The 55,867-nt window shown below is 61.2% G+C and carries 62 protein-coding genes, 1 tRNA gene and 1 pseudogene; 29 read left to right on the top strand and 35 right to left on the bottom strand.

The window, feature by feature from the left end:
* Positions 1-55: 55 nt before the first annotated feature.
* The 5 genes from C795_RS0112275 to C795_RS0112255 form a co-directional block, all read right to left on the bottom strand.
* Complete coding sequence (locus tag C795_RS0112275) at positions 56-1,027, bottom strand: helix-turn-helix domain-containing protein (RefSeq protein WP_017794051.1); 972 nt, start codon at positions 1,025-1,027, stop codon at positions 56-58.
* Between the two features lie 486 nt (positions 1,028-1,513).
* On the bottom strand, positions 1,514-1,810 hold the full coding sequence (locus tag C795_RS0112270) for a hypothetical protein (RefSeq protein WP_017794050.1): 297 nt from the start codon (positions 1,808-1,810) through the stop codon (positions 1,514-1,516).
* Positions 1,811-2,016: 206 nt separating this feature from the next.
* The gene (locus C795_RS0112265) at positions 2,017-2,595 is read right to left on the bottom strand and encodes a hypothetical protein (RefSeq protein WP_017794049.1); all 579 of its coding nucleotides are present in this window, start codon (positions 2,593-2,595) and stop codon (positions 2,017-2,019) included.
* A 55-nt stretch (positions 2,596-2,650) separates the two neighbouring features.
* Positions 2,651-3,118: a hypothetical protein gene (locus C795_RS0112260; protein WP_017794048.1), complete on the bottom strand. Its 468-nt coding sequence runs from the start codon at positions 3,116-3,118 to the stop codon at positions 2,651-2,653.
* Positions 3,115-4,281 carry a hypothetical protein gene (locus C795_RS0112255; protein WP_017794047.1) on the bottom strand — a complete coding sequence of 389 codons (1,167 nt, stop codon included), beginning with the start codon at positions 4,279-4,281 and terminating at the stop codon, positions 3,115-3,117. Before C795_RS0112255 ends, C795_RS0112260 begins: the two co-directional genes overlap by 4 nt.
* A gap of 132 nt (positions 4,282-4,413) precedes the next feature.
* Between C795_RS0112255 and C795_RS0112245 the strand changes: the two genes are divergently transcribed.
* Entirely contained in the window at positions 4,414-5,535 is a 1,122-nt protein-coding gene (locus tag C795_RS0112245; RefSeq protein ID WP_198008474.1) for an SIR2 family protein, read from the top strand.
* 201 nt (positions 5,536-5,736) lie between these two features.
* Here the strand turns inward: C795_RS0112245 and C795_RS0112240 are convergent, their stop codons facing one another.
* The 6 genes from C795_RS0112240 to C795_RS0112210 form a co-directional block, all read right to left on the bottom strand.
* The gene (locus C795_RS0112240) at positions 5,737-6,342 is read right to left on the bottom strand and encodes a hypothetical protein (RefSeq protein WP_017794044.1); all 606 of its coding nucleotides are present in this window, start codon (positions 6,340-6,342) and stop codon (positions 5,737-5,739) included.
* Between the two features lie 129 nt (positions 6,343-6,471).
* On the bottom strand, positions 6,472-7,050 hold the full coding sequence (locus tag C795_RS0112235; protein WP_026139648.1) for an HAD domain-containing protein: 579 nt from the start codon (positions 7,048-7,050) through the stop codon (positions 6,472-6,474).
* Positions 7,051-7,240: 190 nt separating this feature from the next.
* The gene (locus C795_RS0112225) at positions 7,241-7,627 is read right to left on the bottom strand and encodes a hypothetical protein (protein WP_017794041.1); all 387 of its coding nucleotides are present in this window, start codon (positions 7,625-7,627) and stop codon (positions 7,241-7,243) included.
* Between the two features lie 63 nt (positions 7,628-7,690).
* The gene (locus C795_RS0112220; protein WP_017794040.1) at positions 7,691-8,989 is read right to left on the bottom strand and encodes a hypothetical protein; all 1,299 of its coding nucleotides are present in this window, start codon (positions 8,987-8,989) and stop codon (positions 7,691-7,693) included.
* Between the two features lie 482 nt (positions 8,990-9,471).
* Positions 9,472-10,074 (bottom strand): hypothetical protein, encoded by a 603-nt coding sequence (locus tag C795_RS0112215; protein ID WP_017794039.1) that lies wholly within the window; start codon positions 10,072-10,074, stop codon positions 9,472-9,474.
* A 44-nt stretch (positions 10,075-10,118) separates the two neighbouring features.
* On the bottom strand, positions 10,119-10,922 hold the full coding sequence (locus C795_RS0112210; RefSeq protein WP_017794038.1) for a DUF2637 domain-containing protein: 804 nt from the start codon (positions 10,920-10,922) through the stop codon (positions 10,119-10,121).
* Between the two features lie 117 nt (positions 10,923-11,039).
* On the opposite strand from C795_RS0112210, the gene C795_RS0112205 reads away from it, so the two are divergent.
* Entirely contained in the window at positions 11,040-11,402 is a 363-nt protein-coding gene (locus tag C795_RS0112205) for a hypothetical protein (RefSeq protein ID WP_157487121.1), read from the top strand.
* Positions 11,403-11,404: 2 nt separating this feature from the next.
* A complete protein-coding gene (locus C795_RS0112200; protein ID WP_017794036.1) occupies positions 11,405-11,626 on the top strand; it encodes a hypothetical protein in 222 nt (73 codons plus the stop codon).
* A 112-nt stretch (positions 11,627-11,738) separates the two neighbouring features.
* On the opposite strand, the gene C795_RS0112195 is transcribed toward C795_RS0112200, so the two are convergent.
* Positions 11,739-12,116, bottom strand: a complete 378-nt coding sequence (locus C795_RS0112195; RefSeq protein ID WP_157487120.1) for a hypothetical protein — start codon at positions 12,114-12,116, stop codon at positions 11,739-11,741.
* Positions 12,117-12,242: 126 nt separating this feature from the next.
* Between C795_RS0112195 and C795_RS16680 the strand changes: the two genes are divergently transcribed.
* Genes C795_RS16680 through C795_RS0112170 form a run of 5 tightly spaced genes read left to right on the top strand, consistent with a single transcriptional unit; the run spans position 12,243 to position 16,436 of the window.
* The gene (locus tag C795_RS16680) at positions 12,243-13,415 is read left to right on the top strand and encodes a hypothetical protein (protein ID WP_020380567.1); all 1,173 of its coding nucleotides are present in this window, start codon (positions 12,243-12,245) and stop codon (positions 13,413-13,415) included.
* Positions 13,416-13,467: 52 nt separating this feature from the next.
* On the top strand, positions 13,468-14,433 hold the full coding sequence (locus C795_RS0112185) for a hypothetical protein (protein ID WP_017794034.1): 966 nt from the start codon (positions 13,468-13,470) through the stop codon (positions 14,431-14,433).
* Positions 14,434-14,453: 20 nt separating this feature from the next.
* Positions 14,454-15,377, top strand: coding sequence for a hypothetical protein (locus C795_RS0112180; protein ID WP_017794033.1), 924 nt, complete (start codon positions 14,454-14,456; stop codon positions 15,375-15,377).
* Between the two features lie 24 nt (positions 15,378-15,401).
* The gene (locus C795_RS0112175; protein ID WP_017794032.1) at positions 15,402-15,920 is read left to right on the top strand and encodes a hypothetical protein; all 519 of its coding nucleotides are present in this window, start codon (positions 15,402-15,404) and stop codon (positions 15,918-15,920) included.
* Positions 15,921-15,938: 18 nt separating this feature from the next.
* Positions 15,939-16,436: a hypothetical protein gene (locus C795_RS0112170; RefSeq protein ID WP_017794031.1), complete on the top strand. Its 498-nt coding sequence runs from the start codon at positions 15,939-15,941 to the stop codon at positions 16,434-16,436.
* An 86-nt stretch (positions 16,437-16,522) separates the two neighbouring features.
* Here C795_RS0112170 and C795_RS16675 read toward each other — a convergent pair whose 3' ends face one another.
* Together C795_RS16675 and C795_RS0112155 are read right to left on the bottom strand one after the other, a co-directional pair.
* Positions 16,523-17,815 (bottom strand): hypothetical protein, encoded by a 1,293-nt coding sequence (locus C795_RS16675; protein ID WP_017794030.1) that lies wholly within the window; start codon positions 17,813-17,815, stop codon positions 16,523-16,525.
* A gap of 176 nt (positions 17,816-17,991) precedes the next feature.
* Positions 17,992-19,095: a hypothetical protein gene (locus C795_RS0112155; RefSeq protein WP_157487119.1), complete on the bottom strand. Its 1,104-nt coding sequence runs from the start codon at positions 19,093-19,095 to the stop codon at positions 17,992-17,994.
* 169 nt (positions 19,096-19,264) lie between these two features.
* Here C795_RS0112155 and C795_RS17875 point away from each other — a divergent pair, with 169 nt between their 5' ends.
* Together C795_RS17875 and C795_RS17285 are read left to right on the top strand one after the other, a co-directional pair.
* Positions 19,265-19,489, top strand: coding sequence for a helix-turn-helix transcriptional regulator (locus tag C795_RS17875; protein ID WP_017794027.1), 225 nt, complete (start codon positions 19,265-19,267; stop codon positions 19,487-19,489).
* A 25-nt stretch (positions 19,490-19,514) separates the two neighbouring features.
* Positions 19,515-19,838 (top strand): hypothetical protein, encoded by a 324-nt coding sequence (locus C795_RS17285; RefSeq protein WP_157487118.1) that lies wholly within the window; start codon positions 19,515-19,517, stop codon positions 19,836-19,838.
* Positions 19,839-19,857: 19 nt separating this feature from the next.
* Here C795_RS17285 and C795_RS0112145 read toward each other — a convergent pair whose 3' ends face one another.
* Complete coding sequence (locus tag C795_RS0112145; protein ID WP_083879275.1) at positions 19,858-20,871, bottom strand: DinB/UmuC family translesion DNA polymerase; 1,014 nt, start codon at positions 20,869-20,871, stop codon at positions 19,858-19,860.
* A gap of 111 nt (positions 20,872-20,982) precedes the next feature.
* Here C795_RS0112145 and C795_RS16010 point away from each other — a divergent pair.
* Positions 20,983-21,213 (top strand): annotated as a pseudogene (locus tag C795_RS16010) (arsenate reductase/protein-tyrosine-phosphatase family protein); the annotation flags it as partial.
* A 176-nt stretch (positions 21,214-21,389) separates the two neighbouring features.
* On the opposite strand, the gene nhaA reads toward C795_RS16010, so the two are convergent.
* The gene (nhaA, locus tag C795_RS0112135; RefSeq protein WP_017794024.1) at positions 21,390-22,763 is read right to left on the bottom strand and encodes a Na+/H+ antiporter NhaA; all 1,374 of its coding nucleotides are present in this window, start codon (positions 22,761-22,763) and stop codon (positions 21,390-21,392) included.
* Positions 22,764-22,785: 22 nt separating this feature from the next.
* Positions 22,786-23,394, bottom strand: a complete 609-nt coding sequence (locus tag C795_RS16670; RefSeq protein WP_017794023.1) for a hypothetical protein — start codon at positions 23,392-23,394, stop codon at positions 22,786-22,788.
* A gap of 122 nt (positions 23,395-23,516) precedes the next feature.
* Here C795_RS16670 and C795_RS0112125 point away from each other — a divergent pair, with 122 nt between their 5' ends.
* Complete coding sequence (locus C795_RS0112125) at positions 23,517-24,917, top strand: TrkH family potassium uptake protein (RefSeq protein WP_017794022.1); 1,401 nt, start codon at positions 23,517-23,519, stop codon at positions 24,915-24,917.
* Between the two features lie 32 nt (positions 24,918-24,949).
* On the opposite strand, the gene C795_RS17710 is transcribed toward C795_RS0112125, so the two are convergent.
* Together C795_RS17710 and C795_RS0112110 are read right to left on the bottom strand one after the other, a co-directional pair.
* A complete protein-coding gene (locus tag C795_RS17710; RefSeq protein WP_269570020.1) occupies positions 24,950-25,081 on the bottom strand; it encodes a hypothetical protein in 132 nt (43 codons plus the stop codon).
* A gap of 112 nt (positions 25,082-25,193) precedes the next feature.
* Positions 25,194-25,595, bottom strand: a complete 402-nt coding sequence (locus C795_RS0112110) for a hypothetical protein (RefSeq protein ID WP_017794019.1) — start codon at positions 25,593-25,595, stop codon at positions 25,194-25,196.
* A gap of 70 nt (positions 25,596-25,665) precedes the next feature.
* Here C795_RS0112110 and C795_RS17280 point away from each other — a divergent pair, with 70 nt between their 5' ends.
* The 3 genes from C795_RS17280 to C795_RS0112095 all read left to right on the top strand — a co-directional run bounded on the left by C795_RS17280 (position 25,666) and on the right by C795_RS0112095 (position 27,897).
* Entirely contained in the window at positions 25,666-25,821 is a 156-nt protein-coding gene (locus C795_RS17280) for a hypothetical protein (RefSeq protein ID WP_157487117.1), read from the top strand.
* 82 nt (positions 25,822-25,903) lie between these two features.
* Positions 25,904-27,139, top strand: coding sequence for an IS21 family transposase (istA, locus tag C795_RS0112100; RefSeq protein ID WP_269570028.1), 1,236 nt, complete (start codon positions 25,904-25,906; stop codon positions 27,137-27,139).
* Entirely contained in the window at positions 27,136-27,897 is a 762-nt protein-coding gene (locus tag C795_RS0112095; RefSeq protein WP_017794016.1) for an ATP-binding protein, read from the top strand. The genes istA and C795_RS0112095 overlap by 4 nt, the downstream gene beginning before the upstream one ends.
* Positions 27,898-28,443: 546 nt before the next feature.
* Here the strand turns inward: C795_RS0112095 and C795_RS0112090 are convergent.
* From C795_RS0112090 to C795_RS0112060, 8 genes are all read right to left on the bottom strand, one after another.
* Positions 28,444-28,517: transfer RNA gene (locus tag C795_RS0112090), tRNA-Met, on the bottom strand.
* 336 nt (positions 28,518-28,853) lie between these two features.
* A complete protein-coding gene (locus tag C795_RS17015) occupies positions 28,854-29,480 on the bottom strand; it encodes an HAD family hydrolase (RefSeq protein WP_083879273.1) in 627 nt (208 codons plus the stop codon).
* The gene (locus tag C795_RS0112085) at positions 29,477-30,565 is read right to left on the bottom strand and encodes an ABC transporter ATP-binding protein (protein WP_017794015.1); all 1,089 of its coding nucleotides are present in this window, start codon (positions 30,563-30,565) and stop codon (positions 29,477-29,479) included. The genes C795_RS17015 and C795_RS0112085 overlap by 4 nt, the downstream gene beginning before the upstream one ends.
* A gap of 3 nt (positions 30,566-30,568) precedes the next feature.
* Positions 30,569-31,687, bottom strand: coding sequence for a type 2 periplasmic-binding domain-containing protein (locus C795_RS16000; protein ID WP_017794014.1), 1,119 nt, complete (start codon positions 31,685-31,687; stop codon positions 30,569-30,571).
* Between the two features lie 226 nt (positions 31,688-31,913).
* Positions 31,914-32,657, bottom strand: coding sequence for a carbohydrate ABC transporter permease (locus C795_RS15995; RefSeq protein ID WP_083879287.1), 744 nt, complete (start codon positions 32,655-32,657; stop codon positions 31,914-31,916).
* Between the two features lie 74 nt (positions 32,658-32,731).
* On the bottom strand, positions 32,732-33,646 hold the full coding sequence (locus C795_RS0112070; protein WP_017794012.1) for a carbohydrate ABC transporter permease: 915 nt from the start codon (positions 33,644-33,646) through the stop codon (positions 32,732-32,734).
* Positions 33,643-35,796, bottom strand: coding sequence for an outer membrane protein assembly factor BamB family protein (locus C795_RS17010; RefSeq protein ID WP_083879271.1), 2,154 nt, complete (start codon positions 35,794-35,796; stop codon positions 33,643-33,645). The genes C795_RS0112070 and C795_RS17010 overlap by 4 nt, the downstream gene beginning before the upstream one ends.
* A gap of 30 nt (positions 35,797-35,826) precedes the next feature.
* A complete protein-coding gene (locus tag C795_RS0112060) occupies positions 35,827-36,690 on the bottom strand; it encodes a MurR/RpiR family transcriptional regulator (protein ID WP_026139647.1) in 864 nt (287 codons plus the stop codon).
* Positions 36,691-37,082: 392 nt separating this feature from the next.
* Between C795_RS0112060 and C795_RS17755 the strand changes: the two genes are divergently transcribed.
* A complete protein-coding gene (locus tag C795_RS17755; RefSeq protein WP_017794009.1) occupies positions 37,083-37,220 on the top strand; it encodes a hypothetical protein in 138 nt (45 codons plus the stop codon).
* Positions 37,221-37,451: 231 nt separating this feature from the next.
* Here C795_RS17755 and C795_RS0112045 read toward each other — a convergent pair whose 3' ends face one another.
* Positions 37,452-37,835 carry a MerR family transcriptional regulator gene (locus C795_RS0112045; RefSeq protein ID WP_017794007.1) on the bottom strand — a complete coding sequence of 128 codons (384 nt, stop codon included), beginning with the start codon at positions 37,833-37,835 and terminating at the stop codon, positions 37,452-37,454.
* Between the two features lie 187 nt (positions 37,836-38,022).
* On the opposite strand from C795_RS0112045, the gene C795_RS0112040 reads away from it, so the two are divergent.
* Complete coding sequence (locus C795_RS0112040; protein ID WP_017794006.1) at positions 38,023-39,537, top strand: SulP family inorganic anion transporter; 1,515 nt, start codon at positions 38,023-38,025, stop codon at positions 39,535-39,537.
* A 31-nt stretch (positions 39,538-39,568) separates the two neighbouring features.
* Here the strand turns inward: C795_RS0112040 and C795_RS0112035 are convergent, their stop codons facing one another.
* Complete coding sequence (locus tag C795_RS0112035) at positions 39,569-40,591, bottom strand: hypothetical protein (RefSeq protein WP_232225489.1); 1,023 nt, start codon at positions 40,589-40,591, stop codon at positions 39,569-39,571.
* A 130-nt stretch (positions 40,592-40,721) separates the two neighbouring features.
* Between C795_RS0112035 and C795_RS17600 the strand changes: the two genes are divergently transcribed.
* On the top strand, positions 40,722-40,913 hold the full coding sequence (locus C795_RS17600) for a hypothetical protein (RefSeq protein ID WP_232225488.1): 192 nt from the start codon (positions 40,722-40,724) through the stop codon (positions 40,911-40,913).
* A 619-nt stretch (positions 40,914-41,532) separates the two neighbouring features.
* Here C795_RS17600 and C795_RS0112025 read toward each other — a convergent pair.
* From C795_RS0112025 to C795_RS0112015, 3 genes are all read right to left on the bottom strand, one after another.
* Positions 41,533-41,868 (bottom strand): helix-turn-helix domain-containing protein, encoded by a 336-nt coding sequence (locus tag C795_RS0112025; protein ID WP_017794003.1) that lies wholly within the window; start codon positions 41,866-41,868, stop codon positions 41,533-41,535.
* Positions 41,858-42,976: a tyrosine-type recombinase/integrase gene (locus tag C795_RS0112020; protein WP_017794002.1), complete on the bottom strand. Its 1,119-nt coding sequence runs from the start codon at positions 42,974-42,976 to the stop codon at positions 41,858-41,860. Before C795_RS0112020 ends, C795_RS0112025 begins: the two co-directional genes overlap by 11 nt.
* Before the next feature lie 141 nt (positions 42,977-43,117).
* Positions 43,118-43,402, bottom strand: coding sequence for a Y-family DNA polymerase (locus tag C795_RS0112015; RefSeq protein WP_017794001.1), 285 nt, complete (start codon positions 43,400-43,402; stop codon positions 43,118-43,120).
* Positions 43,403-43,445: 43 nt separating this feature from the next.
* Here C795_RS0112015 and C795_RS0112010 point away from each other — a divergent pair, with 43 nt between their 5' ends.
* Positions 43,446-44,024, top strand: coding sequence for a hypothetical protein (locus C795_RS0112010; protein WP_017794000.1), 579 nt, complete (start codon positions 43,446-43,448; stop codon positions 44,022-44,024).
* Here C795_RS0112010 and C795_RS0112005 read toward each other — a convergent pair whose 3' ends face one another.
* Positions 44,025-44,444, bottom strand: coding sequence for a LexA family protein (locus tag C795_RS0112005; protein ID WP_017793999.1), 420 nt, complete (start codon positions 44,442-44,444; stop codon positions 44,025-44,027).
* Positions 44,445-44,639: 195 nt separating this feature from the next.
* Between C795_RS0112005 and C795_RS0112000 the strand changes: the two genes are divergently transcribed.
* Complete coding sequence (locus C795_RS0112000; protein WP_017793998.1) at positions 44,640-45,158, top strand: hypothetical protein; 519 nt, start codon at positions 44,640-44,642, stop codon at positions 45,156-45,158.
* On the opposite strand, the gene C795_RS0111995 is transcribed toward C795_RS0112000, so the two are convergent.
* Positions 45,107-46,534 (bottom strand): N-6 DNA methylase, encoded by a 1,428-nt coding sequence (locus tag C795_RS0111995; protein ID WP_017793997.1) that lies wholly within the window; start codon positions 46,532-46,534, stop codon positions 45,107-45,109. The two genes, C795_RS0112000 and C795_RS0111995, sit on opposite strands and share 52 nt — an antisense overlap.
* 39 nt (positions 46,535-46,573) lie before the next feature.
* Here C795_RS0111995 and C795_RS17275 point away from each other — a divergent pair, with 39 nt between their 5' ends.
* The 9 genes from C795_RS17275 (at position 46,574) to C795_RS0111950 (ending at position 54,187) form a co-directional block, all read left to right on the top strand.
* Positions 46,574-46,873: a polysaccharide deacetylase family protein gene (locus C795_RS17275; RefSeq protein WP_157487115.1), complete on the top strand. Its 300-nt coding sequence runs from the start codon at positions 46,574-46,576 to the stop codon at positions 46,871-46,873.
* A 98-nt stretch (positions 46,874-46,971) separates the two neighbouring features.
* Positions 46,972-48,936 (top strand): site-specific DNA-methyltransferase, encoded by a 1,965-nt coding sequence (locus C795_RS0111985; RefSeq protein WP_017793995.1) that lies wholly within the window; start codon positions 46,972-46,974, stop codon positions 48,934-48,936.
* A gap of 2 nt (positions 48,937-48,938) precedes the next feature.
* A complete protein-coding gene (locus C795_RS0111980) occupies positions 48,939-51,443 on the top strand; it encodes a DEAD/DEAH box helicase family protein (protein WP_017793994.1) in 2,505 nt (834 codons plus the stop codon).
* 34 nt (positions 51,444-51,477) lie between these two features.
* Positions 51,478-52,179: a GIY-YIG nuclease family protein gene (locus C795_RS17005; RefSeq protein WP_026139645.1), complete on the top strand. Its 702-nt coding sequence runs from the start codon at positions 51,478-51,480 to the stop codon at positions 52,177-52,179.
* Between the two features lie 46 nt (positions 52,180-52,225).
* Complete coding sequence (locus C795_RS0111970) at positions 52,226-52,546, top strand: hypothetical protein (protein ID WP_017793992.1); 321 nt, start codon at positions 52,226-52,228, stop codon at positions 52,544-52,546.
* 58 nt (positions 52,547-52,604) lie between these two features.
* Positions 52,605-53,018, top strand: a complete 414-nt coding sequence (locus C795_RS15985; protein ID WP_051053810.1) for a hypothetical protein — start codon at positions 52,605-52,607, stop codon at positions 53,016-53,018.
* 145 nt (positions 53,019-53,163) lie between these two features.
* Positions 53,164-53,733 (top strand): recombinase family protein, encoded by a 570-nt coding sequence (locus tag C795_RS0111960; protein WP_017793990.1) that lies wholly within the window; start codon positions 53,164-53,166, stop codon positions 53,731-53,733.
* Complete coding sequence (locus tag C795_RS0111955; protein ID WP_017793989.1) at positions 53,730-53,957, top strand: hypothetical protein; 228 nt, start codon at positions 53,730-53,732, stop codon at positions 53,955-53,957. The genes C795_RS0111960 and C795_RS0111955 overlap by 4 nt, the downstream gene beginning before the upstream one ends.
* Complete coding sequence (locus tag C795_RS0111950) at positions 53,957-54,187, top strand: hypothetical protein (RefSeq protein WP_017793988.1); 231 nt, start codon at positions 53,957-53,959, stop codon at positions 54,185-54,187. Before C795_RS0111955 ends, C795_RS0111950 begins: the two co-directional genes overlap by 1 nt.
* Before the next feature lie 236 nt (positions 54,188-54,423).
* Here the strand turns inward: C795_RS0111950 and C795_RS0111945 are convergent, their stop codons facing one another.
* Entirely contained in the window at positions 54,424-55,623 is a 1,200-nt protein-coding gene (locus C795_RS0111945; protein ID WP_026139509.1) for an IS110 family RNA-guided transposase, read from the bottom strand.
* Between the last annotated feature and the right edge of the window lie 244 nt (positions 55,624-55,867).

The raw sequence follows: 55,867 nt of genomic DNA, 5'->3' as shown, positions 1-55,867 counted from the left end.
ACGACAAGATTAGACTAGTTCCGACAGTACGTATTTTGTCTTTATTTGCCGTGACCTACCGGGCTCTTTTGGCCCGATACTCCGCCACCTCCTGCGCGGAGAGCCTCCCGTGCTCGTCGCGAGCAAGCTGCCCTCTCTGGATCGCGGCGTAGATCGATGGGCGCGAGACGCCCACTACCTCTGCGGCCTCTGCCACCGTCATCGACCCCACGGATTCAGCGTCCGCGCGAGCCTGCTCGTAGCGCTCGATCGAATCAACGAGCACGCGGGGCGGCTCACCCTCCCCTGAGAGCTCACCATCGCGCAGCAGACGCGTGACCTTAGCGCGGGACACCCCTAGGCGCTCGGCCGCGTCTAGCACCGTTACAGACGATCCTGCGGTGCGCTCCCGCTCGGCGACATATGCCCCCAGGGAAGCGGTGTCGATACCGAAAGCCCCCGTAGGTGTGAGCCCGGCCCTGATCTTGCCCTTTTGAAGCAGAAGCGTAATCACCGGTCGGGAGACACCTGCCCGGCGCGCAGCCTCAGACACTGAGACAGCAGCCGGATCCGCACCCGAAGCGACCTGATAACGAGGATGGCGCAGGACGGACTCACGAACGATGCGGCGACGCGTCTGGCGACCGGGGCGCTCGACCTCAATCGCTTCGAGTTGCCCCTGCTCGACAAGGTCCAGGACCGACTGACGCGCCGCGTACCCCAACATTTTTGCGGCTTCAGTAACCGTGATTGTGCCCGGAGGAGGCTCCGTGGTGGCACCGGTCTGAGGCACACCGGCGCGCGAGGGGCGTGTCTGAGCTTCCAGAGAGTGGGCGGAGTCAGTCAGGCGCTGGAGGCGCCACTGTGCGGAGCGCATCGGGATGCCCGTGGCCGCGGCGACTTCCTCCCACGGGAGGCCCGCGTCACGAGCGTCGCGAATCGCAGCGTCGAGCGCGGCCTCGGAGGCAGCAAATGCAGCGGAGGCGGCTTTCTCTGCGTCGCGAGCGGCTGCGAGTGCGGCCGTCGGATCCTGCTCATCAATGCCCATGGCGTCAGCCTAACCTCTCTGTGGCCTCACCGTTTGCGACCACGCCGGGGCTATGCGCGGCGGCTCTTGGTCCCATCTTGGTCCCGCTGGCCCCGCCTGGACTTACTCTGGACCCAAACTTTGGGACCAGGCAAAATCCGCGTAATCATGCGGAAGTTAAGGGGTTAAAAGGCTCAAAAGCACCCTTGGACCCAGATTCTCAAAAGGGGTACCCATATCTATGTAGACAGCGATAGTGAGTGGATAAAAAGGGGTTGCGCGTAAAAAGGGGGTACCCCTTTCTATATTTTGGGTCCAGATAGTAAATATAGAAAGAAAAGGTCTAAATATCGTTGATTTCATGCGGTTTTTGCCTGGTCCCAAAGTTTGGGTCCAGAGCGGGACCAGAGTGGGTCCAGCGGGACCAAGATGGGGCCAAAATGGGGCCAGGACGGCAAAAGCCCGCCCGATCCAGCGATTTCGCTTAATCGGGCGGGCTATCCGGGCCTACTCACTGAGCAGCGCGAGCAACCCAGCGGGACCACCCTGCTCCCGAGACAGGACCAGGAGGTCTGTCAGACTGGCGCCTCCATCATCGACGGCGACTTCGACGCTCTCCCGTGTCACCACTGCGGCCACTACGGAGCCATGCAGGCTCGGGTGGCGCAGGATCTCGCGTAACGCGCTGTTGCCTGGCTTAATGTCTACGCCTTCGGCATCGACGACGTCGAGCGCAGCGTACTCAAGCGCGAGAAGTTGGAGAAGCTCCGGGAGATTGAATTTTTGAATCGGCTGGGCGGTCATCTACTGCCCCTCTCTGGGATCACGCAAGCGTCGGCTTGCGGTGAGCAGCAGCAGTCATTGTCCTCGCCTCCTTCTACACCTAATGGCGGAATCTCCACCCGGGTAGACAATGCGCGGTAATTATTATTTACCCGGTGCACACAAAAAGGCGCTGCGCCGAGCCATCCCAGACCCGGCGCAGCGCCCCTATTCCTCCGCCTTACTCGCTACTCCCCTACTCGCGCCGCCACCAGCTGCTCCGCCTGCTCGCGCAGAACGCGCCGCATTGTCTCTGTTGCGCCATCAATGGCACCGCCCGCGTCGATTCCGAGACTCGCAATTAGCATCGCGACACCGACCTCCCGCGCCGACGACTCAAGGACGACCTCAATCGGCAGCCCCGCGTCGAGCACAGAAGCAAGCGACTCGACGTGCGCCGCGGTCAGCGCGTTTAGGCCCTGCACGTGCGGCGTGATTTTTACCCGGCGCAGCTCGTAAACCGCTTCCTCAACCGCTTCCTCAACCACTGCACCATGCCCCGCCGTGGCCCGCGCCCAGTCATCACCAGACCGGCGATTTACCACCTGACGCAGCGCCTCGGCGAGCAGCATGCTGTGTAGATCAGCCCAAGCCTCTGCCATTTTTTGCCGGCCTTCGTCGGGGTGCATCGTCTGGCGTGCGAATACATCTGCGAATTGCGCTGCGAGCCAGGCGACAACGGGTGGCGGTTCGGCGCTGGGGGTGGCCCAGGTGGTGGCGATGGACGCTGCGGCGGTGCGGATGAGTTCTGTGTATTGGTCTGTCATGAGGTGGAGAATGCGCGGTGGATGCGCATTCATCGATCACCCCGAAACTGATCAACTACTCAAAGAGCTGACCGTCCCGCAACGTCGCAGTTGTTGGAATTTCTCCACGGTCAATAGCGCCGAAATAGAGCTTTGCGCGGTACACGCGCTCCTCCCGCTTGTTCATACCTCGGAAGTCGGCGAAGCAATGTCCCGGCGCTCGCTTCCCGTTGGGTGGGAGCCGTGTCTTTGAGTCATCGACAGCAACCAGGCCGGCACCCACGACTTCTTCAACTGAAACGGCCCAGACGCCGAGCGATGGACGCGAAGCATACTCTGTGTGCCAGTCCCGGGCCTGCTGGGCGGAGACCTCGTTCGAGCGTGAGTACGAAGGCTTCCCCTTATCGATCGAAGCCGGCCCAAAAGCCGCGGTCACAGGCTTGCCGTTATCCATCATAAGACCGGTGATCTGCCGATACATCAGCTCGTCAGCGACATCCATAATCTCTTCACCGTCGGCCAGCTCCACATTAGGAACGCTCACTCGTCACCTCCACGAAGGAAGTCGAGTGCCTGTTTAACGTCGCGCGTCTCTTCATGTTCGCCGTCGTCGTCTCCTCGACCGATGGCGAACAGCTCGAACGCGCCCTCAGCTGTGATCTCCGCGCTCAGAACGCTGTCACGATCAGCCCACTCCACTAGGACACCCCCGTCCTCCGTGGGGACCACACCTGGGTGGTCCCCATACAAGCCGTAGGCTTCACGAAGCAGCGACTGCGCAGCGTCGAGCGCGACCGAGGATATCTGCTCGCCTTCACCGTCAGACCATCCAGGAAGCAGTGAAGCAAATTCAGTGAGCCGCGCACCCCAGCTAGTTTCATCGAATTCAAGCTGCTCGATTGAGTCGACCGGATTGATTCGGTACGGCTTGCCATCTTTGAAGGCGAGCGTTCCAGTTACACGAGTAAGAGGGGCCTCTGAGGGAGAGTCGATGACATCACGAAGATCCTCGATTAACTGATGGTCATGTTTGTACCAACCTTTGACGGCATTGCCATCCGCGAGTTCGAGAGTGAACGTCTGCTTCTCAGCTTCAATAACGATCACACGGCCAACGAGCGAGGCCTCAATCGGTTCAACTTTTGCGATGGCGAGCTGTTCAGCCTCAGACACCAGAAAATCTTCATCAAAAGTCAGGTTCTTGACGGCCTCAGGCCGAGTGACAACGCTGATGCTAACTGGTGGTGCGTCAGGCGCAGCTCGGTAGATCTCGATGGTCTGATTGTCGTTGAGTGTCTTGCCAAGTTCAGCCGCAGCATGTCTGAACTCCAGGCTTTCGGTAGGACCAACATAGTCAGGCAGAGTGACCGCGTTCTCGACGTCGGAGTATGCAGCGGCGATAGAAGACTCCACTGCGTCCTCGGCAGCTGCCCGATATTCCGCGTATACAGCGATTTGCTCGAAGCCCATGGAAATATCGGCACTGCCCGCATCGATGCGCTCGATAGCAAGGCGCACTGAGTCATCAAAGTCAGCTGGAATATCTTCGCCCGGATGATCGTGACGCCATTTCGCACGGGCAGCAATGCGGTGCAGCTCCTGATACCTCTGAAGCTCCACTAGGGAGTCAATAGGGAGATGACCGTGTTCAAAACGCGCACCTGTGAGCCGGAGCCTCTTCACCTCCGGCAACATCTCTTCGCCCATGCGGCCATCCTATGCGAACCGCGGGCCTGGGGTACCTGTTTAATGCCCGGCATGTCGACTCTGCAGGATCTTGCTGGACAGTTATGGTGAGCCCGTTGAATGAAGTGCTGTAGGCGGAATATAGGAGTTAAATTGCCCAGGAATGTTGCGGTTCTTGTCGGTAACGGTCTATCGGTCGCGTTCAACCGCGAACTAAGCCTGCAGAGCATCACCGAAGAAGTACTTCATCGAATCCGCAAACTTGATGGCGACGATGTGGTGAAGGCTATGAAGGAACTCGCTGACCGCGTACTCCCGCATGGTGCGAACTCAAATGAGGATTTCGAGATCCTCGTTGGCGCGCTAGGCGCAGAATCTCGAACTCTTGATGTGCTCAACACGCTTGCAGAGCTAACTGAACCAGAGGATGAGCTCCTCCGAACATCGATTAAGCAGGTCGCAGACTTCGCAGAACAAGTTCGGGACTCTGGGGTTGCTCACGTACTCCAAGTCATTGCTGAGAGGTCACGTGCCTACCAGGATGACTCTGAAAACCTGCATGCACTCACTCAGAGCATCATCGATTCACATGGCGGTGATGTAGTCATAGCTAATCTAAATTACGACACGCTCCTTCTTTCAGCGTTGCTCCAGACCTGCAAACAAGAGATGGCCGACATGGGTCACGGCATGCAGCACGCAAAAGTCAAGCTCGGAAAACTTGGCGAACATCGAGTCCAGAAGTTACGACTAGAGGCAACTGACTTCCCCATTTCTCGGAGAGTGCAGCTCCTCCATCTTCACGGGTCCCTTACGTATTGGACAAAGCCGGACCGCTCGTTGCAAGTGAAGCTTGATCGAGATCTGGTGAGGGGCCCTCACGTATGGAATGCAATCCGGAACAAAACCTCAAGAATCCGGCCCGCCGTCGTCCTCGCTGCTCGTCGTGACAAGGCCGAGCACGTGGCACAACAGCCTTTTGCTCTGGCTTACGAGATGTTTGTGAAAGGTCTAGTTAATGCAGATCACTGGTTAATCATCGGTTACTCATTCCGCGACGAGCCTGTCAACGCAAGACTTCGTGAAGAGTTCCTAAACCGCGCCGATAAACCGAAAGTTTTAGTTGTGACCTATGGTGATGACCCTGAACGCCACAATGTCGAGCGCGCGTTTGGCTGGGGTGCTGAGGATGAAGATAATGACTGGCTTACGATCATCCGCACCGGCGCAGATGGAGCCGAAAAGACCCCAGAGTGGGCGATGTTTACCTCCTAGCAATCACTCACCCTGCACGCACCTCACCCACGACTCGCCCACCGCACAGTGGGCAGGTGGCCACAGTGCCAGTCGCTCCCGTAGCGTCTCGAACCCGGCGCGGCTCCACCATGTTGAACACAGGCTCCGCGCCTCCCACCACCCGGTGCTCCTCTAGAAATCCGCACTCCTGGCACGTCATCGAGTAGGCCTGGGCACCACTCACCGCCGGATCCCCGCCCACGCGTCCTGCGCGAAATCACCAGTGATCGTGTGGCTAACTGCGATGAGCACATCACCATCAATAATGATGCGATCGGTGTATTGGTGTTCCGCACTCTGCCCCTGCGTAAATCGCGCTTCTGCGCCATCCGCAGCAACCTCCTCGTAGACCGAGTCGCGCAGTGCCGCCACCAACTCCGTTTTCGCAGCCTCGTCGATCACCGCAGCGCCGAGATACGCGAGCGCGCCGGTACCGGTAATCCCCCAGTTGCAGTACAGCTGCTGCTCGCCGCCACGGAGCGTCGCCATCGTCATCGGGCCGATCATCCCGGCGAGTTGTGCTTCCGCGTCGACGCCTGGATGCGCTTCGAGCCGAGGATCGTAAGTCTGTGCCGTCACCAGCGGCAGAAGTTCCTCGCACGTCGCGGGGAACACCGTAGACATCGACTCTTCGGCTGGCTCCGCCGGTACCTCGGGCGTCTCAGTGACCGCTGCCGGCCGCGGGGCCCGCGGCGTTTCTGACACTGGCTCGGCAGCACAACCGGCGACGGTGGCTGCGAGAACCCCAAGCAGGATCGGAACGTAGACGCGACGACGGGCACACATACCTGCCAGCCTATCTACGTCAACCAGCCGGTCATCCTCACGCGAGCCGCTCCGGATGAAAAACCCATCACCTGCTGTGCCGTCTCGATTGCCCCTACTGAAGCTGTCCGCCCCAGCGCTACTTCCCCCTTAGACAGCTCTCCCCACCCACTCCCGCACCCGGCGTACGTCGACGCCAAGCAGCCCCGCTGTCGAGTCCGGCCTGATAAACAGCCGACCGTCACGCTCCCCCGGCCGCCATTCCCAAACTCCTGGCCCGCGCGCTCGACCAAGATCGTCGTCAATCCAACAGAGACGCTCCGCGCCGGTCTGCTCGACAAGCATTTCTGCAGCCCCGTATTTCCACCAGCGCGAGGTCGCCGGTGTATGCGAGGTCGTCGGTGCGAAACCAAGCTCCGCCTCGCACCCGGCCGTCGGATATGGTGCCCGCAGGAGGTCGAGGTCGTCGTAGCCGATGGCCTGCTCAAACTCATCGAGCAGCCCCGGTTGCGCCAGCCACGTTGTAAGCCAGGCACCGCGAACGCCGGGCGTCGTGAGTACCTCGCGCAATCCATCGACGACATCCCAGCGCCATTGGACGTAGTAACCGCCGATCTCGCAGTGAGGGAAATACTGCGCCGGCTCGACACCGCGTCTTCGAGCCCTCCCGCCGGAATCGTGATTGAGCACGCCATCGATGTCGAGGGCGACGACCACGCGGGCCCTCACGCGAGCCGCTCCGCATGGAAGCACAGCGTCTGCTGCTGCGCTGTAGCTATCCCCCGCACGTCACCTTCGTCCGCAGCGACAGGCACGGTGCACGAATGGTACGCGGCTACCCCGCACTCCGGGCAGCGGCGGCGAAGCGGGCCGGCGTACGCCTCGTCCTCAGCTACAGCGACCAGCGCCAGCGCCGCGTTCACAGCACTCCCTCGCCTAGCGCCACATACTCAATCCCCACGACCGAGCTGGTTTTTCGCACCGTCCCGCAGTAGATCGACCCGGAGCGCTCGACCATGTCACGCCGTTCATCTGACCAGTAGACAAAAACCGCGCCAGCGTCAGGGCCGATTCTTGCGCTCCATGAGACCAGCTCAAGCGCTTCCCCGTCGCCGTGGAGCTCGATCCCCGGCAGCCCGTATTCCGGATCAACCGGAGCCTCACTGCGCCCGCGCACCATTGTCGCCGAGCCGTCCTCAGCTACTGCGACGCGGTAGACCGAGCCCGAGATCGTCGTCACTACCCACAAACCCGGCGCAGCCTCCGCACCCTCGATGACCTGAATTGGCGTCCCACCTGCAACCATCGCTCCCTCTCCCGCCGCCAGACCGTCCAGCGACACGAGTAACGAATGCGCGGTCAGCGGGTGTTACGCCACCGCCCGCTCCGCCGCCTGCTTCGCCCGCTCGTCGTCGATCCCGGCCCGGCGTTGCAGCACACCAGATACGCCGGCGCGCAGCGCAGACCTCTGGGCGAGCGTGGCCTTCGAGCCAATCTGCGCCCACGCATCCGCCACCTGCCCCAGCCACGGCTTCACCTCCGCCAGCACAGTAGGCGCATCGCCGATCCGCTGCAGAACTTCGACGGCTACTTCCTCCGGCGTGCGATACGCTCGGATGCCGCCAGTGGCCTGATCTGCCGCTTTCCTACCAGCCCGCCGCGCAGCATCTGCCACCGCCCGCCGTTCATCTGCGGCAGCCTTCGCGCCACTCCGCTGAGCGACCTCGGCCAGCCAGTCAGTCATCGGCTGGTCAGCCGCGCGACCAGCCAGCCACCCACGGGCCACGGATGGGCGAGCCGGAGCGCCAATCGCCTTTGGCCAGGCCGCCAGCAACTCAAGATCGGCCGCCAGTGCGCGGCGGCGGCGGGTGGCCCGTTTAGGATCACGCAGCTCCCGGCCGATCTGCCGCGCCTCCCGGGCTCGCGGCATCATCGCATCACGCACAGCAGTCGGCCATGAGCCAGAGACCGCCGCACCAGCGTGCGTCCAAACGGGTGAGCCAGCAGCGGCCAGCGCGTCGGCAAGAGAGCCAGGGGTCGGCGCGGTGCCCGAGGTCACCCACGCCACTAGTTCATCTGCGTCACCAGCCCAAGCGAGTTCGGCAGCGTAGCGCTCGGGGCGGTAAAGGGCGCGGAGGCGGAACGCCCGGGTGCGGCCATCGCGAAGTAGTTTTTCGCCGCAGAGGATTCCCTCGCGCTTGAGAATGTTAATCACGTTCAGAGCATTCTGCTGCGACGTACCAAGCTGGGTTGCGAGCCACCTGCTACTCACGATGATGTGCGTCATCGTCTCTAGTCGCGCGGCCTCAGCGACCCAGGTCAGTCCGATTACGACGATGGCTCGACGGACGATCTCCTGGCGTCTCTGCCCTACGCCGGGGTGTGGAGCCACCGCCAGTCCGAGCATTTGCCGCGCCGCGCGCGCCGTGGCCGGGAGAGAGTGGGCGGCGGCGCGCTCCGCGGCTAGCCGGGCTGCCGCCGCGCGAACGCTAGCTAATGAAAACGACTCGTTCTTCAACACGATTTTCTGCGCGTAGTACAGATCCACCGGAGACAGGTCAGGCATCCGAGCGCCAGCCCACGCCACGGCTGCATAGAGCAGAGCGTCGCCCGAGGGATAACGGTGCGCAGCCCCAGCGAGCCAGGCGCGCAGCGGAGCAGTGTCCACGGTAAGACCTCCAGGTTTAGTGTGACGACAGTTGTCGAACCAACTTTTTCGTTAGCGGAGCGGCTCGAAAAAGGGTTCGTTCGTAATTACGGGCGGCGCCCCGCAAGCCGGTAGGCGCTGCCGGGGCAAGCGAGCACCGAGGTCGGCAGACCGAAGGCAAGCAGGACGGCGAGCTCCCGGGCTTCGCCCTCCCGCTGCGCCGCCGCAGATCGACAGCCGACAGGGGCGCAGGGCACAGCGCGACGGAGGCCGACACCGTATCGGCGGGCAGACCGTGGGACGAAGCGACAGACAGGCGTAGGTGACGGGGCGGAGCCGTGGTGCCTTTGGGCGGGGCGGGAAGGCGAAGGCGAGGGGCTGTAGGCGATGACGGTAGGTGCAGGGGTGACGGACAACTCGATATTCATACAGCTCTTCAGATAGTTCACTATCCACCTCCTCCCTCCCCTACTCACCCACGCCGACGCCACACACGGCCGCCGTCAGAACCGCCATGCGACGGCATGGAATCCTGCGGGCGGCTGCGGCACCCAGCTGTCACTACTCGTGACGAGGCCAGAGCCGCCGGGGTTATTCGACTCGACGATCTTTAGCGACCCATCAGGATTCACCCCGGTCACCAGAACGGTATGCACACCCGCGATCCACGCGTCCTCTGCCCCGACGGCGTGATATTGAATTACGTCGCCAGGCACGGCCGCCGAAACGCTGTGTCGCGTCGCCCCGACATAGTTGTCGAGCACCGTTCCGCTACCCGTCCAGCCCCCGCCACCAGCATTGACCCAGCGCCTGGCCGACTCAACGCATTCACCCGCTGCACCCCATCCTGTCAGCCGAATCGTACCGACCTCGGCGTATGCCAGCTCTATCGCGGCCCGCCAGTCATAGCTCGGCTCAGCGACGGCCGCGTCGGGCACGATCAGCGGCAGATCGGCCGGTTCAGTGTCGGCCGTAACCAGCGTCTGGGGTAGCCCAATTTCCAGGCACTCGATCTCGTACGAGGGAGCGGCCTGGGCTGCATCGGCCACGCCAGCCAGCGGGAAGGTCAGGCCAGCCACGAGGGCGATAGCGGTAGCGATCTTCATGGTGCTGCTCTCTCTGCTTGGCGTGGCTGACTTGCGTGGCTGACTTACGCCGCCACCGGCTGGTCGGCTGCGACCTCGACAGCTTTTTGCTTTAGACGTGTTTCAATTTTGCTGCGGGTAGTGCCCGAAAGCTCTGCGGCTCGGCGCTGCCCGACTAGGCCAAGGTCGAGAAGCCGGATCGCGTAATCCAGGTCAGCCTCATCCGGCTGACGCTCCGGCAGATCGACGGGCGGTACAGGCCGGGGCTTCGGAGCTGCAGCGACCTTAGCGGCTGCAGGCTTTGCGACTGCAGGCTTCACCGGTGCGCTGGCCTGTACGGCGGGCGCTGGCTTCTGGGGCACCGGCGCGACGCGGCGGGTGGAACGACCGCGCTTCGCCAGCTTTGGCGGTGCCATAACCATCACCATGATCTCGGAGGCGGCGAGCACAGTCAGCGGCATGGCCGCCGAGATCACGACACCTGTGACCGTCTCCGGAGTCCAGACGCCCCTAATCGACCATGCATGCACAGCCTGCGCGGCGACGGACACAAGCGCGATGACGAGTAGCGAAAGCCCCGGTAGCACTGCACCGAGACCACGTGCGCGTAGACGCAGACGACTGATGGCAGCCACGATTGCCATCATGTCGATCCCGAGAGGCAGGCAGAGGGCTATCGCTGGCTCCAGCCCCAACCAATCGGTGCCGATTGCATACAGCGAGCGAGCGCTCACGACGAACGCCGCACCGGCGACAACCCAGAGCCCCAGGATGATAAGCGTTTGCATCCCGCGCCCCTCAACGTTTATATAGCGCGGAAGCTTCGGCGCAACTGCTGCCTCAATCTCGGCTGGAGTTTCGGTGCTCATAGTGCCTCCTCGGGGCTGGGTACTTTTGGCCATACAGCCATTTTGTAAGCGTTCACTTGCAATTCTATGACAACCCTGTTTAAATTACAAGCAAGCGCTTACAAAAAGATGAAGCGCATGAGCGAAAGGCCCATTATGAGCACCGAGACACGGCACGAGTGCCACCCAGAGTTCGCCGCATACGACACGGAGGCGGAGGCAAAAGCCGCTATCGTCGAGGGGCTGAGCGAGCAGGCCGATAGCTTCGGCATCGACCTCGCCGATAGTGACATTTCGCCGGACGACGTAGTCGCAGCAGCCTGGGATCTCGACCCCCTCTACGCGGAGGCGATCTCCGAGCTGGACTGCGATTGCCGCAACGAGTATGACCCGGACGCGGACCCCGTGCACGGCAGTTTTTACGGGATCCTCACCTCAAATTTCCACGAGGTCGAGAGCCGTCATTTCTCACACACCCCGACGGTCGAGGAGCTGATCTAGCCATGGACACACAAACCGCGCGGGATCAGGTCGTAGACCTGCAGGTTGCACTCATCGATCTCGTCAGCTTTGAAGCCGGAGCCCCCGGAGCTGAGGTTCGCGAGACCCTCCCTGACGCTTCCACCCTCGAGACCTGGCTCCGCGACCGCGACCAGCATCCACTCGACGAAGCGAGCGCCGAGGTGTGGCTCGACAGGATCGCGGAAGCGGGCCTACTCCCCTAAGCCCCACACCCAGCCGGTGCCCTCGCCGACTAGCTCCGAGGCCTCCAAAGACCAGAAAGCCCCCGACGACCAATCGGGGGCTTTCGCAATTCTGCGCGCGGATTATTGCGCGCTATTCATCAGCCTTCGCACGCCGACCACGCTTCGGAGCGAGCGCCAAAAACTCGTCCCTGATGGCGCGAATCTCCTCACCTCGCCAAACTTGCGTCCGCAGGAGGATCCCTATTGGCGCCGGAAGCAATTGGGCGCGCTCGGAAAGTGGTAGCTTCTGCTCCCACTCACCATCGGTGCCTCTCTCTCCGTACCCCCGCCCCCCATGCGTCTGCTCGTGCGTGAGGACATTAAGTACGGATCGCTTGATTTTGAGCTCCTCGCAAACGTCCTCGGTCGAGAAGTATTTTCCTCCCGTCAGCTTATGGAGCAGTAGCGCACCGTTTGGGCCGGGCACCTCCGGATCATCGGGGTTTTGGGCAGGCGTGATTGGGGTCATGTCGAAATTTTCTCAGATTCGCCAAAGATTTACAAGCGGACGGTTGCAATTTAATAATGGACCTGCTTGAATATTTATTACAAGCGAACGCTTACATATCTCCGACACGACACCAGGAGTCACATCATGAGCATCATCACCCTCTCCGAGATTCGCCAGGCCGCGCGCTACTACGCCGGCCACCGCGTCACGAAATCGGTCGCCTACGTCGCCACCGCCTCGCTCGTCGCGAGCGCCGCCATCGGCGTCCCGCAGCTGGTCGCCTCGCACGCCGCACAGACCGACCGCGTCGCCACCGTCCACAGCCAGATCGCCGGCCAGCTTGACACTGCCAAGACCGCTCGGGCGACTCTCGCGGAGCAGATCGCTGACGCAGAGAAGGTGGCGGAGCAGGCTGGCAAGAAGGGTGCGCTCCCGGAGAACAACGGCCTCCACGGCCTCCGTCAGGCCATCGCCGATGCAGAGACACAGCTCGTGGCGCTCGACGAGCAGACCACCGTGACCAAGAAGGCCAACGCCAATAAGGACAGCACCTCATGGTTCCCCCACGTAGTTGGCGCACAGGCTGACGACCTCGCCGCGGCGTTCAATGATCTCCGCGCCGAAACCGTCACCACGGGCAAGACCGACCTCAGCGAGATCACCGACACCGTCCGCGCGGAGATCGCACAGAAGGCCACAGCAGACAAGCAGGCCGCGGAGGAAGCCGCCGCAGCAGCCACACAGGCCGCCGAGGAAGAAGCAGCCGCCGCAGCCGCACAGGCAGCCGAGGAAGAAGCGGCAGCAGCCGCCGCACAAGCAGCAGAAGAGGAAGCGGCAGCTGCCGCAGCACAGGCAGCCGAAGCCGACGCGCAGCCGCAGTACGCGCCACAGGCTCCGCAGCAGACTGCGAACGTCGGTAACGGTGGCGGCGGTAGCTGCCGGGCGCAGGCCGAGGGGCTTGTTGCGTCGCTCTCCGGGGCACGCGTCGTCTGGGCCGACCTCGGGGTCTACGGAATGGCCGGCGCCGGTCAGGTCATGCTTTTCGCGCACGACAACACGGCGACGCTGTCCTCCGGCACCGACGATGCCTTTTGGTGCACGCCTGCCGGTGGCTACGTGGCAGCTCATGAAGCCGCGCACGTTCTCAATGACCAGCGACTCGACCGCCTCTGGCCCGCCGGATACACCTACCGCTCAATCAGCGACGCGGCCGAAACCGCCGCAGACTGCATCGCCAACGGCTGGGGTTACACCGGAGGCGCAACCTACGGCTGCGACGCTGCGGGCCAAGATATGGCCCGCCTCATCCTCGGCTAACGCCTCTCCCACACAGTCCTAATAACCGCGCATTCGATAACAGGAGGTACCTATGAAAAAGAAGACGTCAGTCGCCATCGCCGTAACCGGTGCGCTCATCGCCGGGGCGGCGGCGACGGGCGTGATTTTCCACCAGCACAACCAAAGCGCCGTCGCTTTTGATGAGGCGCACACGAAGCTCGCCGAGAAGGTCGGGGCTGTCCAAAATGAGCGCGACACCGCTGCCAAAGATCTCACGGAGGCAAAGGCAATCCTCGACCGCGCTTCTCAACCGGGTGCGCTCGCGCAGACCGCATCCCGCGCCGACCTCGATGTGGCGGTTGACCGTGCGATCGATCAGTTTGCAGAGTATGACGATCTACTCGCTGAGCCAGAGAAGGCGTTGGCAGAAGCAGAGGGAGATCGGCCCTTCTGGCGAGGTGACCTCGATGCCGCGGCAGAAACCTTGCTCGAGCAGTTCTACGCGCTCAGTGCTACAAACACACCGCGGATCAGCCTCGGGCCAGTCAGACCTGTCCAGGCGGAGCTAAATCGCACCGCCGACATCGTCGCTATCGAAGAGAAGATTGCATCCACGCCCGCAGCACAGGACAGCTCCGGCTCGTACCGCCCCGCCGCGGAGAAGCTCGCGACGGATGCAGGTTTCACCGTTCACCAGATCTCACCTTCAGCAACAGTCTGCGGCGGCTACCCGGTCTCCGATCAGGCGGCAGCCCTGGTCTGCGCCGAGAGCGGCCCTGAAATTTTCATAATCGACGGCCGCACCGAGGCCACTGACCCCTACCTCGATGCGGCGATCCGGCATGAGATCGCGCATCAAATGATTTTCCAGCGCTGTGGCACCGCCAACCCACCTGAGGCCGGCGACCGTTTCGAAGCCGTGACTCACTCGTACGCCGAACTCTACCTCGGCGCCGACCGCGCACAACTCGACGCCACCACCAGCGACGAGTACACCATCACACCAGAATCCGACGCCGCCGCCCGCCAAATCCACGACGCCGGCTGCGCTGCCTAACCAAGGAGAAATGAACTGAAATGTGCCAGCCAAAATCACGCGGCGGCCGCCGCTGCACACCTCACACTGCGCAAGCCGTCACCGCCGCCACGGAGGCTATCCACGCGGCTATCGAGCGCACCGACGGTAGCCTCGCCCAGCGTGGCGCAGCCCTTGACGCAGCGCTTGTTCGGGGCCGTCTCGCTCACAGCGCGATGGCCGACCGCGAGGCAGAGGTGATCGCTGAGCTTGGGGCCGAACCAGAGACCGACACAACGCCGCGGCAGGAAATGCTGCGCCGCCACCGCGAGCTTCTCGCTGATGCGCGTGAGCCGTATGAGGAGGCCGTTCGCGAGGCGGAGGACCAGTACGCCGAGCTGGTTGAAGCAGCGCCCCACGGTAAAAAATACGACCTCCGCGACTTCTCGACCGGGATCACAGCCCGCGAGTCACTCGCCCAGAAACTGCTCACGGAGCATCCCGAGTGGTCCAGGCCAGGCGCGACACCGGCCGGCGAGATACGCGCCGCCCGGGAGGCGGAACGCATCGCTCACGAGAAAGCAATGCTCGTCGCGCCCTTGGTTAATCCGGTGAATCTTGAGGCCCTTTCAGCCGCTCTCGCCGAGGCGGGGATGGCACCCGCAGAAACTGCACCTCACGACCGTGGGGCGTGGCTCCACCGCCAGACCATCGCTGCCGAGGCTGAGGTTGCGAAGCGGGGACGCCGCTCTACGCAGGTCGGGAGCACCTTCGTTGTCCGCCCGCCGCACGGAGCGGGCACTGTGACATTGATCCGCCGCCCATCAGGCTGGGCGCTCTGCGACTACTCCGAGGGCTATGACTCCCGTGCTGCGATCCCCGGCCTCCACGCGGCACCGCGATTCGAACGCGCGGTGGCGGAGCCAGCGCCGGTTGCGCCGGTCAGCCCCACACCGGGCTTCTTCGAGCAGCTTTTCGGTGCCTAGAACCGCCCTATGAAAGGAAATAACATGTCCTCAAAACCCGCCCGCCGCTTGCTTGCCGCAGCGGCCATCGCCGGAGCTACGTTTCTGCTCGCAGGATGCTCGACCGGCGACGCTGCACCACCTACCGGCTCCCCGGACACCCCGGTCGAGCAGACCGATGACGGCGTGACGCGCCAGGCAGCGCACCCCGATTCGATCCGGCAGTATGCCGAGACGCTTTACCCGGGCGTTGAAGGAACAATCTACGTCCCGACCGAGGCCGACTACGACCGGCTCGAAGCTGCGCTGGCAGACAAGCTTGGCTGCGGTGAGGTTGTCTCGTGGGACGGCGATCTACAGTGCCCCGACGGTTCGGAGAACGAGCATGCCAAGCGCTACACCGTCTCCCCCACCGACACCGCAAATCTTGGTCATGAGTACGACAAAGGCGGCTTCGTTATTTTTGCCGGAGGCTACGAGCTGACCGGCGAGAACGGCGACCCGGTCTCCGGAGCCGGCGGGCTGTATGACCCCGAAACCGGCGCGCTCAAATCTCTCAACTGAGAACAGAAAGGACCGACCATGAAGAAGATTTACCCTACCCTCGCTGCCGTGGCGCTCGCCGGCATCGCCCTTACTGGCTGCTCGCAATCGGCGGCGCCCGACCAAACTGCCCCAACATCACCCGCCGAGACCTCCGGTAGCGACGTAGCACCCGGCGAGCCAGCGCCTGGTAAGGGCACACCGTTCTCGCCGGCCGCAGCAGACCAGAAGGCGGTGCAATCTGCGTGGGAGCAGCTCGCTGACGCCTGCGATCGCATGGATATTACCCGCATAGGTGGCGGGCTGGGCGAGCAGTTCGTTTGTGACCCACGCGGTGCATTCGAGGTGACCGGCACTGACCTCGGCGAGATCCAGTTCCGCGACGAATGGGCTGCGGACGGGTACGTCTACTGGACGGCTGGTTCGCCCACTGCCTCCGGCCCCGACCCGTACGACGACGAGACCGTCGAGCAGCGGCTCACTGGCAGCCTCCACCCGCAGAGCGGCACGGTCACTCTCGTCCGCACAGGTATGTGAATGTGGGTTAACGGCTGTAAGCCCCGCTGAGTCATGCTGAGTCAGCGGGGCTTTTATTGTTTCAGCCGCGGGCTAGTAGTTAGGGCTTATCCCCACTCATCAGTGGGAGGCGAGTAGGTCGGGCATCCACCGTTGGTTCCACCATCGGGAAACCATCCAGCAGGGGGCGGCGGGCAGGTGACCCCACCGGAGCCAGCACCGCCACCACCTGAGCCTGAGCCTCCTCCACCGGAGCCGCCACCACCTGAACCTCCACCGCCGGAGCCGGCACCGCCACCTCCACCTCCACCACTGGAGCCGCCGCCGCCTGAGCCACCTGAGCCAGTCCAGCCGCCGCCACCATTTGAGCCGCCGTTGCCGGTCCAGCCGTTGCCGCCATCACCGTAGTCTGAGTAGCCGCCGCCGTACTGCGCGGCCTGCTCAGCGGCGATCGCAGCCTCGGCCGCAGCCTGCTCTGCGGCCACCGCGTTCGCGTGTGCCTGGGTAGCTGCAGTGGCAGCGGTGACGTACGCCTGGATGCGGTTCACCGTGATCTGCGTCCGGTGAGCTTCGGACAGGGTCACAGTGTCCCCCTTGGAGTCCTTCGACTTCGGGGTGATGGCACCCTTCTCATCAGTGAACGCCTCCGCCTTGGCTACATCGCCGGCGGCCTTGGCTGCGGCCGTCACCTTGGCGCCAGCGTCGCCTGCCTTAGCCTGGGCCGCGACGACTTCCTTGGCCTGAGCCGGTAGCAACTTCGCAGCGCTGTTCAGCGCGGGGAGAGCTCCAGCCACCGCGTCGAGCACGGCGTCGTTCTGCTGCTGTTCATCGGCCAGGAGCGTGTTGGCGGCATCGAGCTTCGACTTGGCTCCCTGCGCCAGCTTCTCCGCCGCCTGAACCTCGGCCTTCGTGACCTGGTCTGCAGCGACAGTCTCAACCGCGTATATGTTTTCCGGCGCCTCGGCGACCGGCCAGGCCTGTTCGGGCAGAGCCCCGATCCACTGTGCGGGAAGTTCTGCGAGCTGCTCCTTGGTTGCGCCCTTCTTCCAGGCGTCCATTTCCTTCAGGAACTTTGCCTGGTCGTCGTCGAGCTTGGGCAGTGCCTCCGACAGCTTCGCTGCGGCCGCGCTGAGCTCCTTCGTCTGCTTCTCGCCGATTACGGAATTGTCGGCCTTGCTGAGGGCTGCAATGTCTTCCTGCAGTTCCGTCGCCTCAGCCAGCTGGAACGCTGTGAGAGCGTCAAGCTGATAAGCCTCAACCTGTGCCTCGAACGCCTTGATGTTTACGGCATTTGTGGCCTCGATAGCCGAAGTGTACGCATCAACCTGTTGCTGGTGCATCAGCTTCGGGCCACCAACCACTGCGACGACGGCTGCTAATACGACAACCCCACCAGCCACGAGGAGAGCAATCTTTTTCCTTGAACGGGGCTTGGGTTCGGAAACGTCAGCCCGAGTAGCCAGGTGCGAGGCTACAGCTCCTGCCTCATCCCTAACAGGGCCCGCCGCGCCCCGACTGGCAGCTTCGTCATCGTAAAAGTCTTCGTCCAACTCTGAATCGTCATGGTTACCCAGTGTCATTTCGAAGCCTCATTCAACGTAAGCATCGCCGCTCCCACCTGTGTTCGCGGGTTTCCGCTGGCAACGGGAAGGTAGAGAACCGGAAGCATGTCTGGTGCGGGGTAGAGGTCACGACTCGTCATCACGATATCTTCTACCTGTTCGAAATAATTGCGATCTTCCTTGGACATCCAATCAATCGACATCCCATAACCCACGCCGATCCTTGATTCCAGCTCCACTCGTCGAGCATCCCATTCTCGAAATCGGACGATGGCGCGATCTCGTTCTGCGTTATGAAGTTCTGCCTCCGCCACGGCCTTTTCGTAGTCAGCAAGTTGCACAGTGTTGTGCTTACGGTCAGCGCCACCCAACGCAAAAGCAGTGATCACGCAGACAATGGTAGTGACAACGAGGGCAAGAGTGATTGCCCAGCCAACGAGTGAGGCGACCGATCCGATAAACCCGTCACCCCACATCCCCATACTCCATCTACTTACCGCCAACGCCACAACGACAGCCGCGACGGCGCCAACTAACCACAGGACCCGGTCAGACTTAGACGTTTCACGTTTTAGCTTTGGTTTCGCTGGCACGATCTCTTTCAGAACTCGCGGCCTCTCCCCAATCGCGGCATCCTCCCAGAGGCTTCCGGGTAATTCATCGACGATTGCGTCGCGGTAGTCTCGTACCCTCAACACCTTTAGCGCTGCACGCTCCCAGCTGAGATACAGTCGCCCTTCATCGCTTTGTCTCCATTGCGCGAATTGCCCCCTGTTTATGGAGTCTAATTTTTGGCCGTTCTCAATGAGACGATGATCGATTTTCTCCAACCCTTGATGAATAGCTTCAAGAGCTCGTATTTGCACTGCTTGGTTATTGATCATCGAGTACTGATTGGCAATTTGCGCTTCCTGCTTTTCGACAATCTGACTAAAGCCCTCCTCGATCAGCTCATTCTGCTGTTGTGCGAGCTCCATTGCTTCTTTATGATTTCGTCCTTGCGCCACTGATTGCCCAACCACGGCTCCGACGGTTGCACCAGCGAGCCGCGTATGCGCCCGTGCATTCGCATTGGTAGAGAACGCGAGATCGTACATCGATGGACTTTTGCCGGCCATTAGCATCCTTTGCATCAGTTTTCGGCTCCCCTGGCAGCTTTGCGTGAGCGTCACGCTGCCGAGCATGTAATCTGAGAATACCCAAGAAGTGCAACCCTTTGCACTTCTGTGTTTGGGTGTGAATCAAATGTGCGACTATTGGAGGCGAGCGAGATGAAGTGGGGGTCGCATGAAGGAGGAAGCGCAGCTAGCGCTCAGAGATCGACTTGCGTCCCTCCGTGCCCAGAAAGGGCTAACTCTCGATCAACTCGCCCTCGAGGCTGGAGTCTCACGCCGAACCGTTGCTGGTATCGCAGCAGGCCACGTAGTCGGCAGTCTCGAGACTTGGCTCCGCATCGGTCAGGCGCTCGAAGTTTCCTACGACGAGCTTCTTGGTGGGATCCTCACGGACTGATCCTGGGACCGCGCATTCGATAGCCATGACTATCGAATCAACAAAAATCACGACCTCAATATCCGAGGCGATACATTGTCACGCCCGCCGACTCGCAACGGTCATCCTCCCGACTGAACCCCTAAGCGAAGCAGCGGAGATCCTGGCTGATGCGATGGCAGTACACGTGATCGAGGATCACGACATGTCTACCGGCACATCTCAGCGCACCACCGTTTATGACCTCATTACTCGGGAAGCGACAGAAATCGCATCTACGCGTGACCCTTCCGAGCACATGCTTGTCCGGGAATGGTGCAGCGAGCGTCTCGCCGAATTATGGGATGACTACTTACCACCATCTGCATAAATTGCTCCCGCTCCCCTATCTATGCCGCAGCGACCATCAGCTCGTCCCAACTCGTGAGACACCGCTTGCTCAACAGCTCTCGCTTCATCTCCCAGCCGGGCGGTGCCTTCATCCCACCGAGGCCGACCCCGACCGCCGTCGTGGCGAATTTTCGGTTGATTACATCGAGGGCTTGCCCCACGCCGCGACCCTCGAACTCGGGTTGAAAGAGCGGGAGCGGCTGCACCCCGTCGGCCTGCCGTAAGTCAGTGAGCACTACCCCCGCTCGGGCGTACCTAATGCCATCGTGCGGGAACAGTTTCGGCAGCAGCGCACGCGCCGCCTTCGTCAGCGTGATCGGGTCGTCGGTCGGAACACTGAGCCCGACTGATGCCTGCGCGGAGTGCGGGACGGTTCCTTCGTCCGCCCAGCCGGTCATTGCCCACGCGGAGAGGTGGCCGGCGAGCGATCCCTGTGCTCGGAGACGGGCTGAGACTCGCTGCGCATACAGCGAAATGACCTGCTCCATCTCGGGCTCGGTCGTGATCTTCTGGGCGAAGCTGCGGCTAAAGATCAGCTGATCCTTCACGCTCGGCGGCACCATTTCTAGCGGGATACAAGAGTTACCGCGCAGCTCCAAGGTGATCCGCTCCATATTCACGTTGAACTTCTTCCGCGCCCACTTCGGATCGAGGTCGCGGAGGTCACGCGCACTGCGCACATTCATTGCAGCCAGCCGCTTTCCTGTCCGCCCAGCGATGCCCCAGAGGTCAGTCACCGGGATGCTGTCAAGGATTTGAGCCATCTGCTCTTCGCCGTAGCGCCCCAGATGAAGAACGCCTTCCATATCCGGCGTGCGCTTGATTCCGAGAGCGGCTACCTTAGCGAGCGATTTGGTCGCCCCCATCGCCACCCGGACGGGTACGCCGGTGAGTTGCCGAACTTCACGCCGAATCTCTCGTCCGATCTGCTCCAGCTCAGCCGGAGTACCGCGCAGGCCGACGAAGCTCTCATCGATCGAGTACACCTCTTGCCAGGCGCTGTACCGCCCGATGATCTCTACTGGTAAGTCCGATTATTGAAGAGTGCACTTTTCGCGCATCGTTCGTCGATGATGCGGAGGTCACGCGTGAAGGGTGTTGGCGGGCCTGCCTGAGCTTGGTAGGTGAATATCACCGCCGAGCAGCCGAAAGTGCTCACCACCAAGGCGGTGCGGGATTCCGACGTCGTCATCACGATGGGCTGTGGCGACGCGTGCCCGTTCTTCCCGGACAAGCGCTACGAGGACTGGAAACTCAACGACCCCGCCGGGCAAGGCATCGATGCAGTGCGCCCGATCCGCGACGAGATCGAGGGTCGTATCGAAACACTTCTCGCGGACCTGATCGCGCAGTGAACCCCATAGAGGGCTCCTATCCTTCGTCCGAGCGCGGTCGCGTCGGCGAAGTGTCCTGGGCGTTCGCGAAGCTCGGCATGACCTCATTCGGTGGGCCGGTCGCGCACCTGGGCCATTTTCGCGAGGAGCTCGTGCCACGTGGAAGTGGGTGAGCGACGCGCAGTACGCCGCACAGATCACTCTCGACGACGCGCGCCCGGACCGGGCTTGAACCATTCGTCCCGCCTCTCCTCCTGCTGGTAGATATCGGGGACACCGTCGCCGTCGTCATCCACGCTGTCACGCTCTCCGATTCGCCAGTACTGCCGGTTGCGGATGCCGAGCACGATCGCTGCCAGTACGGCGGCGATCACCGACGCGGCGAGGATCGCCGCCTTTGCGTAGTCGTGGGCCGCCGCCCCCGGTGCGAAGCTCAGCTCGGCGACGAGAAGCGAGACCGTGAACCCGATCCCGGCGAGCAGGCCGACGCCGGCCATGTCGACCCAGCGCAGCGCCGGGTCCAGGCGGATTCGTCCGAGCGTCGTCACCAGCCAGGTTGTGAGGACGATGCCCAGGGGCTTGCCGAGCACGAGTCCGGCGACGATGGCGAGGGTGACTGGGTGCAGGGCGGCCTCCCGGATGCCGTCTGCTCCTCCGAGGGAAACTCCGGCGGCGAAGAAGGCGAACACGGGCACGGCGAAGCCTGCGGACAGAGGTCGGAAGCGGTGTTCGAACTCCTCGGCGAGCCCCGACTTCTCGCGCACCTTCTCCTGGGCGCTGGCACGATGCAGCACGGGGATGGTGAACCCGAGCAGCACTCCGGCGATGGTGGCGTGGATGCCCGAGGCGTGCATGAGCGCCCAGGCGATCCCGCCGATCGGGAGGAGGATTAGCCAGGCGGCTAGCGGTTTCAGGCCGAAGAACTCGCGGTAGCACTGTGCGAGGAAGCCATAGACGGCGATGACCGAGAACGCGGCGACGAGCGGGACGATCTCGATGTGATCGGTGTAGAACACCGCGATAATGCTGATCGCCAGGAGGTCGTCGACCACGGCGAGAGTGAGCAGGAAGATGCGCAGGGCGCTGGGCAGATGCGAGCCGATGATCGCGAGGACTGCGACGGCGAAAGCGATGTCGGTCGCCGTCGGGATCGCCCAGCCGTGCGAGAGCTCCGCGTCGCCCCGCACGATCAGTGCGTAGAAGAGCGCGGGCACGGCGACGCCTCCGCACGCAGCGGCGATCGGGACGATCGCGGTGGAGAACTTCCTCAGGTCTCCAGCGACGAACTCGCGCTTGAGCTCGAGGCCGACGAGGAAGAAGAAGATCGCCAGCAGTCCGTCGGCCGCCCATGCCCCGAGGCTCAGGCGCAGGTGCCAGGGTTCGTAGCCGATCTCGATGTCGCGAAGGGCAAAGTAGCTCTCCGCGAAGGGAGTGTTCGCCCAGACGATCGCGATGGCAGCGGCGATGACAAGCAGGATGCCGCCGACGGTCTCCTTGCGCAGGAGGGACGCGACGCGGCGGGCCTCGGCGAAGCTGCCGTAGCCGGGGAATGTACGAGGAGAGTAAGTCATAGAGTCCAAACGATGAAGGTGGTCAGAGGATCGCCGCAGCGACGAGATCGTCGAAAGGGGATGCCGGGAAGGTCTCCCAGTCGATGGTGAGGTCCGACCAGAAGCCCGAAGGGGAGGCGAAGACTTCCTCGAGGCGGACGGCGAGGAGCTCCGGGTTCCGGCAGCCGGTAAGGTCAAGCGTCAAGCACTGCACGTCGCGCGCACGGTCGCGCTCGAGATCGGCGTGCAGCCGGGTCGCCAGCCCCGACGGGACCCGGACCCGCAGCGATGCGGGTAGGCCCTCAGGACGCAGCACGGCCAGGCATACCCGGCGCACGCTCGGGTGAGCATCGAGACAGGCCTTCAGCCCTTCCACGCCCGCGTGCCGTGTCGCACGCCCTTCGGTGCGGGAGCGGCACGCAGACAGATCCAAGCCCCAGAGCAGGCCTCGCGGGCGTTCCCCATCGGCCAGTTGTTCCGCGGGGAGCAGTGACATAGGGTCGCCGCGGACGAGAGCAGAGGCGGTCACGGGTGGTCCTTCCGGGGTCTGGTCGATCTTCGCCGCCGACCAGTCTTCCCGGCACACCTCGTCGCCCAGCGTGAACCGGACGACGAGCACCAACTCTACGCCGTCACGGGTGCGCTGATCCACGCCTCGCCGACGTCGCGAGTTTCGAAGTTCTGTTCGCCGGGAGTAGAGTCGATGCCGGCGTGTCGGGAAGTCTGGTCGACCCATCTCCAATCTCGGAGGCGGAAGATGACTCGGGGGCAACCATGGACACACGCACGGGCCGCATCGCCCTCGAGCAAATTCAGGGGAAGGCCCACCGCCTCGCCGCGCGCCTGCGCTACATCGCAGGCCACGCCCCTGCCCGGATCGCCATCGTGGTCTTCGGCCTGGCCACAGCCCTGTTCACCACCCTGCTCACCCTGCCGATCTCCTCTGCGAACGGGAGGGCCACCGCGCTGCCCGACGCCCTGTTCACGGCCGTCTCCGCCGTCACAGTCACCGGCCTCACCACGGTGGATACGGGCGATCACTGGTCGATGTTCGGGCAGGCCGTCATTCTCACCGCGGTCCAGACCGGCGGGCTCGGGGTGGTGACTATCGCCCTGCTGCTGGCGATGATGGTCACCCGCAGGCTGGGCATCTCTGGGCGCGTCTTCGCCCAGTCCAGCATCGGGGCCGACGGCATCGGGACGGTTGGGCGTCTGCTGCGCGTGGTCGTGCTCACGACCCTCGTCATCGAGGGCGCGCTCATGCTCATCCTCATCCCCGCGTTCATCGTCGCCGAGGGATCCTTCGGAGAGGGCCTGTGGCACGGAGTGTTCTACTCGATCTCCGCATTCGCCAACGCCGGCTTCTCCTCCCACACCGGCGGGATCGCGCAGTTCGCAGGCAACGGTTGGATACTCACCCCGCTCGCATTAGGGGTCTTCGTCGGCAGCTTCGGATTCCCCGTCTTCCTCAACCTCATCCGCGTGAAGTGGACCAGGCGAAAGTGGACACTGCACACGAAACTCACCCTCATCACTACCGGCGTCCTCTTCGCTCTCGGCGCGCTGGCCTGGTGCGGCACGGAGTGGACCAACGACCAGACGATCGGGAACGAGCCCTGGTACGCCAAGATCGGCCACGCGCTGTTCGCCTCGGCGATGCTGCGCTCGGGCGGGTTCAACATCGTGGACACCGAGGCGATGACGCCGACGACGATGCTGCTCTCCGACGCGCTCATGTTCGTCGGCGGCGGCTCCGGCTCCACCGCCGGCGGAATCAAGGTCACCACCCTCGCCGTGCTCTTCCTCGCCATCTGGGCCGAAGCGAAAGGCACTGAGCACACCAACGCGCTCGGCAGGCGCATCCCCAACGCCACGCTGCGCCTGGCCATCAGCGTCGTCTTCCTCGGCGCGACCCTCGTCCTGGCAGCCACGGCGCTGCTGACGACGGTGAGCGAGGCGACCCTGGACCGGATCCTCTTCGAGGCCATCTCTGCCTTCGCCACCTGCGGACTATCCGTGGGGATCTCATCCGAAGTCGGCGCATTCGGGAAATACGTGCTCTCCGCGCTCATGCTCATGGGGCGAGTTGGACCCATCGCCCTGGCCTCGGCGCTCGCCGTGAGACAGAGCAGAGAGCTGTACCGCCTGCCGGATGAGCGGCCCATCATCGGCTGAGCACAGCGTGCGTCGTCCGACGAAGCGCCCGACTAGTACATTTCCACGAAGCGGATCACGTCGTGCACGTAGAAGACCTGCCCGTGGGCGGTGTAGCACGTGCGGGCGGGGCCAATGCTCGGAACCGCGTCACGGGGACCTGAGCACACAGGGTGGGCTTTCATGAGCATGTGCTCCTCGAAGGCGGGATATCTGCTGCCGAGATGCTCGCGCAGCTGCGCCTCGCTGTAGCCGAGGCTGCACTCGGGGTCGACGACCAGTTGAACTGGTGATGCGTCATGGTCGCTCCTCTTCTTCGCGGGACTCATCTAGCGCGACCCAGACTGACGCCGGGTACTGCTCCAGCCCTCGGAAGCGCGGAGGGCGCTCGATCCGCTCCAGCGCGTCGAGGTTCGGGAACTTCGACAGCGCGAGGGCGTAGCGCTGCTGGGAGACCAGCACCGCCTTGAGTAGCGACCTGCTCTCCGGGGGCATCCTGGCCAGGTCGATCGCCCTGAGCTCCTTGTCGCGGACGCCGGTCTTCTTGGCCTGGATCCTGGACGACCGGTGCTCGGGGCGCTGGGCCTGCGCAGGGGTGGGGCCGACGTACTCGGCTAGGCGGTCGAAGTACCGCCACAGGGCGTAGTAGTCCTCGGCAGACCAGTCGGCCTGGTCCTCGTAGTAGATACGGTCGGTCACGGGGCTGCTTCTCTCGGCGTGCTCGTGGTGCTTCCATTGTCGCCCAGGCCCGACGGATAGGGTCATGGGCATGGAGTATGAAGAGCAGGGCAGCGTCGACGGCGTGCCCGTGCACGTGCCCACGGACGACGGCTACACGACGAGCTCGGCGCGAGGATCGCATTCGTCTGCCCGCAGCACGGGGGTGCAGAGCCTGGTCAACCCGTTCGAGGGCACGCGGGGCTGAGCGCCGCTCAGGCGGCGGGAAGCACTGCCCCTGCACTTCGAACGGGCCGCCCTTTAGCATCGGTTCATGACCACTCAGCTGAATCCCTACCTCACCTTCGCGGGTGATGCAGGTCGACTGGGCGGGCACCCCGATGCGCCTGACTGATCCGATCACGAGGCAGCACACGAAAGTGTCAGTGTTTGTTGCGACGCTGCCGTATTCGGGGCTCGTGTTCGCGTACGGGACCCTCGACGAGAAGATGCCGGCCTGGCTTGAGTGTCACCGGCGAGTATTCGAGTTCCTCGGTGGTGTCCCTCTGATCGTAGTGCCCGATAACGCGTCGACGGCATCGAACCAGATCTCGAGTAGTTCGCGTGCGCGGGAGGTGAACCCGGCCTATGCCGAGTTCCTCGAGTATCACCAGACTGCTGCGGTCCCCGCCCGCGCCTACCGACCCCGCGATAAGGGCAACGTCGAGGCTGGGGTGAAGGTCGTCACGAACTGGGTGATCCATTTTCTGGAAGGCCGAGTGTTCGTCACCCTGGATGACCTGAACGCTGCGATAGCTGAGCAGGTCGAGGTCATCAACTCTCGAGTGCCGTTCCGGGGCGAATCACGCAGCCGCCGCGACTGGTTCGAGGAACTCGAACGCGCAGAGCTTCTCGATCTCCCGGAACACAGGTGGGAGCCGGTGGTGTGGCGTAAAGCGAAAGTACATCGGGACTGGCACATCCAGATCGACACCATCAAATACTCGGTCCCGTACGAATTCGCAGGGCTCACCGTCGACGTGCGTATCATCGGTACCCAGCTCGAGGTTCTCGCTGCGGCTGAAGTGATCGCCATGCATCAGCTCGGCGTGCGAAAGAACGGGTACGTCACGAATCCCGAGCATGCGCCCGCCCATCTGACAGACACAACCGGGCTCTGGACACGTGCCTACTTCACGAGACAGGCAGCCAAGGTCGGGCCTAGCACCGTCGTCGCGATCGAGCGGCTGCTCGATGGGCGAAAGATCGAGGCGCAAGGCTTCCGCTCCTGCATGAATATCCTTGATCTTGGAAAGAGCGGCAACCGCATGCTCCTCGAGCAGGCCTGTACCCGGCTCATCACCGACGAGTACCGACAGATCACTTACACCGCGGTGAAACATGCTCTGACTGCGGTTCGTGCTGAACAAGATGAACGGCCGCGCAGCACTCCAGCAGCTGACAGAACATCAACGCCGGCGCCGGTCAGGCCGACTGGGCGGGATACCAGCGGCGCCTACCTCGCAGGCGCGGAAGCATTCAGTCTCGACGCCCTCACCCGCAAAGAGACGGGAGACGCGTCATGATCGACCTCCACCTCACCACCGATGACATGCCCCTCTTCACCAAGCTCCGAATGACGGCGTTTGGGGAAGCGGTGATCGAGATCGCGAACGACCCCGCCTGCGACGAATGGACCTTCTCGCAAAAGATCCAGCATGCGCTCGAGAAAGAGACCGCCGCAAGGAGCGAACGCCGAATGCTGAAACTCTTGAAAGCTTCCCGCACTCCGAACCCCGCCGCGTGTGTGGAAGACATCCGCTACCTCGACGGGCGCACCCTTCACCGAGACGTTGTCGCGAGACTCGCGGCCTGCAAATGGATCGAGCAGACCACAAACCTCCTCATTCTCGGTTCATCAAGCGTGGGCAAATCGTATCTCGCGCAGGCGCTGGTGAACGCGGCATGCCGGCGCGATTACACGGCCGCCTACTATCGGCTCGATGACCTCGCGAACCAACTCGCCGTCTACCAGCATCACGACCCCGCAAGGCTCCGGTTCCTTGAAACACTCCACTCGTGTGACGTGCTCGTTCTGGATGACTTCTTGACGACCCCGATCACGAGCGAGACCGCGGCCGAACTCCTCAACATCCTCGCCGCCCGCGAGGGACGAGGCTCGACCGTCGTGACCTCGCAATTCGACCCGCAAGACTGGTACAAATCGCTCCACGACGCGGTAATCGCGGAGTCAATTCTGAACCGGATCGTCTCGAACGCGGAACTCGTGCAACTCGGCGGCCCCAACATGCGCCGCCACCTCGCCGACGACACCGCCAACTGAGCCAAAAGTGCGAGCGCGCAACCGCTTCCAGGTACGCGCGCTCGCACTTCCCGATCGTTACATCAACGCTTCCCAATGCACCGGCTAAACACAATCAAGCCTTGCTCCTCCCAATAAATCAAAAGCCTTTTAAAAACCTATCCTGCTTCTTGCGTATTCTCTAGAGCTTTCGAGGTTCTCCAATTTCCGGCTATTCCTACAACCCATTTACAAGGCTTGGCGACGTCAACAATGCGCGGAGCTGCAATTCGCGGCGAGACCAGCACACCCTTCTTTTGGCAGAGGGCAGCTTGACCTTGGCGGAAAGGGCGCGACGTCAGAACAGCCCGGCGTGTACATAAAATGTGCACACACTGCAATCTAGGCAGCTTTAGAAGCACGTACAGCACAACAGCAACGGCCGTGGAGGTCGGTCCAGACTGTAGGTAAACAAAAAACGATTGAACCGCACCTTTGAACCTGCATCAGCGCTGCGTGAAATACCACCAGGGTTCCGCATCTACAACGAAACCCCCGGCAAGACCGGGGGTTTCGTTGCGACTCCAGTAGCTGAGGCGGGACTCAATCCCGCGACCTCACGATTATGAGTGGTGCGCTCTAACCAGCTGAGCTACTCAGCCATACTCGAGCCGAAGATTAAAAGAATCAGAGCCCGAGCCAGGATTGAACTGGCGACCACTTCCTCAACATGGAAGTGCCGCGAGTTTTGCTCAGGCGTTCTCAGCAAGACCGCTTCTCACGTTTTGCGCATAGCTCTCGATGCTTTCCATGGGTCCCACGTTATTCAAAGACGAATTTGCAGATCGGGGTTTTTGGATTCTGTCCACATTTAATCCGTTCGCCGCCGATCGTGCATTTGATTTCACTTCTGCCGGGCTTGACTCAGGACGCTAATTGCAAGACAAGAAGACCCGGTCAAGACCACCTGCACGTGTAGGACGCTTGAGATAAAGGCTCTAGCTCACGGCAGCTTGCACAAGGCTCGCAACCACTCCGGGAAATTCATCAAATGAGTCGATCACAACATTCGCGCCGGAGGCAACCAATACTTCTACTGGACTGTACCCAGAACTCACTGCTACTGGAATATACCCAGCTTCTACCGCACAACACATGTCATATGCAGTGTCCCCTACATAGATTGCAACAGCTTCATCACCGCGAAGCTGCCGAAGGGACGCCACTTTGTCAGCAACCGGAGCCGCCACACTAGTCAAGACCTCCCCAATTCCAAACTCAGCAATATCGTTGCAAACAGACTTCTCACTAGCTGCTGAAACTACTCCCATACGAGCCCCTTCTCTGTGGAGCTGTTGAAGGGCTGGAAGTCCTGCTCTCGGAGAAGTCCTGTTGTGCTCCATAAAGGAGTTCCATTCCGCTTCTGCCTGTTTCCAATCAGCTACCCTAAGCCGTGTAAACATCGTTTCCATTGGCAACCGAAACTCTTCACCGAACTGTTGGGCGTCGAGAGCAGGAAGACCCCTGGACGTAAGTGCAAGATTCAATGCAGCATGCGCTCTATCTACATCTCTTGCCACAGTCCCATTCCAATCAAAGAGAATTACGACCTCGCTGAATTTCATGAGCCCACTCCATTCAGGATTTGAGTAATTCTCTGCTGCGGAATCGCCTCTCCAGTAGCAAGGTCGAACGCCAAGACAGACCCAGGCCGGGCAAAGACCGTTACCCTTTCGCCAAGACGTGGCGTTTCAGCAACCGAACACCGAAATGCAATGTCCTCGTTTCGTGCGGTGTGAATCTTCACGACTCGATCCGGGCCGGCTGGCTCCACAAGGCCCACAGTTCCTTGCACGGCCCAAGGACTGGTAATCATATCCTTGCTCAGGGTGAGCTCCTCCGCCCGAACGCCAAGCATCAATCGTGTTCCGGCAGGAAAACTGACGCCTTCGAAGGCCGAGCTTCCGTCCGAGGCCAACGGGAGCAGATTCATCGCAGGCGAACCAACAAATGACGCCACGAAGCTAGTTCTTGGAGCAGAGTAGAGCTCATCTGGAGTGCCAATCTGCTCGATCTTTCCGCGGTTAAGCACGACGATGCGATCCGCCATAGCCATCGCATCCAGCTGATCATGCGTCACGTTGACACCTGTTGCCCCTTCATCACGAAGCAGACCCGCAATCTCCATACGGAGTGTTTCATGAAGTTGCGCATCCAACCCTGAGAGCGGCTCGTCAAGAAGCACAGTGCCAGAAGAACGCGCCAGCGCGCGTGCGAGTGCCACTCTCTGCCGCTGCCCGCCCGACATTTCCCTGGGCTTTCGGCTCAAGAGAGGCTCAATCTGAAGACGAGATGCGAGAGAACTAGCTCTCGCATCAGCCTCGGCCGAACTAAGCCCGAGACCGTGTTTTAACCCAAGAGTGATGTTTTTCATGGCTGAGAGGTGCGGGTACAACGCGAAATGTTGGAAGACGATTGACGTATCTCGTTTGTGTGGGGGCACTCCGGCTTGGTCCACTCCGTCAAGAAGTACACTGCCTGAATCTGGCTGTTCGAGTCCAGCAATAATTCTCAGCAGCGTGGATTTTCCAGATCCAGAAGGGCCGAGTATCGCCAGCTGCTCCCCGTCACTTGCCTCAATCGTGACGTTGTCAAGTACTTTGATGTCGCCAAATGATTTGGTAATTCCGGTTAGGGAAAGGTGGGCCACGAGTTACTCCTTCACAAGTGACTCAACTGCTGCAGCAGCGTCATCAATTGCGTCCTGTGCAGATTTGCCTGCCTGGAGCTTCTGCGCCATGGTCCGGAACACATCATTTACCTTTGTGATGTTTGATCCTGCAAACCCTCCCCATTCGGTGAGGTCACCCGTGTAATCCCACGCATATTTCATCTGGGGTGTTGCAGCATCGCTTGCAAGAAGCTGCTCCTTCGCAGACTCGTCAACAGGAATGTAGCTCCACTCAGTACCACTCGCGGCAAGCACAGCTTCCGTTGAGAGCAATTCACCCACTAGCTCATTGGAATATGCCGCCTGACATGAGTCTTGACTCAAAACAAGCCAACCGTTTCCTCCAGCGGGTTGTGCGTGAGTTTCCCCATCAAGCGTTGGAACCGGAATCGGCACCCACTCGAACCGCCCCCCAACAGCTTCCTGCACAGCCGAAATTGCTGAAGTGGTGTACATGAAGAATGCAGATTCCTGTGCACCAAAGGCAGCCATGCCCTGCGCGTCATCCGTGATACCGGAATCAACTTCAGCGTTGGCCAGCTCGCTCCAGATTTTGAGCGCTGAACTTCCATCCGCTCCCGCAAAAGCAGGCATTCCGTTTTCGTCGACGAGCTTCGCACCTGCCCCTTGAACGAAAGACTGCGCATACCAATCGGCAAGCCCGGTCGTTGCCACAGTGACCGACGGTGATTTCGTATGATTGCTGACAGCTGTGGCAGCTGCAAGCCAGTCATCATAGGTCTTGATATCGCTCGCACTGCCTGCCTGCGCTTCGTCCAACATGGACTGATTTACAAGAAGAACTGGCGCAGAAATCTGGGCAGGCGCGAGATAGGAGGTTCCGTCCACGGTTCCCGGAGCAAGGAACTCAGTCCTATATGTCTCGGCAAGGGCCTGCGGATCAATGGGGGAAGGCTGGTACGTGTCAACCCAAAAGCGTAGTTGCCCAAGGCCCGACATGATCACATCAGGGCGCTTGCCCACAGCGATGTCCCCGACGATTGCTTGTGTGAGCTCATCATATGTGGCTACCGCCAGCGCACCATCTTGGATTTCCAAGCCAGGATACTTAGCTTCAAGGTTCGTCTTCGCAACCGCCATTGCGGCAGATGACCAATCTGCGTATGCAGTCGTGAGAGTTACGCCCTCCGGCGAGCAGTCTGCAACCGATGCCACTGCAGGACGTTCAGGAGCCGAAGTCGTAGCAGAACATCCAGTGAGGCCTACCGCTACCGCTGAGGCAGCAAAGAGGGGCAGAAATGATCGTTTCATGATTTTCCTTTGGGGGATAGAACGTTGACTAATGAATCAAACTTTGAAAAGCGGGTCAGCTTGGGCTCTCTGCACCACTCATGCCCTGGACGAAATGCTTTTGGGCAACGAGGAACAAGAGAACGATTGGGGCTGTCACGATCGCGGCACCAGCAGTGAGAGCTGTGTAGTCCATACCAGCATCCGCCTGCTGAAACACGGCCAAAGCGAGCGGTGGAGTTCGCAGTTCAGGTGAGCGAGCCACTAGGAGCGGCCAGATGTAGTCGTTCCAGTGCACGAAAATACTGAAGATCGAGAACGCGGCAATGCCTGGGGCCGCCATCGGGATCACAATCGATATGAGCGTACGGATTGTGCCGAGTCCATCCGTTTTGGCCGCTTCGAGCAATGTATCTGGGATTGACAACATTTGTTGGCGCAGCATGTAGATCCCAAACGCGCTCGTTGCGAAGGGCAAGATGAGTCCACCAAGCGAGTCAGCCAAGCCGACCGCATTTACGCCAATGAATAGTGGGACCAAGATAACTTGGGTGGGAACGAGCAGGCCAGCCAGCACAAACGTCAGAAGGACCCGGCCCCAGCGTCGGGGAACCTTAGCAAGGACGTATGCAGCAGGAATGCAGGTCACTAGCTGGAGAGCCAGAATCCCGAACACATTTGCGAGACCGACGATGATGGATTGCCCTAGGGCTCCATCTTCCCATGCTCTCTTGTAGTTCTCGAGTGTTACCGTTTCAGGGAAGAAGCCTAACCCCCCGCTCAGCACCTCAGAGGGAGCCGCAACTGAAGTACGGATCATCCAATAGAATGGGAAGATTGCGACGGCTACAGCTGCAAGTACAACAAGCGTTAGCAGTACCTTTGAGGCTCGGGTCATTTGACACCCCCCGCAAGCGTGCGGCGCTGAAGCACGCCTAAGAGGACAAGTACGGCGAGTAGCACGAAGGACAACGCAGATGCACGTCCGAGCTCGAAGTACTCAAATCCAAGCTTCCAGATCATGGTCAGAACGGTCTCGCTGGATCCAAGGGGACCACCTTGCGTCATTATGTTGATCGATTCGAAGACTTGAACAGAATTCAGCACTGCCATAACTGAAGCGAATACGACAGTCGGGGCTATCAGCGGAAGAGTGATCTTTGTGAGCCTCACTAGCCCGCGGATACCATCGGATCTTGTCGCCTCATCTATGGATGTTGGGATAGTCGCCAGGCCCGCAAAAAAGATCATCATTGTGAGTGATGCGGTACGCCAGACGCCCACCATTGCAACAGTGAGAAGTGAGGTTTGACTATCCCCGGTCCAATTGATTGGCGCAACTCCCAGTAGACCAAGGACTTGATTTACAAAGCCGCCGTTAAACGAGAAGATCCAATTGAAGACAACCGACATTGCAACTAGATTCGCAGTCATCGGCAAAAACAGGAGTGTGCGTACAAGTGCTCTGCCTTTGACAACCGCGTTCGCAAGGAGCGCAAGACCAAGACCGATTGCAAGGCTCGGAACGATCGTGAGCGCCGAGTAGACAAACGTGTTCACGATCGATTGCAATACAGCGTCGTCAGTGAATACGAACACGAAATTGTCGAAGCCAACGAATTGCCACGGAGCACCAGGGACCAGCGGAATCGAGAAGAAACTTCCTACCAACGATAAGAGCGTCGGGAGACCAACACACAGGGCAAGTCCTACTGTTGCTGGAGTGACAAGCAGGATCGGCAACACCGATTCAGCCTTCACACTGTTTACATACTGGCGCGACTGACGCCGGCTTTCTGCGACGATCATGGCTTTTCACACCCTACTGACTCCAGCAACGCTCGTACAGAAATACTTCGCATGCTTCCAGTGACGTCAAGCCCAATAAGGCTGTCGCCGCTCCTAACAAACTCACTTGCAAATGGAGCGCCAAATTGAACGTCGCCAAGCAACCGTCCTTCACCCGTGATGAGGCGTACTTTGCCATCCAAACCAGGCAGCACGAGTAGCCCATCCACGAAGAGCGGCGGGGCAAATGTGGGGTCCGAGACCTTGGTGTACGAGCGCACCGGGAACGGCGCCTCCCCACGGATCTCAAGCTCCCAGATCACGTCACCAGATACAGGGTCAAGGCATCGAAGGCCCTGACCAGCGATGGTGGCTATGTATCCGAGAGGTGTCACGAGCGGCGTCCCGGGACTGAAACCGCCTGAGTGTGGCGTCGACCAGGCAACAGTACCGTCTGCCACGCGCACGACGACGGTTTGATTGAACGCAGGGATAATTGCTTGACCGCGCGAAGAATCAGCTGCTGCAGTTCCGATCATAAGCAGTTGCTTCACCGAAGAGAAAGGATCCTCGCCAAGCTCGGGATTACTCCACACCGATTCGCCAGTCCTGCGGTCGAGACCAATTGGATGCTCCGGAGTGGGCCAGAGTCCAATGACAAGCAAATCGCCGATCACCAGTGGTGCAGCGTGATTCACCAAGTTGTGGTGAGGTGACAGATCCGTTCGACGCCATACAACTTCCCCTGTTAACACATCAATCGCACGAAGGTCAGAAGCATCGCCAAGGTAGGCAACACCATCTGCTACAACAGGAGGGTTCCATGCGAATCTCCGGAGTGGGTCCGAAGAGGGCACAGTCCAGAGCATGACCCCGGAGCTTCGGTCCAACCCATGCGTCGCTCCCGACACATCCGCAACAACAACGACATCGTTCCAGACCGCTGGTGTGGCCTTTACAGCAGCGCTAAGCGTGGTTGACCACTTCAGTTCCCCTCCATCGGAGTCAAAAGCCTCAATCATGCCACGAGCTTCGTCCTCAAGCTGCGTTGCGGCAAAGAGCATCTCGCCGTGGACAGAGATGCTCTGCCTGTGCCCTGCCCCTGCTAGATCTGCAACCCAGTTTGTCGCTGACGGCTCATTCGTGTGAGTTCGCTCTCCGAGTGGACGGAATGTCGATCCTCCGAGTCTCTCAATGAGTCCCGGAGTCTGGTCCCAGGTTGTGAGTTCGGTGTGAAGCTGAACCGCTTCCCCGTCCCATTCGATTCGCCTGAAAGCGGGTGGGGAATAGTCAAGGTTCCCGAAGAAAGCTGCCGGGGTATTGATGTGAAGAGTCTCATCGACTTGCACGACCCGTGACGTGTGCCAATGCCCAGAAAGGGTCGCTACTGGCTGCCATGGTGCGTGCTCAAGCAGTGAGCTTCCCGGCTGATCGTGAAACAGAAGCAGCCAGGGATAACCAGCCGGGACTGCCGCAAGGTCTTCCTGTAACCAGGCATTTTGAAGTTCATGATCGATACCGAGTTCATGACTGTGCCAGTCCATGGCAACCACATGCAGCCCGGGCACATTGAAGGAGTACCAGCGTGGCCCCATGTGTTTTTCGTAGAGGTCAGGTGTACCTGAATTCGTGAGGTAGTTATTGCGGGTAAGGACGGTCTCGTGCCCACTCGCCATGTGGTCATGGTTTCCAGGAACGGCAAAGGTAGGAACTGGGCTGTGAGTGAGCACTCTGCGGAACTCTTCGAATTGCTCTGGCAGACCGTTGTCAACGAGATCACCGGTAATAAACACGGCCTGAGAATCTGGTGCCCTCGTGGGGAGACTCTCGAGGAAATCGATGATCTGCTGCGGCAATGCACCTTCCTTGTACATTCCCCAGTCATCTTGTTCGACGCCCGGAAGCGTCATATGAGTGTCAGTGATGTGAACGAACTCAAAAGGCAGTGACTGGGGGCATTCTTCAAGTACAAACGTCAACTCGTGGTCTTCTGTGGCGACAACCCAGGACTTCTGAGCTCGCTTTCCAGCAGGCGTCGAGACATGGACAAACGGTGTTACTAATTCCAGGCTAAACTCGCCAGTTGTCGAGGTCAACACAACTTCTCGACCATTACTGACGGCGATTGAGCCTATGCCTTCCCCTTGTTGATCGACTACTTTGCCGTACATATCGTCTCCAGTTGTAGCGTTGAATAGTGGTTAAATTCGGTGCTCAATGAGCACACTTTCCGTGAGCGCAAGCGCACGTTCACTGGATTCACTCAGGCGAGCCAAGAACACATAGAGGGCGTCAAGACAAGCGAGGTGGACTATGCGGCTAGTCATTGCCTCGACGCGGTATGACGTTTCCGGTGCACCCGCGACGAGAGAAAAATCGACAATCTCTGTGAGCGGTGAGGAATGAAAGCTCGTAAGCGATACCGTCGTTGCGCCCGATTCTTTAGCAGCCCTTGCCGACGCAAGCGTTTCGAGCGTTGACCCCGTATGGCTTATTGCAAGCATCAAGTCATGTGGTTCCAGCATCCTTGCTGAAACGTGCTGTTGGTGAACATCAGGGCTAAAAGTCGCTCTTACTCCGAGAGAGGCCAGCCGATAGGCCGAGTCTTGAGCCAAGGGCGCAGAGGTTCCCACGCCAACAAAAAGGACATTACGCGCCGAGAGGATTCGACGGGCGACGTCTTCAAAGGTTCTTCCATCCAAGGACGACGATGCACGTTGAAGCGCGATCTCTGAGGAATGAACTACTTTGGTGAGCACCGCGTCCGCATCGTCTTGAGAATCGATCTCCATGTGCAGTCGTTTCTGGGTCGAGAAGAGTTGCGTCGCAAGCGTGATTTTCAAATCCTGGAAGCCCCTCAGCCCGATAACTGCACACATCCGCACAACTGTCGCTGGTGAAGTCCTAGCCTCCTGTGCAAGTTCGGAGACAGATGCCCGCAGCACCATGTGAGGGTCACTGACAATGGCTTCGGCAACCCGGCTCTCGGCCTTGGTGAATGTTAACCCTGCGGCGCGGATCTGTTCTAAGAGCGCAACCTGCTGTGTTTCTGGTGTTGTAGGCACGGATTCAATCTAGGTACCAACAGAGAACTGAATCTGTCCCCAGGGTGAACTGTGAATTAATGTTTCAAAGATCTTCTTTGGTTGAAAATTTCATCCGAAGCTGAATGTCGCAAACTAGCCCGTCAACTCCCCTAAGCTAAGATCACTTTCGACTGAGGGGGCTCCTGTCTGCCAGTGCAACAACTCGCTGTTCCCGTTTAGCTGCAATGACGAGTTACTGATTGCGCGTATTGAGCATCGCGATGCCCGTAGTAGTAGTTTCGTTCCTACTAGGCGTACGTACTTAGACCTCGGCAGCCCTGGCGTTCTACCAGGACGTGTTCGGCGGCGAACTCACGATCAACTAATTCGGCGACTTCGGCACCGACGACCACGGCACCGACGACCAGGTCATGCACGGCCAGCTGGAAACAGAGTCCGGCCTCACGCTGATGGCCGCCGACATGCTGCCGGGCGAGACGCTGCGGACCGGGAACAACCTCGCTGTCAGCCTCGGCGGGGACGACGCCGAGGAGCTGTGCCGCTACTGACAGGCGCTGACGGACGGAGGGACAGTGACGGTCGAGCTGGACCCACAGCCGTGGGGCGACGAGTTCGGGATGTGCGTCGACCGGTTCGGGACCTCGTGGCTCGTCAACATCGCCGGAGGCGACTGACCTACCCGATCCGCGCTGCGCCCGGTCGGCGATCCCGCAGCCGGCGGCAGTCCCCTTGAGTTACTGGCAGCCCCGATTATCGCGGGATGTACTTTTCGGGCGTGATTATGACCTGATGCGGTCGCCCAGCAGACCGATGAATTCATCTGCAGCGGCGAGCTGCTTCTCAAGCTTCGCGCGTCGTTGCTCCGCGTCGGTGAGGAACTCGGCGAGCAGTTGCATCGCCTCGGCTCCTGAGTAGCTCTCGGTCAGGGTCGCGTCCATCGCGCGCAGCAGGTCGCGCATCTGCTCCAGCGAGTACCCGAGCGGCTTCATCCGGCGGATCAACATTAGGCGCTCGTAGTCGCCCTCGGTGTAGAGGCGAAAACCACCCTCGGAGCGACCCGTGGGTTCCAGCAATCCGATCTCGTCATAGTGACGCAGCGTCCGCAAGGACAGTTCCGTGCGCTCGGCCAGTTCCCCGATCTGCATCATCCCGGCTCCGGGCATGGCTCAACTCCTTCCAGCTCGCATCTAACCCTAACGTTACGTTAGGGTTAGTTCGTGCCCGCATGTTCTGGCGGGCATCATCCCGACGTCCGGCCCCTTGCATGGTGCTGTCGGGCGCGCGCAGACGCGCACTCACGCTTTCGATGGTGTCACATCGACCCATCTCGACCCCTGGGAGGCCTGCCTCATGACGACCATGACCGACGACAAGACGCGATACCGACCCGAGCCTTCCGTGCTGACTGCGCTGAAGAGCCCCCGGATCCTCACCCGTGAAGTCCTGGCCGGCCTCGTCGTCGCGCTGGCGCTCATCCCGGAGGCGATCTCCTTCTCGATCATCGCCGGCGTGGACCCGAAGGTCGGGCTGTTCTCCTCGTTCATCATGGCGGTGACGATCGCGTTCGTCGGCGGACGCCCCGCCATGATCACGGCGGCGACCGGTGCTATCGCGCTGGTCATCGCGCCCGTGGCGCGCGAGTACGGCATGGACTACTTCATCGCGACGGTGCTGCTCGCGGGCGTGCTGCAGATCGTGCTCGCGGTGCTCGGTGTCGCGAGGCTCATGCGGTTCATCCCGCGCAGTGTCATGGTCGGCTTCGTGAACGCTCTGGCGATCTTGATCTTCATGGCTCAGGTGCCCGAGCTCGTGGGGGTGCCCTGGATGGTGTACCCGCTGGTGGCGGTCGGGCTGACGATCATGGTGTTCATGCCGAAGATCACCAAGGTGGTCCCGGCCCCGCTGGTGTCCATCGTGCTCGTCACCGCCGCAGTCGTGGTCTTCGCGATCAACGTTCCGGCCGTCGGCGACAAGGGCGAGCTACCCCGCAGCCTTCCCGAGTTGTTCATCCCGAACGTGCCCTTCACCTGGGAGACGCTGACGATCATCGCCCCGTACGCGCTGGCGATGGCGCTCGTCGGGCTCATGGAGTCCCTGATGACGGCGAAGCTCGTGGACGACGTCACCGACACGCACTCGAACAAGACCCGTGAAGGCTGGGGGCAGGGCGTTGCCAACCTCGCGTCCGGTTTCTTCGGCGGCATGGGCGGGTGCGCGATGATCGGCCAGACGATGATCAACGTGAAGGCGTCCGGTGCCCGCACCCGCATCTCGACGTTCCTGGCGGGCGTCTTCCTGCTGATTCTGATCGTCGTCCTGGGCGACGTCGTGGCGATCATCCCGATGGCGGCACTAGTCGCGGTGATGATCATGGTGTCGGTCGGCACTTTCGACTGGCACTCCATCAAGCTCTCCACGCTGAAGCGGATGCCGAAGAGCGAGACGGCCGTCATGGTGATCACCGTCGCCGTGGTAGTCGCGACCCACAATCTCGCGGTCGGCGTGATCGTCGGCGTCTTCGTCGCGGCGATCATGTTCGTGCGCCGCGTCGCGCACCTCGTCGAGGTCACCCGCGAGGTGACCGAGCATTTCGGAGAGCCCCGCGCCAACTACACCGTCGAGGGGCAGCTGTTATTCGCCTCGAGCAACGACCTGACCACGATGTTCGAATACGCTGCCGACCCCGAACGGGTGGTCATCGATCTCTCGAAGTCGCACATCTGGGACGCATCGACCGTCGCCGCGCTCGACGCGATCGAGACGAAGTACGAGCATCACGGCAAGATCGTCGAGTTCGTCGGCATGAACGAGTTCACGACCGCGTTCCACGCCCGGCTCACCGGTGGGCTCGGGAACGGCCACTGACCCGCAGGAGGCGAGGGCGGTCGGGGTTCAATCAGGGTTCTGCACGGAGCTTTGGATAGTCCGTCCAGTCGCCACCGGCAAGGCGCGACCACGCGGCTGCTGACGCTGCGGTGATGCCGAGGAGATCGGAGACGATTCGTGGGTGCATCTGACGGGTGAGCTCGATCAGCGCGGTCGTCCGTGCGCTTCCTGAACGGAGCCCCTGCTGGCGCAGACGTCGGCTGAGTGGGCCCGGAGTGAGATGCAGTCCCGGATTCCTGCCAGGAAAGAGCCATCCCTCGGACTGGTGTCTCGATGCGTCAGTGAGCTCGGCGATCGCATTCCCGAGGACCTCGGGCAGTTCGATGGGCTCGGTTCCGATGGTGAGCTTCACCGGTCGCGATGTCACGTCGACCTGATCACGGGTGAGGGCGACGATGCGAGTGAGGTGGAGGCCGTAGAGGAGCACGAGCAACCCAGCGGTGCGCGTTTTGGGGTCCATGTCGAGGTCCGAGATGAACCTGCGGGCCATCTGCCACCGATGGTCGGATTCGTAGTGCCGGCCCTCGAGGTGGCTCGTGCGGAACTCGACGTGGAGTGTGCTGAGCCGGTGCCGTCGCAGCCAGCGTGTGAACGGGGCGAGGGCGTCGCGCTGGCTCGGTGAGTCCGTGAGGAATGCGTCGAGTCCGCGCTGCGAGAAGGTGGCCAGCGTCTCGTGCTGCGATCGGATCTCGTGCAGGAGCGCGGCGCAATGCTTGAGTGCTGCTCGCTGTCTCTGGAAGCCGGCCGCGGGGCTTGAGGGGCCCTGCGACACGGCCCGGAACGCTCTGGTGGACCGGAGAAGCTCCCAGGTGCAGTATCGACGCAGGATCAGCCGATCGTCGGCAGCTTCGATGCTCGCCAGCCATTCTTCAAACCAGTGATCGAATCGTACGGTCTCGACGTCGAGTTCTGGCAGCACGTTGGAGCGGACCAGCAGCGAGAGAAGGAAGGCGACTGACTGGCCAGAGCGGGCTCTCGTGATGATCGCGTTCGCGGTGAGCGGCAGGGTTCCGTCTGCGAGTTCACGGAGCACGGCGGCGCATTTGCTCTTGTGCTGCCACCGCTCGAGAGAATTCGCTTTGCTGTGGTGTGTGAGGAGGTATTCCGCAAGCGGCTGGAGTTCGGGACGGACATTGCCTGTGTCATCGCAGAGGAGCCGCTGGATGGTGATCGGTCGTCGGCACTCGGCGCAGAGGCGATGCTTGCGCACTTCCTCGATCGATCCGCAGCTGGGGCATGCCATCGTGATCGGCGAGCCGGCGCAATCGGCGCAGACCTTTTGCCCGTTCATGAACCCGGTGAGGAACACCTTGCGTCCGCACTCAGGGCAGGGTTGCGGGGTGCGCATCGCGTAGTAGCAACGAGCGCAAACTCGCCGCCCGTCGAGATGGGTAGCGACACGTCCCGGTTCGCGGCAGAGCCCGCAGGTCTTGATCGGTGCGGTGTAGCAGTTCAGGCAGACGAGATCGGGACGCCGGACGACGATTGTCGCGTGCTGACCGCACCGGGAGCAGAGGCCGAACGATCGAGGATCAGCTCGCCAACATTCGCGGCAGTATCGTTTCCCGTCGATGGTGCGCTGCACCGGCCTGACCCGCCCGCAGGTCGCGCAGGCGACCGATCTGGTATTTCGCTCGCAGCGCGAGCAATGCCTCCCGCCGTTCGGGGTCTTATGCGGCATCCGGACTGCTCGCCCGCATGACTCGCACGTCGGCAGCACCACCCGGCTCGCTCCTTCTACGACGAGTGCGTGGGCCAGGTCCTGGACGGTTACCGGCACGTTCCGGTGTCGGCCCTCCAACACCCCGGGCTGCTTCAGCAATGCGAGTTCGAGAAGCCGTTGCGTGAGGGGAATCGGTGCGACCGAATGCACGATCTCGGCTAGTTGCTCGGGTGAGATATCAGGAACGAGGGGACGGACGAGAGCGACGATCTCCGCGACCCTCGGCTCCTGCGGAGGCTTCGCCGCCACGACTACTTCGTGCGCGGTCGTCGGATGGTGGCACGGACCGGGCGGAGATCGCCGATGGATCCGCGCGTCGCCTCCTCGCCCACGGCGATCGGGACCGCGGCCTCACGGCGGGTGATCGTCACGAGATCGTCGAGCGTGCACTCCAGCGCATCGCAGAGCGCTGCGAGGACATCGAGGCGGACGCGCTGTGGCGGCTGCGTCACCAGCCGATACACCTGCTCCCGCGACAGGTCGATGCCGCGCTCCTCGAGCAGCGGTTTCAGCTTCGACGTCTGGAAGATCCCGCGCGATGCCATCACGCTGCGCAGGTTCCAGCCGGTCTCGAGCTCAACGGCCATCAGCTTCTCCTTCGATCAGGGCCTTCAACGCCTCCGCGAGCACCCGGTTCTTATAGTCCGAACTGACAGAGGCGTAGATGGAAGTCGTCGACGCGTGCATGTGCCCCACCTGCTCCTGGACGAACCGCTCCGCGTAGCCGAACTCCAGCAGGTGCGTGACGTACGAATGCCGGAGACTGTGCAGCGTCAGATCCTTCGACAGGCCGGCGTCGTCGCGCAGTTCTGCGAACCTCCGGTCGAGATACCCGGCGGAAAGGCGCGTGTGCCGCTCGGTCACCCAGAGTGCGTCGAGGTCGGCGGCCGGGGCGAAACGCTCCCTTGCCTGCTCGAGCCACTGCCTCATGCCCGGCACCCACCAGTCGAACTCCGGCACCAGCAGCACCGTCCTACGACGAGGCGCGCCGCCTCCCGCCGCCTTCGCCCATCGCACGTGGAGCGCGCCATAGCGCCCCCATTGGCGCATCTTGGCGTTGTGATGCAGATCGACGGTGTCGAGCATGACCGCCTCGGTGCGGCGCAGCCCGAACGCATACACGGTCTTCAGCAGCTGCGCGTCCCTCAGCGCTCCGAGCGCGCCCTTCCGCCCGGAACTGACCAGCAGCTCGACACGGGCATCGGCTGTGTCGAACAGGCGCTCGACCTCGTCATACGTGAACGGACGACGCTTCCCGTCGCCCTCGAACTCAAACCGGTGGGCGACCGTGTTCCACGGCAGGCACACCTGCGACGGGAATTCTCCGAACTCCCGATCGCAGATCTCCATCCAGTCGTACAAGGGGCTCGTGAGGTAATCGCAGAACCCACGGATCGCGCCATGATTGGCGCGCATCGTCGACAGCGTCCGAGTACGCCCGCCGGACTCCGCGGTGAACTCGTCGACATCCGCGACGCTCCACTTCCACGGCGGTTTGTCCACAAAATCGCGGAACCTCACCACGGTGGCCACCCGATTCCGGATGGTCTGCTCACGCAGGCCTCGCGACAACTGCTGTTTCCGCCAGCCTTCGATCATCGCGTCGAAGACCTGTTGTTCCGGGTTCGCCAACGCGACGTTCGACGACGAAGTGATCAGTCGAAGCGCTGCAGGAGAGGCCCCAAAATCTTGCATCAGATGCAACAAAGTACGGGACAGTGCATCACAATGTCAAACCAGATCTCAGCATCGCCGAGATCACGCTGTTATGGTCGAAGCTGTTCCGCATTGACGAGACCAATAGACGACCTTTGCAAGCGTGAACAATTGCATCTGCTACAACACGCGACGGTTGGCGATGCGCGCGGACACGGCGCCGTACAGCTCGTAATTGCTGGATCGCACGGCAACACCCATCGTCTCCGCCCACGCCTTGACCTGAAAAAAGGGCTTGAACATGATCTCTCGGTCGAGCTGTTTTGCCGCCACGTTCGCCGCGACCACGCAGCCGTCATTATTCGAGAGCACGACGATTGGCCGGTCGCGTAGCTTCGGATCGAACGCGACCTCACAGGAGGCGTAGAAGGATTCGGCGTCAATCAAGGCGATGGTCTGGCTCACACAGGCAGGCTACGGGCAGCCCCGGACATCGTAGGCTGAGCCCGTGGCTATCGATACGAAACAGACCAAGAGCATCGGCGAACACTGGGTGGCTTCGGAGCTTGCTCGGCGAGATTGGGCTCCGGCGCTGACTCGGGATGGGCTGGAACGCACCGACATCCTCGCGGTACGAACGGTTGGTGAGCGCGTTCAGATTGAGGTTCAAGTAAAGTCGGCGCGCTCGGCGGGTCCTCGCACCAGCTGGCCACTCGGCACAAAATCTCAGCAGCCACCGCTGCACGGTCACGAGTGGTTTGTGATGGTCGCGGCGGATACTGACGTGTCTCAACCGCTCCGAGGATTCGTTATTCCGCGCTCGCATGTGGCGGCGGCCGCATGGATTGCACACATGGAATGGCTGACAGACCCGAGCGCAGAACCCGGCAAACGGAACGCGGGCGTGGATCGCTCGCGCGTCTTCCTTCCCGATTTCACAGGTTATGAGGGGCGCTGGGATTTGCTCGAGCAACCCACGACCGAGGCGCCGGTGCTTCTCCCCTCACGGTTCCATGACTTGGCGAAGCTTGATCGTGTCGGCCTACCGCCGGAGCACCCGTGGCACGACGAATTACCAGAGTGGTGATCAAGCGGGACTGATAATAAAAGTAACCGTTCCCCAGATCGTCATTTCACTCAGCTCCGGCAGCGCGATGTCGGGATAGGCAGAGTTCTCAGCTCCAAGCGTCACCTGGCCAGAATCATCCACATGGAGCCGCTTTACCGTGTATTCGCCGTCAACAACTGCCACCACGATCCGCCCAGGTACCGGCGTAACGCCACGGTCGACAATCAGCAATGAACCGTCGGGGATAACCGGTTCCATCGAATGGCCTGCAGCGCGCCAGAAATAAGTTGCCGGGCGGTCACGAATCAAAAGCTCTGCGAGGTTGAGTTCGTCGGTCGGGTAGTCCTGCGCTGGGCTTGGAAATCCACACTGCGCCGCCTCGGGGGCAACGGGTAGCGCGAGGCCGGCGAGATCGCCGAGCAACTGCGGCGAGCGCATCGGTGTAAGCATTGACACCTCAGTTCGAAGTTATGTTCGAATAAGAGTTTAGCCTGCTCATTTGCTGGCATGATTCAATCATGCATCGCTCAGAGGTCGAGGCCACTGATGACATGATCTGTATGTGTTCGCAAGCCGCTTGGCCACCTTTGCTCTAAACGGATCCCGCACACTGACCATGAAGGAAAACCCTAGATGAGCGATTTGCCTGACCTTACCCACTTGCCAGCGAAGCAGTTGCTGCGACTAGAGGCGAGCATCGTAACCGAACTGCGCCGGCGCGACCTCGTGCGCACCAACAACAAGCCTCTCGGCGACATCGCTGAACACATTGTTTGGCTGGCACGTGGCGGAGTATTAGAACCCAACTCCACGAAATCACACGACATTACGACCGAATCAGGTCAGCACATCCAGGTCAAGGCCATGGCCAACCGGGCGGCCGGAGTCGGGGCGCGGTTCAGCCCGTTCCGCAGCGCGGGCTATCACACGGCAGTCTTCCTGGTTTTTGACGCAGCGTTCGAGATCGTAGAGGCTCACGAAGTCGCGGCTGGCGACATAGAGCAAACCGTCAGATTCGTGTCTCACATTGCCGGCCGGCAACCGAGCCTGACCCAAGTGCGCACAATGGGTACGGATGTCACCTCAGAGATGCAGGCAGCTTACGCACGTATCGACGACGGGACGCCCCAGTCGAGCTTCTCTGCACTGTAAACAGACACCCCGCCCACCGCACTCGCAGTGATATGCGGCAGCGTACTCCCCGTACTCCGCGCCAGCAGCCATTCCTGCAGCTGCGGCGAGCGCAGCTGCCCCATCAGCGCTATCGAATCCCCGCCAGCCCGCGGCCGGATTCGAATCACCGATGTCCCGTAGACCGCGCCAGCATGCTCGTCACCAACAACAGCCACCCGGCTCAGTCTCCCCCGCCGCGCAATCAGTACGTCACCAACCAGTACCCGATACTTAGCCAGCCGCGTTGCATCGGACTCCGATACCTGCCGCCTCTCGCCAGTCACCTGACCATCGAGATTCCGCGCCTCGATCACCGGAATGCCGGCTTCGCCCTCCGCCAGCCAGTGCCTGCGCCCCAGTATCTCTCCCGACGGCGACGACTGAATGTCGGCGACATCGCCAAGCGTCGTCCCCGCCACCGGTTCCCCCGCATACGCCGGCGGGTTCAGCTGCCATCCCCGCGCTGCTACGCCCTCTACGCTCGCCCGTACGCCCGCGGGCAGCGTTCCACCTTCCCAGTCACGCGCATCGACCATCAGCACGCCATCGGCCGGAGCGCCGCGCTCGATCACCCAAATCACGCCGGGCGCCGCAGTGCCGCGGAATTGGCTGCGAGGGAGGGCGATGACTCTACGGAGCAGGCCATTGGTGACGAGGTGCTCGCGGAATAGCGCCCAGCCACCTTGATTGTCGGTACACACGGAAGCCGGGAGCAGCAGGACTGCGCGGCCGTCGTCGGCGAGTGCTTGTAGGCAGTGCTCAACCCACAGCCGGTTCGTGGCCCGCACCCACGGCGGGTTCGCGAGCACGAGGTCTGCGGCGAGCGCGGGATGCTGCGGGGCGGCAAGCGTATCGGCTGGTTCGCCTAGGTTGATCTCCATGCCTGCGAGCTCCGCGTTGATCAGCGCGGCCGTGTGGCTGATCGGGTCAAGCTCTTGGCCAATAAGGGCTACCCCGGGATTCCGCACGGCCGCCGCGAGCAGTAGACCGCCGGTGCCCGCGGCAGGGTCATACACGGTGCCCGCGAGGTCACCCGCGAGGTCGAGCATGAGCTTAGCCAGCACAGGCGGCGTGTGATGCTTCGTCCTATGTGCCTGGCGGCCTTCGAGGGATTCGATTGCCCAGGCCAGCGGGTCACCGTAGGTGGAAAGCGGGAACCGGTCGAACAAGACTTCGAGCTCTGTACGGCAGACCGGTGAGCGGTGCTCCGGGTAGAGCTTCGTAACCGCCGCAGGCACTGGCACGCCGAGATCTTGCGCCAGCCGCACAGCCACCGCGCCGACGATCTGCGCGCGTGGAGCCTGGTGCCGCTCAGCAAGCAGGAACAGCCGACGAGCGGGAGACGGAGCGGGCATTAGCTCAGGGTATCGAGAGGGACCGCGCATTGTGTACGCATGACACGAAAACGACGCCCACGTTTCACCCCTGTACCGACAGCTTCCCCACGCTCTCCACGCACAGCGCCACAGGGCCGACTCAAGCTCGTCGCCGACAGTGGCGCAGACGTTATCGAGCCGCTCGACGACTGGCCGCCGGACTACGACCGCATGTGCTTCGATCCTGATGAGGTTGTGCCGGCCGGCGAGCGGGCACAGCTCGTGCGCGAGGTTGTAGGCGATGACGACGCGGCATTCTTTGAAACCATGCGCAGTTGGCAGGCCGACGGGTGGCGGCGAGGCGATACGCCGTTCTAAGCGATGGGGCGGTGCGGCTCGCCGCCGCACCTCAATGTCCTATGCCCACTGTAGACTCGACAGACGGCCAGATTAAGACCAGGAGACCCCGAAAAGACATGACGCAGCGCAACATTCGAGGGCGCCTTGAGCTGACCTGGATGGGCAAAGACCAAGCCCTCATCCCCACCACGGAAGGTGCCTACGACTACACCTGGGTACCCAAAGATGACCCTCGCGCATGTCAGACTCACTACCTTGTTAATGACGGTCATTTTGGCGACCCAAGTGACGGCGGACTACACGACAACCTACTCGTCACTGGTGAGTCAGGCGACGTTCTCGAGGCGCTAACCCAGGTCCCGGAGCTAGCCGAGAAGTACGTGGGCCGGGTGAAGTGCATCTACATTGATCCGCCATTCAACACGGGCGGAGTGTTCACTCACTATGAGGACAATCTCGAGCATTCAGTGTGGCTCACCTTTATGCGTGACCGCCTGGTACTACTCAAGAAACTCCTCGCAGACAATGGCTCCATTTGGGTGCATCTCGATGATTCCGAGAATCACCGCATGCGAGTGCTCCTCGACGAGGTCTTCGGATCTGCGAACTTTGCTGCCGAAATTGTATGGCAAAAGACTGACTCAAGCCGCAACGATTTCCCGATCCCCTCTGCCGATCACGACATCATCCTGGTGTACCGCAAATCGGAAGAATGGGTAATGAACCGCCTGGAGCGCACTGAGGAGATGAACGCGCGGTTCACGGCACCTGACGGTGACCACGAGGTGTGGTGGGATGCAGATCCGACCGCCCCCAGCGCGAGTCGAAATCAGCTGTGGGTGTATGCGATCCAGCACCCAATCACCGGGGAGCTCGTGTACCCATCGAAGGGGCGCTGCTGGTTCGCGGAACCGAATACTGTGTTTGCTGCGATGTCTGAGTACGCAGAGTACGAGCTTCGCGACCTGGACGATGCTGAGATGCGAGCGAAGATCGCGAAGGTTCCCGTCGCAGAAGTTCGCGAGGGCGTCAAGGCAATGATGCTCAAGCGTTCCCTTGAGGAGAGCGCTACCTCTGCTCGCGAGCGATACGATGCCGGCACCTGGCCGGAGGTTGTCCTCCGTGGAGGTGGCGAAGGCGGGTTCGGACGAAAGACCCGCATACCTACCCGCGGCCGAGTGCCCAGTACTTGGTGGCCTAATGAAGAGGTTGGTCACAACCGCCAGGCCACCGCAGAGCTTGCCGCGCTGTTCCCTGGCGGTGACACTTTTGATACACCGAAGCCTGAGCGACTTATCGAGCGCATCCTGAAGATCGCTACAAGCCCCGGCGACATCGTGCTGGACTGCTTCGCCGGTTCAGGCACGACAGCGGCAGTTGCCCACAAGATGGGCCGACGCTGGATGACATGTGAGCTGCAACAGTCAACGATGGCTTCGTTTACTAGGCCGCGCTTGGAGCAGGTAGTTCGTGGCGCCGACGCTGGTGGCGTGACTTCATCCGAGAAGTATGAGGCCAAGGCTGAGCTTCCTGCGAAGACGACCGTCAAGGAAGCAAAGCTCTTCAATACCATCTTGGGCAGGGTCCTAAAGGAAGCAAAAGCAGCAGAAGTCGAGCTTGATGCAGCAACGATCAAAACGCTGAAAGCTGCCACCGGGACGAAGAAGATCACCACCGTGAACTGGACAGGTGGCGGCGGCTTCACCCAGATGCATCTCTCCCCCGTTTGGGTTGAGGTGGAGACCGATGAGCGCACCGGCACCACCACGTCGTTCATCACGCCGGAAGCAACCGGTGAAGTGCTGCAACGATCCATCGCCGGGCATCTCGGCTTCCGGCTCACACCGGAGAACCCTCGCTTCGTCGGGGCGAAGGGGCGGCAACTGCTTGCAGTGGTTGAGGGCATGCTGAGTGACAGTATTCTCACCGAGCTTTTGGCTGCGCTACCAGAGAACCATTCGCTGACAGTTGTCTGCGATGGAGCCGCACCGGGCGTTGATCGCGAATTGCGAAAGCAAGCTCGTGGCTCCCGACTGCTCGTAATGCCTGATGACCTCTTTACCAGTAGAAGGAACCGATAATCGTGGCCATCTTTGAGTACGACCAGCGCGTGGTCGATGACCTGATTTCACGGTTCGGCCTTCGCCCGCCGAACGCCAAGGGGCTCGACGCGGTAGTTCACGCCCTCTCCCGTCAGGATGAATGTGAGCAAGTCGTGCTCGACATTGCGACCGGGGTGGGCAAGACATGGCTCCTCGCCGCCCTTCTTGAATACGCAGCAGCATCGGGGATCAGGAATCTTCTCGTGGTGTTGCCAGGGAAGACCGTGCGCACGAAGACAATTGCGAACTTCACGCCAGGCGCACAAGGCTTCGTCGAAGGTGCTGAAATCGAGAAGCACGTAATCACGCCTCAGAACTTCACGGAGAACGCACCAGTCATCACCGATCCCGATGCAGTGAAGCTGTTCTTGATGAACGTACATCACTTGGTCGCCGAAGATACCGATGACTACGTAGAACCGGGCAAGGCCAAGTCTCAGAACCTCCGCACCGCGCGACCACAGGAGCAGCTCGGCGGGCCGCTTCTGGATTACCTGTCGAGGGTTGATGACCTTCTCGTCGTGCTCGACGAATCCCACCGGTTCACCGGATCAGCAGCTACCTGGTCAAAGGCGCTCGAGCGGCTCGAACCCGCCGCCCGCGTGGGTCTCACGGCGACGCCTGAACGCGGTGACAACGTGATCTACAAGTACCACCTTCATAAGGCCATCGCCGACAAGTTCGTGAAGACGCCGGTGCTCGCCCGACGCACCAACGGTTACCGGGACAATGAGGTGGTTGGCCAACTTAGGGATGCGAAAAAGCTGCTTCAAAAGAAGGCTGCGTCATACCGCGATCACGAGCTTCGGCACCCTGATGCAAAACCGATCAACCCGATCATGCTCGTTACCTGCCAGGACACCGAACACGCCGACGAGATCGCCGGGCTGCTGACAAGCAACGACTTGTTCGCTGAGGAGCAGGTGTTGACGGTGCACTCGAACGCCGCGAGTGACGCTATGGAAGCGAAGCTTGCACAAGTTCAGGAGCCTGACTCGCCGGTACGCGTGATCGTGCAGGTGTCAATGCTTAATGAGGGTTGGAACGTACACAACGTCGCCGTGCTCGTACCGCTGCGTGCTCTTGAGTCCGGCACGCTCACCGAGCAGCTCATCGGCCGTGGCCTTCGTCTCCCCTATGGTGAGTACACCGGCGACGAGTGGGTGGATTCACTCGACATCCTCTCCCACAAAGCTGTCGTGCAGGCGCTAAAGAAGCATGGCATAAGCGGAAGCATTCGCGCTACGGAAGATATTCCTTCACACTCCAGTTCCGGTGCTCCGGCCGCGAACACGGCGTCGGTCCCTGCAGCTCTTGGTGATCCCGGAGCCCTCGGCGACGACGTGTTCTGGCTGACGGACGATTCCGCCTATGCAGCAGCATCTGACGACCCTGAGCTTGCCGCTGTGGCAGCACTCTCAGGTGGCACTCGCGACATCGAAACCCTCGTCACTACGCTGGTGGAGGTGGAACCAGAGCGTGAGAAAGTCTTGCTTCTGGATGAATCCACGTTCAAGTTCCCTTTGGCAACGTTCGAAACAGAACCGCACCAGCTGCGCCTCGTCGATCTCGATGATGAGTGGCACAAAAAAGTGGCTGCAACTATCGGTGACGATTTCACCGACCAGATCGACCGCGAGACGATCATCTTCACTGACCAGAAAGGCGTCATTAAATTCGAAACGGCTACCCAGGCGGAGCTGTTCGATGACCCGATGACAGCTGAAATCGTTCAGGACAACCTAGAAACTCACCTCCGAAAGCTCGGAGCACTCAAGAACGGCGCTGCCGGCGCAGAGAACCGGCGAGCGGCTATTGCATTTGTGCGCCGGTTCGTCAGCTTCGTGGAAGGCGAATGGACGGTTAGGCGTGCCGGTGTTGCAGTCCAGCGCCTAAAAGACGCGGTGAATGTCGCTGCTGATGAAGCAGCGAAACAGAGCCGCGAGATTCCCAAAGTGCATCCGCTCACGCTCCCCCGACGCAAGTCAACCGAACTGCCTGTGGGCGTGAAGATAAAACCCCAGAGCGACGTGGACGGTAGCCCCCAATTCACGAGAGGGCAGAACTACGACGGATGGCGCAAGGGTCGCTACTCGGCATCATCGTTCGACTCGTACAGCGCCGAGTTCCAAGTAGCTAAGCTGCTCGACGTGGCTGAGCAGATCACCTGGTGGATGCGCCTCGAAACCACTGACGGCGCCCGTATCGAGTACGGTGCTGGGCGTTCGTACTACCCTGATTTTGTCGCACTCGATAAGGATGGCGTGCATTGGATCATCGAGGGCAAAGATGAGCGTGGCCGGCAGGATGAGACCGTGCAAGCAAAGCGCGCCGCGGCAGAGCGAGTGCTCCGCGTGATGGAATCCGATCCCACTTGGGCAGACGTTCGCTGGGGTTACCTCATCGCATATGAAGGCGACGTCAAGACCGCGAACTCCTGGTCGAACCTCCGCAACATGAGTGACGCCACCACCATGCTCAGGTAGCCCGGGCTTAGAACATGGTTACGAGGTGCAATGAATGAATTCTGATTTTTCGATTCAGCAAAAGTGGGGATTCGGGATGGCTCCAGTTAAACCTGGGGTGCAATCCCAGCGAGTGTTTAGCGCATCGCTCCTGCATGATTTCCTCATATCGGATGAGTTATTGAGCGCCGCAAGAATGGCTCTACTTCCAGACGCCATCTCAACACTGAAAGGTCTATTCAACAGGGTCCATCGGGCTGATCAGTGGGACTGGTTTACCGTTTGGATTCAGCTCTCTCGGCCTTCACCTAACAATGATGCACCCGTGATTGCTCGCACCCTTACCGCGCTTCGACGCGCTGTGATCTCGAATGACCCACAAGCACAGGTAACCCACTCGCGACATCTTCGTGGCCTCAAGGTGCACGAGATGCTTGGAGGCTTCGTTCGCGATGAGCCGTTGAAGGATCCGGCCGAAAATGGCTACGTCTATATTCTTTCCACTCGCGAGTCGCCGGAACTTCTAAAAATTGGCTACACAAACCGAGACGTTATCACTCGCGTCACTGAGATCAACCGTGCAACGGGCGTACTGATCCCCTTTGGGGTCCGCGCACTTTGGAGCGTGAAAGATGCTCCAGGGACTGAACGTCGTGTTCACGATGCACTCGCGATCTATCGCGTTCGACAGGACCGGGAGTTCTTCAAACTAAGCAGCCGAGAGGCCTTCAAAGTCATCGATCAGCTAATCGGCTAATACCACCACTTGACACCCCAGAGCACTGGCGTGCGACCATAACTCCATGCACCCCTCCGACGATGCTGATCTGCTGCAGATGCATCTATCTGCTTCCGCCGCACAGCTCGCCTGGTGCCTCGTTCCACACGAACCGCCGCCGGCCGACCTCACGCTCCTCGCCCACGCCATGCTCGCTGACGCCGCTCGGGCGTTCGACGTACCCGCCAGCGAGCTACCCGTTGCCTCTCAGTTGCTCGCCGAAGCCGAAGCGCTGGTGATCTGGCGCGGCGAGGTTGACGCCTCCGAGCGCGCCGAGTGGCAGGCTGAGAGGACTCAAGAGTGCTGGTCGGAGCTGCTGAAGTTCCGTGAATTAGCGGAGCAATAGACCGCGCATTACTCATCCAGTCGCGGCGAACGACGCTGCGGAGGACAGGAGCCGAGCAATGACAACACGACGGACCCCACGGCAGCTGGAACGAACACTCACCCAAAATCTCAAGCACATCCGTGACCACCGGCGCACCCAGTTCGGCGTTGGTCCAGGTTGGTTTCCACTACTCGGCCGACTTGACCACAAACTCACTCAGCTCGCCGGTACCCCTGAGATGTATACCTACTCGCAGATCAAGCAAAAGATGGGCGGCCTGCGGTGCTACACACATATCAGCCCCGACCTCCCCAAAGAGGTTCGCGACCAGATGGACGACGCCGTCACCGCCGCTGAGAAACAGTCGTACGAAACCTGCGAGGAATGCAGCGCACCGGGAGTCCGCCGTAATCCGCGCGGTTGGGTCTCCACACTCTGCGACGAATGCGACGCTGCCCGCGAAGCCCGCCGCCGCCGGGGCCAGAAGTGAGCACCGATAGTGCCCGTATAACGCCCCACCACCGGTCATTTCAGCGGACTAGCTATACGGACACAATGCTCCCGCTCACCGCCTCAATCGGCATCGCACTCCCCCGCCGTCCGTTTGGCGATCGGCTTACGGACGGCGGTGTCACGTGCTGATCGGCTACGCCCGCGTGTCAACCGCCGACCAAGATCTCACGGCGCAACGCGAAGCACTCGCACAGCTCGGAGTGGCGCCGGGTGATATTTACACCGACCACGGGCTTACCGGTACGAACCGAGAGCGGCCGGGACTCGCGAAGGCATTGGCAGCGGTGCGCACTGGCGACACTCTCGTGGTTACGAAGCTCGACCGCCTCGCCCGCAGCGTCCGCGACGCATCTGACATCGCTGTCGAGCTCGGTGCGCGCGGAGTTGCGTTATCGCTGGGTGGTGCGAAGCATGATCCAAGCGACCCCATTGGCAAGTTACTGTTCTCGGTGTTGTCTATGGTGGCCGAGTTCGAGGCTGACTTAATCAGGCAGCGAACACGGGAGGGAATGGCGGTTGCCCGTGCGAAGGGAAAACTCCGCGGGAAGCAGACCAAACTCACGCCGGCGCAGGATCGCCACATCGCCGAGCTGCGCACGGGTGGGATGTCCATCACTGATGTGGCTGACCTCTTCGGGATCGGCCGCGCCTCCGTCTACCGTGCCATCGAGCGGGCGGAGGCGGCAGAATGAATAGGAATGCGCAGAAACAGCTCGTCACCGGCGTGCACCGGGCCGCCGCGGTGGCCGAGATGCTCCTGGCGACCGGGGTTCCGGCTGACAAGGTGTGTGCTGGAATGGGAATCAAGCCCGCGGAGCTTGAGCACCTGCGCGAGGTGTGCAGGCAGGATCGCAGGCAGGTTGATGCTGCGCATAGGCAGCTCAGTGATATCGAGAGCCAACAGGAGGCCGATTAGTGGCGAAGAAGATAGAGGTCCGCGACCGCGGCGTAGTCATCGGCTCCGTCACCGAGGGTGGCACCTGGCTTGACGCGCCAGGCCACCGCTCCACCGACATCCTGCTCGCTGGTGGAAGCTACGCCCAGATTGAGCGGTTCTTCTACCAGCGGTCGCAGTACCGCAGCCCTGAGGTCTCCGAGGGGCGCACGTACCAGGACGAGTACTCGTTCCATTTCAGCGACGTGTAGCCCGCCGGGCGCAGGAAGCGACTTCTCCTGGTCCGGTGAGGCTACGCGGCGATGTCGCCTGAGCACGACGACCAGCTAAGACGGAACGGCACCGCAACTCTTGGGTGGGGGGTCCCAGGTGAGTTGCGGTGCCGTCAGAGAAACATCTTCTTGAAGCGCCATTGCCAGAAAGCTGATGTTTCTGATTTCGCTGCAGCTCCGATGTTCGCCCTGGGGGGGTGCCCCTATTACTTTTGTCAAGCCGCAAGCGCATGATCAGCTTGATATAGCGACCCGTCTCGGAGCATCGCGAAGAGGACATCACAGCGTCGTCTGGCCAGGGCGATGAGAGCCTGGTTGTGCCGTTTGCCCTGCGCGATCTTCCGGTCGTAATAGGCGCGTGAGACGGGATCTCTGAGCGCGGCGAAGGCCGAGAGGAACAGGGCTCGTTTCAACACCCGGTTTCCGCGCCTAGACGAATGTTCGCCGCGGATCGATGACCCGGATCTTCGGGTCACGGGAGCTAGACCGGCGTAGGAAGCCAAGTGGCCAGCGGACTCGAAGTGTTTGCCCGCCACTTCGGTGAGGAGCCTGGCGGCCGTCCTAACGCCGACTCCCGGCATGCTCATCAGGACGATCGAAAGAGGGTGCGCCTCAACGATCTCTTCAACCAGGACCGCTATCTCAGCCCGTTGCCGCCGCAGCGCTGCGAGTTGTTCCGCGAGGCGCGGAAGGACGACAGCTGCGGCATTCGTGCCAACCACCACGACCGTTTGAGCAGCCAGCGCGTCCATGATCTCGGACGCAAGACGATGTCCCATACGCGGAGCAAGCCTTCTGAGGCGTGTAGCTAACCGTTGAGGGCCGGCCTGCTGCATCACTGCGGGCGATGGGTAGCGCTGCAATAGATCAAGGACCGCAGGATGGTCCAGGTGTGGGCCGATCACGCGTTCGAGTGCGGGATGGATCTGAGTGAGGAGCCCCCGTACCCGGTTACTCGTCGCAGTGATCTGCCCGAGGACGTCATCATCAAACCCGCACAGCATCGAGAGCTCAGCAACGGATTCGTCAGCGACCTGGATGGATCGCAGCGCGTGGGGCAGAGTTCTGGCGGCTTGCGCAATGATTGCGGCGTCTCGGGCATCGGTTTTTGCTTCGCCGGGGTGGAGGTCTGCGATGCGACGCATCGCTAATCCCGGCAGGTAGCCGACGAGCACCCCTTCGGCTTGAGCGACCGCGATCGGGAGTGCTCCGATGGTGGCTGGCTGGTCCACGACGACGAGCACGTTGCCATGGTGTTTGAGGTGCTGCAGGACGTCACGCATTTTGGCTTCATCGTTAGGGAGCGGTTTGTCGTAGAGACTTTTACCGGCTCGGTTGAGGGCGACGGCGTGGTGTTCGCCTTTGCCGACGTCGATGCCGACGAACACGTCGACGTTGTCGTAGTTCTCGATCATGACTGCTCCGTCCGTTGAGATTTCGGCGGTCAGCTCCTGGTATTGAGTCCCGGCATCCACGTTACGGACGGCCCTGGAACGAGTTCCTGGCCGAGCCCCTATTAGCGATCACTCAATACCGGTCAGACCCGGTGGCAACACCCCCCGGATCATGGATGACTGGGGGCAATAACCATGCCGGGTCTGACTGGCCGCCGCCCTTCCAGTGTGATGCTGGAAAGGGCTACGAACAAGGTAACGGGGG

The sequence above is a fragment of the Leucobacter salsicius M1-8 genome (assembly GCF_000350525.1).
Lineage (GTDB): Bacteria > Actinomycetota > Actinomycetes > Actinomycetales > Microbacteriaceae > Leucobacter > Leucobacter salsicius.
This window is presented reverse-complemented; position numbering and strand designations above follow the sequence as displayed.

Excerpts from the sequence above, each read along its gene's own strand:
- C795_RS0112240 (WP_017794044.1), bottom strand. The coding sequence starts at position 6,342 with ATGTGTGCCCGTCGTCGCGTCTACGTTCCGATCCTGCTTGGGGTTCTC.
- C795_RS17285 (WP_157487118.1), top strand. The coding sequence starts at position 19,515 with ATGACTATCGAATCAACAAAAATCACGACCTCAATATCCGAGGCGATA.
- C795_RS17600 (WP_232225488.1), top strand. The coding sequence starts at position 40,722 with ATGGTGATCGGTCGTCGGCACTCGGCGCAGAGGCGATGCTTGCGCACT.
- C795_RS0112195 (WP_157487120.1), bottom strand. The coding sequence starts at position 12,116 with ATGACCCCAATCACGCCTGCCCAAAACCCCGATGATCCGGAGGTGCCC.
- C795_RS0112270 (WP_017794050.1), bottom strand. The coding sequence starts at position 1,810 with ATGACCGCCCAGCCGATTCAAAAATTCAATCTCCCGGAGCTTCTCCAA.
- C795_RS17875 (WP_017794027.1), top strand. The coding sequence starts at position 19,265 with ATGAAGGAGGAAGCGCAGCTAGCGCTCAGAGATCGACTTGCGTCCCTC.
- C795_RS0112215 (WP_017794039.1), bottom strand. The coding sequence starts at position 10,074 with ATGAAGATCGCTACCGCTATCGCCCTCGTGGCTGGCCTGACCTTCCCG.
- C795_RS0112045 (WP_017794007.1), bottom strand. The coding sequence starts at position 37,835 with ATGCCCGGAGCCGGGATGATGCAGATCGGGGAACTGGCCGAGCGCACG.
- C795_RS0112275 (WP_017794051.1), bottom strand. The coding sequence starts at position 1,027 with ATGGGCATTGATGAGCAGGATCCGACGGCCGCACTCGCAGCCGCTCGC.
- C795_RS17280 (WP_157487117.1), top strand. The coding sequence starts at position 25,666 with ATGGAGTATGAAGAGCAGGGCAGCGTCGACGGCGTGCCCGTGCACGTG.
- C795_RS0112255 (WP_017794047.1), bottom strand. The coding sequence starts at position 4,281 with ATGGGCGAAGAGATGTTGCCGGAGGTGAAGAGGCTCCGGCTCACAGGT.
- C795_RS16000 (WP_017794014.1), bottom strand. The coding sequence starts at position 31,687 with ATGGCGGTTGCGAAGACGAACCTTGAAGCTAAGTATCCTGGCTTGGAA.
- C795_RS0112175 (WP_017794032.1), top strand. The coding sequence starts at position 15,402 with ATGTCCTCAAAACCCGCCCGCCGCTTGCTTGCCGCAGCGGCCATCGCC.
- C795_RS0111945 (WP_026139509.1), bottom strand. The coding sequence starts at position 55,623 with ATGATCGAGAACTACGACAACGTCGACGTGTTCGTCGGCATCGACGTC.
- C795_RS16680 (WP_020380567.1), top strand. The coding sequence starts at position 12,243 with ATGAGCATCATCACCCTCTCCGAGATTCGCCAGGCCGCGCGCTACTAC.
- C795_RS17275 (WP_157487115.1), top strand. The coding sequence starts at position 46,574 with ATGACACGAAAACGACGCCCACGTTTCACCCCTGTACCGACAGCTTCC.
- C795_RS0112170 (WP_017794031.1), top strand. The coding sequence starts at position 15,939 with ATGAAGAAGATTTACCCTACCCTCGCTGCCGTGGCGCTCGCCGGCATC.
- C795_RS0112200 (WP_017794036.1), top strand. The coding sequence starts at position 11,405 with ATGGACACACAAACCGCGCGGGATCAGGTCGTAGACCTGCAGGTTGCA.
- C795_RS0111970 (WP_017793992.1), top strand. The coding sequence starts at position 52,226 with ATGCACCCCTCCGACGATGCTGATCTGCTGCAGATGCATCTATCTGCT.
- C795_RS0112225 (WP_017794041.1), bottom strand. The coding sequence starts at position 7,627 with ATGGTTGCAGGTGGGACGCCAATTCAGGTCATCGAGGGTGCGGAGGCT.
- C795_RS0112155 (WP_157487119.1), bottom strand. The coding sequence starts at position 19,095 with ATGGCCGGCAAAAGTCCATCGATGTACGATCTCGCGTTCTCTACCAAT.
- C795_RS17015 (WP_083879273.1), bottom strand. The coding sequence starts at position 29,480 with ATGAAATTCAGCGAGGTCGTAATTCTCTTTGATTGGAATGGGACTGTG.
- C795_RS0111995 (WP_017793997.1), bottom strand. The coding sequence starts at position 46,534 with ATGCCCGCTCCGTCTCCCGCTCGTCGGCTGTTCCTGCTTGCTGAGCGG.
- C795_RS0112125 (WP_017794022.1), top strand. The coding sequence starts at position 23,517 with ATGGACACACGCACGGGCCGCATCGCCCTCGAGCAAATTCAGGGGAAG.
- C795_RS0112070 (WP_017794012.1), bottom strand. The coding sequence starts at position 33,646 with ATGATCGTCGCAGAAAGCCGGCGTCAGTCGCGCCAGTATGTAAACAGT.
- C795_RS17005 (WP_026139645.1), top strand. The coding sequence starts at position 51,478 with ATGAATTCTGATTTTTCGATTCAGCAAAAGTGGGGATTCGGGATGGCT.
- C795_RS17010 (WP_083879271.1), bottom strand. The coding sequence starts at position 35,796 with ATGTACGGCAAAGTAGTCGATCAACAAGGGGAAGGCATAGGCTCAATC.
- C795_RS17710 (WP_269570020.1), bottom strand. The coding sequence starts at position 25,081 with ATGAAAGCCCACCCTGTGTGCTCAGGTCCCCGTGACGCGGTTCCGAGC.
- C795_RS15985 (WP_051053810.1), top strand. The coding sequence starts at position 52,605 with ATGACAACACGACGGACCCCACGGCAGCTGGAACGAACACTCACCCAA.
- C795_RS0112005 (WP_017793999.1), bottom strand. The coding sequence starts at position 44,444 with ATGCGCTCGCCGCAGTTGCTCGGCGATCTCGCCGGCCTCGCGCTACCC.
- C795_RS0112025 (WP_017794003.1), bottom strand. The coding sequence starts at position 41,868 with ATGGCCGTTGAGCTCGAGACCGGCTGGAACCTGCGCAGCGTGATGGCA.
- C795_RS0112185 (WP_017794034.1), top strand. The coding sequence starts at position 13,468 with ATGAAAAAGAAGACGTCAGTCGCCATCGCCGTAACCGGTGCGCTCATC.
- C795_RS15995 (WP_083879287.1), bottom strand. The coding sequence starts at position 32,657 with ATGATCCGTACTTCAGTTGCGGCTCCCTCTGAGGTGCTGAGCGGGGGG.
- C795_RS0112180 (WP_017794033.1), top strand. The coding sequence starts at position 14,454 with ATGTGCCAGCCAAAATCACGCGGCGGCCGCCGCTGCACACCTCACACT.
- C795_RS0112000 (WP_017793998.1), top strand. The coding sequence starts at position 44,640 with ATGAGCGATTTGCCTGACCTTACCCACTTGCCAGCGAAGCAGTTGCTG.
- C795_RS0112265 (WP_017794049.1), bottom strand. The coding sequence starts at position 2,595 with ATGACAGACCAATACACAGAACTCATCCGCACCGCCGCAGCGTCCATC.
- C795_RS0112210 (WP_017794038.1), bottom strand. The coding sequence starts at position 10,922 with ATGAGCACCGAAACTCCAGCCGAGATTGAGGCAGCAGTTGCGCCGAAG.
- nhaA (WP_017794024.1), bottom strand. The coding sequence starts at position 22,763 with ATGACTTACTCTCCTCGTACATTCCCCGGCTACGGCAGCTTCGCCGAG.
- C795_RS17755 (WP_017794009.1), top strand. The coding sequence starts at position 37,083 with ATGCACGGCCAGCTGGAAACAGAGTCCGGCCTCACGCTGATGGCCGCC.
- C795_RS0112020 (WP_017794002.1), bottom strand. The coding sequence starts at position 42,976 with ATGCAAGATTTTGGGGCCTCTCCTGCAGCGCTTCGACTGATCACTTCG.
- C795_RS0111955 (WP_017793989.1), top strand. The coding sequence starts at position 53,730 with ATGAATAGGAATGCGCAGAAACAGCTCGTCACCGGCGTGCACCGGGCC.
- C795_RS0112095 (WP_017794016.1), top strand. The coding sequence starts at position 27,136 with ATGATCGACCTCCACCTCACCACCGATGACATGCCCCTCTTCACCAAG.
- C795_RS0111985 (WP_017793995.1), top strand. The coding sequence starts at position 46,972 with ATGACGCAGCGCAACATTCGAGGGCGCCTTGAGCTGACCTGGATGGGC.
- C795_RS0112040 (WP_017794006.1), top strand. The coding sequence starts at position 38,023 with ATGACGACCATGACCGACGACAAGACGCGATACCGACCCGAGCCTTCC.
- C795_RS0112205 (WP_157487121.1), top strand. The coding sequence starts at position 11,040 with ATGAGCGAAAGGCCCATTATGAGCACCGAGACACGGCACGAGTGCCAC.